General features: G+C 45.1%; 56 protein-coding genes, 2 CRISPR repeat arrays and 1 riboswitch (2 of these 59 only partly in view). Of the genes, 40 read left to right on the forward strand and 16 right to left on the reverse strand.

Features of this window, described 5'->3' with window-relative positions; translation table 11 throughout:
* The 4 genes from cas6e to CES79_RS01090 form a co-directional block, all read left to right on the forward strand.
* Positions 1 to 411, forward strand: partial view of a type I-E CRISPR-associated protein Cas6/Cse3/CasE gene (gene cas6e / locus CES79_RS01075; RefSeq protein WP_089136062.1) — the 3' portion only. It extends 264 nt beyond the left edge of the window; only the last 411 of its 675 coding nucleotides appear in the window; the start codon falls outside the window, past its left edge; the stop codon is at positions 409 to 411.
* Between the two features lie 4 nt (positions 412 to 415).
* On the forward strand, positions 416 to 1363 hold the full coding sequence (cas1e, locus tag CES79_RS01080) for a type I-E CRISPR-associated endonuclease Cas1e (RefSeq protein WP_170173486.1): 948 nt from the start codon (positions 416 to 418) through the stop codon (positions 1361 to 1363).
* Positions 1360 to 2259: a type I-E CRISPR-associated endoribonuclease Cas2e gene (gene cas2e, locus CES79_RS01085; protein WP_089136063.1), complete on the forward strand. Its 900-nt coding sequence runs from the start codon at positions 1360 to 1362 to the stop codon at positions 2257 to 2259. Before cas1e ends, cas2e begins: the two co-directional genes overlap by 4 nt.
* Before the next feature lie 29 nt (positions 2260 to 2288).
* Positions 2289 to 3415: direct repeats of the CRISPR family, unit length 28 nt; unit sequence GTATTCCCCGCGTATGCGGGGGTGATCC.
* Between the two features lie 73 nt (positions 3416 to 3488).
* A CRISPR array of direct repeats spans positions 3489 to 3760; the repeat unit is 28 nt; unit sequence GTATTCCCCGCGTATGCGGGGGTGATCC.
* Between the two features lie 281 nt (positions 3761 to 4041).
* Entirely contained in the window at positions 4042 to 4683 is a 642-nt protein-coding gene (locus CES79_RS01090; protein ID WP_089136064.1) for a hypothetical protein, read from the forward strand.
* Between the two features lie 57 nt (positions 4684 to 4740).
* Here CES79_RS01090 and CES79_RS01095 read toward each other — a convergent pair whose 3' ends face one another.
* Positions 4741 to 5367: an NAD(P)H-binding protein gene (locus CES79_RS01095; protein WP_054653837.1), complete on the reverse strand. Its 627-nt coding sequence runs from the start codon at positions 5365 to 5367 to the stop codon at positions 4741 to 4743.
* Between the two features lie 179 nt (positions 5368 to 5546).
* Here CES79_RS01095 and CES79_RS01100 point away from each other — a divergent pair, with 179 nt between their 5' ends.
* Together CES79_RS01100 and CES79_RS01105 are read left to right on the forward strand one after the other, a co-directional pair.
* Positions 5547 to 6713 (forward strand): alpha/beta hydrolase, encoded by a 1167-nt coding sequence (locus CES79_RS01100; RefSeq protein WP_054653839.1) that lies wholly within the window; start codon positions 5547 to 5549, stop codon positions 6711 to 6713.
* Between the two features lie 5 nt (positions 6714 to 6718).
* A complete protein-coding gene (locus tag CES79_RS01105) occupies positions 6719 to 7036 on the forward strand; it encodes a YciI family protein (RefSeq protein ID WP_089136065.1) in 318 nt (105 codons plus the stop codon).
* 56 nt (positions 7037 to 7092) lie between these two features.
* Here CES79_RS01105 and CES79_RS01110 read toward each other — a convergent pair whose 3' ends face one another.
* The 3 genes from CES79_RS01110 to CES79_RS01120 form a co-directional block, all read right to left on the reverse strand.
* Positions 7093 to 7563 (reverse strand): RrF2 family transcriptional regulator, encoded by a 471-nt coding sequence (locus CES79_RS01110; RefSeq protein ID WP_054653843.1) that lies wholly within the window; start codon positions 7561 to 7563, stop codon positions 7093 to 7095.
* A 139-nt stretch (positions 7564 to 7702) separates the two neighbouring features.
* Positions 7703 to 8332 (reverse strand): nuclear transport factor 2 family protein, encoded by a 630-nt coding sequence (locus CES79_RS01115; RefSeq protein WP_089136066.1) that lies wholly within the window; start codon positions 8330 to 8332, stop codon positions 7703 to 7705.
* Positions 8333 to 8350: 18 nt separating this feature from the next.
* Positions 8351 to 9223, reverse strand: a complete 873-nt coding sequence (locus CES79_RS01120; RefSeq protein WP_159459437.1) for an MBL fold metallo-hydrolase — start codon at positions 9221 to 9223, stop codon at positions 8351 to 8353.
* Between the two features lie 119 nt (positions 9224 to 9342).
* On the opposite strand from CES79_RS01120, the gene CES79_RS01125 reads away from it, so the two are divergent.
* Positions 9343 to 9807, forward strand: a complete 465-nt coding sequence (locus CES79_RS01125) for a MarR family winged helix-turn-helix transcriptional regulator (protein WP_054653849.1) — start codon at positions 9343 to 9345, stop codon at positions 9805 to 9807.
* Between the two features lie 84 nt (positions 9808 to 9891).
* On the opposite strand, the gene CES79_RS01130 is transcribed toward CES79_RS01125, so the two are convergent.
* Positions 9892 to 10776: a 3-hydroxyacyl-CoA dehydrogenase gene (locus tag CES79_RS01130; RefSeq protein WP_089136068.1), complete on the reverse strand. Its 885-nt coding sequence runs from the start codon at positions 10774 to 10776 to the stop codon at positions 9892 to 9894.
* A 66-nt stretch (positions 10777 to 10842) separates the two neighbouring features.
* Positions 10843 to 11427: a TetR-like C-terminal domain-containing protein gene (locus tag CES79_RS01135; protein ID WP_089136069.1), complete on the reverse strand. Its 585-nt coding sequence runs from the start codon at positions 11425 to 11427 to the stop codon at positions 10843 to 10845.
* A 235-nt stretch (positions 11428 to 11662) separates the two neighbouring features.
* Between CES79_RS01135 and CES79_RS01140 the strand changes: the two genes are divergently transcribed.
* Positions 11663 to 12097: a MarR family winged helix-turn-helix transcriptional regulator gene (locus CES79_RS01140; RefSeq protein ID WP_089136070.1), complete on the forward strand. Its 435-nt coding sequence runs from the start codon at positions 11663 to 11665 to the stop codon at positions 12095 to 12097.
* Between the two features lie 60 nt (positions 12098 to 12157).
* Here the strand turns inward: CES79_RS01140 and CES79_RS01145 are convergent, their stop codons facing one another.
* Together CES79_RS01145 and CES79_RS01150 are read right to left on the reverse strand one after the other, a co-directional pair.
* Positions 12158 to 13282: an aminotransferase gene (locus CES79_RS01145; protein ID WP_054653859.1), complete on the reverse strand. Its 1125-nt coding sequence runs from the start codon at positions 13280 to 13282 to the stop codon at positions 12158 to 12160.
* A gap of 12 nt (positions 13283 to 13294) precedes the next feature.
* On the reverse strand, positions 13295 to 14341 hold the full coding sequence (locus CES79_RS01150) for an ornithine cyclodeaminase family protein (RefSeq protein WP_054653861.1): 1047 nt from the start codon (positions 14339 to 14341) through the stop codon (positions 13295 to 13297).
* A 320-nt stretch (positions 14342 to 14661) separates the two neighbouring features.
* Between CES79_RS01150 and CES79_RS01155 the strand changes: the two genes are divergently transcribed.
* The 9 genes from CES79_RS01155 (at position 14662) to CES79_RS01195 (ending at position 25137) form a co-directional block, all read left to right on the forward strand.
* Positions 14662 to 15138, forward strand: coding sequence for a DUF2975 domain-containing protein (locus CES79_RS01155; protein ID WP_159459438.1), 477 nt, complete (start codon positions 14662 to 14664; stop codon positions 15136 to 15138).
* Between the two features lie 41 nt (positions 15139 to 15179).
* A complete protein-coding gene (locus tag CES79_RS01160; RefSeq protein ID WP_089136072.1) occupies positions 15180 to 15857 on the forward strand; it encodes a type 1 glutamine amidotransferase in 678 nt (225 codons plus the stop codon).
* Positions 15858 to 16037: 180 nt separating this feature from the next.
* On the forward strand, positions 16038 to 17324 hold the full coding sequence (locus CES79_RS01165) for an MATE family efflux transporter (protein WP_501193768.1): 1287 nt from the start codon (positions 16038 to 16040) through the stop codon (positions 17322 to 17324).
* Positions 17325 to 17542: 218 nt separating this feature from the next.
* Entirely contained in the window at positions 17543 to 18835 is a 1293-nt protein-coding gene (locus tag CES79_RS01170; RefSeq protein ID WP_369688655.1) for an MATE family efflux transporter, read from the forward strand.
* Between the two features lie 420 nt (positions 18836 to 19255).
* On the forward strand, positions 19256 to 20377 hold the full coding sequence (locus tag CES79_RS01175) for an NAD(P)-dependent alcohol dehydrogenase (RefSeq protein WP_054653865.1): 1122 nt from the start codon (positions 19256 to 19258) through the stop codon (positions 20375 to 20377).
* Positions 20378 to 20439: 62 nt separating this feature from the next.
* Entirely contained in the window at positions 20440 to 21897 is a 1458-nt protein-coding gene (gene aldA, locus CES79_RS01180; RefSeq protein ID WP_089136075.1) for an aldehyde dehydrogenase, read from the forward strand.
* A 279-nt stretch (positions 21898 to 22176) separates the two neighbouring features.
* Positions 22177 to 23400, forward strand: a complete 1224-nt coding sequence (locus CES79_RS01185) for an NAD(P) transhydrogenase subunit alpha (RefSeq protein WP_054653867.1) — start codon at positions 22177 to 22179, stop codon at positions 23398 to 23400.
* Position 23401: 1 nt separating this feature from the next.
* Positions 23402 to 23719, forward strand: a complete 318-nt coding sequence (locus CES79_RS01190; protein ID WP_054653869.1) for an NAD(P) transhydrogenase subunit alpha part 2 — start codon at positions 23402 to 23404, stop codon at positions 23717 to 23719.
* A complete protein-coding gene (locus tag CES79_RS01195) occupies positions 23719 to 25137 on the forward strand; it encodes an NAD(P)(+) transhydrogenase (Re/Si-specific) subunit beta (RefSeq protein ID WP_089136076.1) in 1419 nt (472 codons plus the stop codon). The genes CES79_RS01190 and CES79_RS01195 overlap by 1 nt, the downstream gene beginning before the upstream one ends.
* Before the next feature lie 112 nt (positions 25138 to 25249).
* On the opposite strand, the gene CES79_RS01200 is transcribed toward CES79_RS01195, so the two are convergent.
* Positions 25250 to 25738, reverse strand: a complete 489-nt coding sequence (locus CES79_RS01200; protein WP_089136077.1) for a GNAT family N-acetyltransferase — start codon at positions 25736 to 25738, stop codon at positions 25250 to 25252.
* Between the two features lie 122 nt (positions 25739 to 25860).
* Here CES79_RS01200 and CES79_RS01205 point away from each other — a divergent pair, with 122 nt between their 5' ends.
* Both CES79_RS01205 and CES79_RS01210 read left to right on the forward strand, forming a co-directional pair.
* A complete protein-coding gene (locus CES79_RS01205; protein WP_089136078.1) occupies positions 25861 to 26733 on the forward strand; it encodes a LysR family transcriptional regulator in 873 nt (290 codons plus the stop codon).
* Positions 26734 to 26838: 105 nt separating this feature from the next.
* Positions 26839 to 27774 carry a serine hydrolase gene (locus CES79_RS01210; protein WP_089136079.1) on the forward strand — a complete coding sequence of 312 codons (936 nt, stop codon included), beginning with the start codon at positions 26839 to 26841 and terminating at the stop codon, positions 27772 to 27774.
* Between the two features lie 252 nt (positions 27775 to 28026).
* Here CES79_RS01210 and CES79_RS01215 read toward each other — a convergent pair whose 3' ends face one another.
* Positions 28027 to 28584: a TetR/AcrR family transcriptional regulator gene (locus tag CES79_RS01215; protein WP_054653877.1), complete on the reverse strand. Its 558-nt coding sequence runs from the start codon at positions 28582 to 28584 to the stop codon at positions 28027 to 28029.
* Positions 28585 to 28681: 97 nt separating this feature from the next.
* Between CES79_RS01215 and CES79_RS01220 the strand changes: the two genes are divergently transcribed.
* The 4 genes from CES79_RS01220 (at position 28682) to CES79_RS01235 (ending at position 36277) form a co-directional block, all read left to right on the forward strand.
* On the forward strand, positions 28682 to 29419 hold the full coding sequence (locus tag CES79_RS01220; protein WP_089136080.1) for a sulfite exporter TauE/SafE family protein: 738 nt from the start codon (positions 28682 to 28684) through the stop codon (positions 29417 to 29419).
* A 64-nt stretch (positions 29420 to 29483) separates the two neighbouring features.
* Complete coding sequence (locus CES79_RS01225; protein WP_159459439.1) at positions 29484 to 30272, forward strand: CPBP family intramembrane glutamic endopeptidase; 789 nt, start codon at positions 29484 to 29486, stop codon at positions 30270 to 30272.
* An 81-nt stretch (positions 30273 to 30353) separates the two neighbouring features.
* Positions 30354 to 32888, forward strand: a complete 2535-nt coding sequence (locus CES79_RS01230; RefSeq protein ID WP_054653879.1) for a M1 family metallopeptidase — start codon at positions 30354 to 30356, stop codon at positions 32886 to 32888.
* A gap of 266 nt (positions 32889 to 33154) precedes the next feature.
* Entirely contained in the window at positions 33155 to 36277 is a 3123-nt protein-coding gene (locus tag CES79_RS01235) for a KxYKxGKxW signal peptide domain-containing protein (RefSeq protein WP_089136082.1), read from the forward strand.
* 208 nt (positions 36278 to 36485) lie between these two features.
* On the opposite strand, the gene CES79_RS01240 is transcribed toward CES79_RS01235, so the two are convergent.
* Positions 36486 to 36800 (reverse strand): hypothetical protein, encoded by a 315-nt coding sequence (locus CES79_RS01240; protein ID WP_054653885.1) that lies wholly within the window; start codon positions 36798 to 36800, stop codon positions 36486 to 36488.
* Positions 36801 to 36881: 81 nt separating this feature from the next.
* On the opposite strand from CES79_RS01240, the gene CES79_RS01245 reads away from it, so the two are divergent.
* The 5 genes from CES79_RS01245 to CES79_RS01265 all read left to right on the forward strand — a co-directional run bounded on the left by CES79_RS01245 (position 36882) and on the right by CES79_RS01265 (position 41918).
* The gene (locus tag CES79_RS01245; protein ID WP_054653887.1) at positions 36882 to 37973 is read left to right on the forward strand and encodes a hypothetical protein; all 1092 of its coding nucleotides are present in this window, start codon (positions 36882 to 36884) and stop codon (positions 37971 to 37973) included.
* 75 nt (positions 37974 to 38048) lie between these two features.
* Positions 38049 to 39800 carry a thiamine pyrophosphate-dependent enzyme gene (locus CES79_RS01250; RefSeq protein WP_089136084.1) on the forward strand — a complete coding sequence of 584 codons (1752 nt, stop codon included), beginning with the start codon at positions 38049 to 38051 and terminating at the stop codon, positions 39798 to 39800.
* A 20-nt stretch (positions 39801 to 39820) separates the two neighbouring features.
* A complete protein-coding gene (locus tag CES79_RS01255) occupies positions 39821 to 40693 on the forward strand; it encodes an RluA family pseudouridine synthase (RefSeq protein ID WP_054653893.1) in 873 nt (290 codons plus the stop codon).
* Positions 40694 to 40863: 170 nt separating this feature from the next.
* On the forward strand, positions 40864 to 41055 hold the full coding sequence (locus CES79_RS01260; protein ID WP_054653895.1) for a hypothetical protein: 192 nt from the start codon (positions 40864 to 40866) through the stop codon (positions 41053 to 41055).
* 140 nt (positions 41056 to 41195) lie between these two features.
* Entirely contained in the window at positions 41196 to 41918 is a 723-nt protein-coding gene (locus CES79_RS01265) for a DUF1003 domain-containing protein (RefSeq protein WP_054653897.1), read from the forward strand.
* 55 nt (positions 41919 to 41973) lie between these two features.
* On the opposite strand, the gene CES79_RS01270 is transcribed toward CES79_RS01265, so the two are convergent.
* Positions 41974 to 42918 (reverse strand): dihydroorotate oxidase, encoded by a 945-nt coding sequence (locus CES79_RS01270; protein ID WP_170173501.1) that lies wholly within the window; start codon positions 42916 to 42918, stop codon positions 41974 to 41976.
* Positions 42919 to 43101: 183 nt separating this feature from the next.
* On the opposite strand from CES79_RS01270, the gene CES79_RS01275 reads away from it, so the two are divergent.
* The 5 genes from CES79_RS01275 (at position 43102) to CES79_RS01295 (ending at position 48207) form a co-directional block, all read left to right on the forward strand.
* Entirely contained in the window at positions 43102 to 43509 is a 408-nt protein-coding gene (locus CES79_RS01275) for a hypothetical protein (protein WP_225362275.1), read from the forward strand.
* A gap of 223 nt (positions 43510 to 43732) precedes the next feature.
* Entirely contained in the window at positions 43733 to 45097 is a 1365-nt protein-coding gene (locus CES79_RS01280; protein WP_408005817.1) for a cytosine permease, read from the forward strand.
* Positions 45098 to 45964: 867 nt separating this feature from the next.
* Positions 45965 to 46507, forward strand: a complete 543-nt coding sequence (locus tag CES79_RS01285; RefSeq protein ID WP_089136086.1) for a GNAT family N-acetyltransferase — start codon at positions 45965 to 45967, stop codon at positions 46505 to 46507.
* Between the two features lie 112 nt (positions 46508 to 46619).
* Complete coding sequence (locus tag CES79_RS01290) at positions 46620 to 47543, forward strand: cation diffusion facilitator family transporter (protein ID WP_054653899.1); 924 nt, start codon at positions 46620 to 46622, stop codon at positions 47541 to 47543.
* Positions 47544 to 47559: 16 nt separating this feature from the next.
* Entirely contained in the window at positions 47560 to 48207 is a 648-nt protein-coding gene (locus tag CES79_RS01295) for a metal-dependent transcriptional regulator (protein ID WP_054653901.1), read from the forward strand.
* Between the two features lie 80 nt (positions 48208 to 48287).
* On the opposite strand, the gene CES79_RS01300 is transcribed toward CES79_RS01295, so the two are convergent.
* Positions 48288 to 48617, reverse strand: coding sequence for a hypothetical protein (locus CES79_RS01300; protein WP_089136087.1), 330 nt, complete (start codon positions 48615 to 48617; stop codon positions 48288 to 48290).
* A 195-nt stretch (positions 48618 to 48812) separates the two neighbouring features.
* Here CES79_RS01300 and CES79_RS01305 point away from each other — a divergent pair, with 195 nt between their 5' ends.
* Both CES79_RS01305 and CES79_RS01310 read left to right on the forward strand, forming a co-directional pair.
* The gene (locus tag CES79_RS01305) at positions 48813 to 49562 is read left to right on the forward strand and encodes a threonine/serine exporter family protein (protein ID WP_089136135.1); all 750 of its coding nucleotides are present in this window, start codon (positions 48813 to 48815) and stop codon (positions 49560 to 49562) included.
* A 10-nt stretch (positions 49563 to 49572) separates the two neighbouring features.
* A complete protein-coding gene (locus CES79_RS01310) occupies positions 49573 to 50055 on the forward strand; it encodes a threonine/serine exporter family protein (RefSeq protein ID WP_089136088.1) in 483 nt (160 codons plus the stop codon).
* A gap of 225 nt (positions 50056 to 50280) precedes the next feature.
* Here CES79_RS01310 and CES79_RS01315 read toward each other — a convergent pair whose 3' ends face one another.
* A complete protein-coding gene (locus CES79_RS01315; RefSeq protein ID WP_054653905.1) occupies positions 50281 to 50670 on the reverse strand; it encodes a DUF1634 domain-containing protein in 390 nt (129 codons plus the stop codon).
* Between the two features lie 4 nt (positions 50671 to 50674).
* Positions 50675 to 51517: a sulfite exporter TauE/SafE family protein gene (locus CES79_RS01320; RefSeq protein ID WP_054654041.1), complete on the reverse strand. Its 843-nt coding sequence runs from the start codon at positions 51515 to 51517 to the stop codon at positions 50675 to 50677.
* Positions 51518 to 51738: 221 nt separating this feature from the next.
* Here CES79_RS01320 and CES79_RS01325 point away from each other — a divergent pair, with 221 nt between their 5' ends.
* Positions 51739 to 52404, forward strand: a complete 666-nt coding sequence (locus CES79_RS01325; protein WP_054653907.1) for a phosphatase PAP2 family protein — start codon at positions 51739 to 51741, stop codon at positions 52402 to 52404.
* A 126-nt stretch (positions 52405 to 52530) separates the two neighbouring features.
* On the opposite strand, the gene CES79_RS01330 is transcribed toward CES79_RS01325, so the two are convergent.
* Positions 52531 to 53331, reverse strand: coding sequence for a lp_1002 family arylesterase (locus CES79_RS01330; protein ID WP_089136089.1), 801 nt, complete (start codon positions 53329 to 53331; stop codon positions 52531 to 52533).
* A gap of 115 nt (positions 53332 to 53446) precedes the next feature.
* On the opposite strand from CES79_RS01330, the gene CES79_RS01335 reads away from it, so the two are divergent.
* The 4 genes from CES79_RS01335 to serS all read left to right on the forward strand — a co-directional run.
* Positions 53447 to 53977 (forward strand): GNAT family N-acetyltransferase, encoded by a 531-nt coding sequence (locus CES79_RS01335; protein WP_054653909.1) that lies wholly within the window; start codon positions 53447 to 53449, stop codon positions 53975 to 53977.
* 43 nt (positions 53978 to 54020) lie between these two features.
* A riboswitch (Lysine riboswitch) is annotated at positions 54021 to 54198 on the forward strand.
* An 84-nt stretch (positions 54199 to 54282) separates the two neighbouring features.
* Complete coding sequence (locus tag CES79_RS01340; protein ID WP_054653911.1) at positions 54283 to 55758, forward strand: amino acid permease; 1476 nt, start codon at positions 54283 to 54285, stop codon at positions 55756 to 55758.
* Positions 55759 to 55959: 201 nt separating this feature from the next.
* On the forward strand, positions 55960 to 56598 hold the full coding sequence (locus CES79_RS01345; RefSeq protein ID WP_089136090.1) for a deoxynucleoside kinase: 639 nt from the start codon (positions 55960 to 55962) through the stop codon (positions 56596 to 56598).
* 275 nt (positions 56599 to 56873) lie between these two features.
* On the forward strand, positions 56874 to 57671 hold the 5' portion of the coding sequence (gene serS, locus CES79_RS01350; RefSeq protein WP_089136091.1) for a serine--tRNA ligase. 477 nt of this gene lie beyond the right edge of the window; the window shows 798 of its 1275 coding nt (coding positions 1-798); it begins with the start codon at positions 56874 to 56876; its stop codon lies off the right edge, out of view.

The raw sequence follows: 57671 nt of genomic DNA on the forward strand, positions 1-57671 counted from the left end.
TTAGATTCATTAGCTGAGGGACAGCGGATGAGATTTCGGTTAACTGCCAACCCAACTTATTCGGTTTATCAGGGTGAAGGTAAACGTAGTAAGGTGTACCCTCATGTGACGATTGAACAGCAACGTAAGTGGCTACTTAAAAAGGCCGATGCTGCAGGATTTCAAATTGTTTCTCAGAAAAGTGAAGCCATAGAGGATATTGATAATCTGGCGTTTGATATTGTGCATCGAGATCGTCCTGTTCTTCATCGGAAGGCTGAAAAAGGACGGACAATTCACATTAGTCGCGTCACCTTTGAAGGTGTTCTTCAGATTAAGAATATCGATGTCTTTAGACAAGTATTGATTAGTGGGCTTGGCCGTGAGAAGGCATTTGGCATGGGCCTTATGACTGTTATTCCGATAGAGTGATGTTATGAAAATACAACCTGGAGCAAAAAAACCAGAGCTTTCAGAGTTAAGTCGGATTCGTGACCGAATTACCTTTTTATACCTTGAACATGCCAAATTAAATAGACAGGATAGTGCCATTGTTGTTGCGGATAATCAGGGAACAGTTTTTGTTCCGGCAGCTATCATCAGTGTTTTAATGTTGGGGCCTGGAATAGACGTGACTCATCGAGCAATGGAATTAATGGGTGATTCTGGAATGAGTGTCGTTTGGGTCGGTGAACGAGGTGTACGTCAATATGCTCATGGCCGGGCGTTAAATCATTCAGCTTCTTTAATTGAAGCTCAAGCAAAATTGGTTTCTAATAAGCAATCTAGAGTTGCGGTAGCTCGTCAGATGTACCAAATGCGTTTTCAGGGTGAAGATGTTTCACAACTATCAATGCAAGAACTGCGAGGAAAAGAAGGCGCACGGGTCAGACGGGTGTATAAAGAGGAGTCGCAACGGACAGGAGTTCCTTGGTCACGTCGCGAATACAATCCAGATGATTTTGATTCAGGAACACCTATTAATAAGGCACTGACAGCTGCTCATCAAGCACTATATGGGTTGAGTTATAGTGTTATCGTTGCGCTTGGCGCATCCGCTGCTTTAGGATTCGTGCATACAGGGCATGATTTATCATTTGTGTATGATTTTGCAGATTTATATAAAGCTGAGTATTCAATTCCCATCGCATTTTCAATGGTTAAAAAGTATGGTGATGATAAAGATATTGGTTCTAGAACACGGCTAGCAATGCGGGACGCATTTGTAGACGGTAAGCTCATGATTCGGATGGTTGCGGATCTGAAAATGCTACTTGGTGATAGTAATAAAGCTGAAGCCGAGACACTAAATCTGTGGGATGATCGAATGGGTTTACAAAAATTTGGCGTCCAATATGCTGAACACGAGGATAATCACTCATGATTGTAATTACTTTAACGAAAGTACCACCATCGTTACGTGGTGATTTGACAAAGTGGTATCAGGAAATTCAAACTGGCGTATATGTGGGCAATGTAAGCGCACGTGTTCGTGATCAATTATGGGATCGTGTCATGCGTGATATTGGAAATGGTCAAGCTACTATGGTTTACAATGCTAAAAATGAATTTGGCTATCAGTTTAAAACAACTAGAAAAGATAGACGGGTAGTTGATTTTGATGATATTCCCTTAATGAAACGATTAAATACTTTAGAAGAGCCTGTGAAACTTGGTTTTAGTAATGCATCGAAATACCATCGAGCACGTTTGAGTTCCAGAAAAGCGTTAAAGCCTGAGCATCCTGGACATAGTGAGCGTAGTACCCAACTAGTTGCAATCGATATTGAAACTACAGGGCTGGATGCAGTGAAGAATCAAATTATTTCTATTGCTGCTTTTAAAAGTATTGGGATAAAAGAATGTCAGCATTTTGATGCCTATATTAGTATTGATCAACCAGTTCCTGAAAACATTGTTAAATTGACGGGGATTACGGATTCAAAATTAAAGGATGAAGGCATTGAATTAGTTGATGCACTAAGAAGCCTGAAAAAATTTGTTGGGAATTTACCAATTGTTGGTTACAATTTAGAGTTTGATGATAAATTTATTTCACTGGGATTTAAAAAATACAATCAAAGTGGAATAGATAATAAGATGATTGATTTAATGCCCTTAGTGAAAAAAGCAAATCGGTTTTTGGATAATTTTAGATTAAATACAGTTTTGAAAAAGTATGACATTTCTAATGAGCATCCACATGAGGCATATGCAGATGCACAAGCAACCTTGGCCCTTGCAGAAAAACTCATAAAAAATGGTGATTTAGTAATTTAAGAATGTTGATTTATAGGGATTTATTTAGTGTATTCCCCGCGTATGCGGGGGTGATCCCGTCTACTGGAATCGATTCGATTGAAGCAGACCGTATTCCCCGCGTATGCGGGGGTGATCCCATGCACATCTCAGGTGGTTCAGTATCCGACCAGTATTCCCCGCGTATGCGGGGGTGATCCTGGCGTTTGGCGCGTTTAGTACCAATGCCCAAGGTATTCCCCGCGTATGCGGGGGTGATCCCTGAATCTCACTAAGCCTAGTAGATCAGAAACAGTATTCCCCGCGTATGCGGGGGTGATCCCTCCACGTCCGTTATTAACGTCTGTTACACTAAGTATTCCCCGCGTATGCGGGGGTGATCCTTTCACGTCCGGCTTAGCCTTAGATGATACCGTGTATTCCCCGCGTATGCGGGGGTGATCCCATATCCAATTTTAATTTTCGACTCAAATTGTAGTATTCCCCGCGTATGCGGGGGTGATCCCACCGGGGAAGCATAAAAACTTTTATGGCCCGGGTATTCCCCGCGTATGCGGGGGTGATCCTCACAAAATTGATTTAATTAACTCGCTTTCAGTGTATTCCCCGCGTATGCGGGGGTGATCCCACGTGGAGCCTGATTCACTAGATGAATTTTTTGTATTCCCCGCGTATGCGGGGGTGATCCCGAATCCGAAACAACTAGATACATGAAAGAAAAGTATTCCCCGCGTATGCGGGGGTGATCCTCAACACGAAACAGGGCGAATTTAAGATTTCTAGTATTCCCCGCGTATGCGGGGGTGATCCTAGAGAGCATCTTTACCTAAATCGGTCAGTTTCGTATTCCCCGCGTATGCGGGGGTGATCCTACCACTATCGAAAAAATTAAAGTTTCAGTTACGTATTCCCCGCGTATGCGGGGGTGATCCTGCCTTGCAAAAACACTATTGAAAGATGAAATAGTATTCCCCGCGTATGCGGGGGTGATCCTGGGACACGTGAATACCCGAATAGCCTTGATGAGTATTCCCCGCGTATGCGGGGGTGATCCTGCACTTGTAAGCAAGCGCACGGGTTGGAGCGTGTATTCCCCGCGTATGCGGGGGTGATCCCGCACTATTTCGGTTAAGTGACGACTATGAAGAGTATTCCCCGCGTATGCGGGGGTGATCCCAAACTTTACGTTTTTGCTCAAATTTAAAGTACGTATTCCCCGCGTATACAAGTGACAGCGTTATAGACTTATTGTATTCCCCGCGTATGCGGGGGTGATCCTAATTTGTACTCGACTTTTAATTTTAAACGACAGTATTCCCCGCGTATGCGGGGGTGATCCTTAAAAATGATTGATACTATGGAAAAAGTCGAAGTATTCCCCGCGTATGCGGGGGTGATCCTCTAAGATCAGAATAAATCTTAGGTTGGCTTTTGTATTCCCCGCGTATGCGGGGGTAATCCCGTTGATCAAACACCCAAGATGGTCAACAATCCGTATTCCCCACGTATGTGGGGGTGATTCTATTAAAGAACGTGCCTAACTACGTATTTCCGATTATTTTCCACTGCCTTTAATATCCATTTAAAGCGACATATTACTTATGTGTTTCCAGTATAGAAAATTTCGTGTTCCCCATACAAACGGGAGTAATCTTGTTCAGATGAGTCGGATGAGCAACAAATCTGTTATTCTCCGCGTTTTTACCTAGTTATTAAGACGGCACGGATTATATTTTTTATAAATATAAGATTTTTTCGAAATAAGGTTAATAAACGGATTCCAGGACTGAAAGAGGTGACTTAATGATAAACGATAATCAATTTCAAATTTCTTTAAATGAAAAATTGTTGATAAGTATACAAAGCTATCAAAAAAAGCTTCAGTTAACGAATCATGCTATCCTAAACATTATTAGTTATGAACCCACAAGAGAGAATCAATTTTTCGCTGGGGAGGCTAGTCATACTAGCTATGTAAAAGCCGCATACGTCTTAGATTCAATTTTTCAATTTTTAAAACAACACCCATTTAAATCAGTTGATTACTTACAGCAATTACGGGCTTTACCACCGCACAATATCTTCTTACGCAATCGCTATGCCTTCTGGTTGAGTAATTTCATCAACGCGGGTGGGACTAAAAATGACCTGATTCAGGATGCAAAACTGAATGGGACTGACATTTTAGAGCAAATTGTCTGGAGCGGTAACTACTTAATAACAACCAAGAGTGTCGCGCATTTAAAGACACATACTAAGCAAATTGTTGATTTATCAGCTAACGAATATCACATCGTCCGAGACATCATGAAGAAATTTTCAACTGCATCCCGGCTATTCTACGTTAATTTTGATCAGTTATACCAAACGCGAACGATTTTAAAATCTGCTGAATTACAGCCTTATTGGAATCAAGTTATAGAGTTTAAAAAAACAATGATGTAAATAAAAAAACGTCAGAAGAAGTTTTCTTCTGGCGTTTTTTGAATTTTAAGCTGTGATTTAATCTTTAGCCGAAATTTTAATGGCGTCCTGACGGTAATCCGCCTCATGGTGCAGCATTTCTGCCAAAACGATTGCCAGTGAAGCAATGCTAATTGGACCGCCGGAAACGGGCTGATCCTTAGCGTCTAAAACCGCGTGCTGGATAGATTGATCGTAATTGAAGAAGTGAATCATAAGTAGCGTACTGTCTAAATGGGTAGCTTCGATGATATCAGCAGCTTGACGCTGGTTTTCAACGTAGCCGCGTTCAGTCGCTTCGTCAAAGCCGAAACTAGCAGCTAATTTCAGATTTTCTGGTGAGATACCATCGTCATAAATTTGAAATTGAGTGGACCAGAACAACCGACTAACGCCAGCTTCTTGCATGGCTTGTACCAGTGGGGTGGCAAAAGTTTCAACTTTAAATGGTCCGAGAGTTGAAAAGACCACGTCGACACCATTTAAAGCGTCCTTTAGATCAGCAACGCTGGTGGCATCACCCACGATATGTTCCACAAAATCAGGGTAGGTGACCCCCTTTTTACCGCGGTCAAAAACGCGTAGGTCAACGTCTGGTAACGGTGCTAGTTGCTTGACTACTGCCTGTCCTAGGATACCTGAACTGCCTAATATCAAAATTTTCATGATGAAACACCTCCGAAAGTTTAGTTTATCACAATCGGTTAAATTAATAGGTGAAAAAGACTCGGCAGGCAGATGCAGAGAAATAATCGAAATAATACTGTTGACATTTGTCCAGTTAGGTGCAAAAATAGCTTTCAACCGTAGATAACAAATATCCAAGGATAAAAGGAGCTTTTAAAATGACAAATAAAACAACTGATGCAAACATTGTTGACCAAAAAGTAGCAGAACTCGCAAGATTAACCCCTCAGCTTAGCCGGGCGATTGCCAATACTGGTAACGAACTGAACGCTAACGCCATTATTGGTGACCGTGAGTGGGCGATGACCACTTTTGCCATGCTGATTGGCATGGGCGACATGAGTGACCAGCTTCAAGTTTACGTTCAAGCAGCGCAGGCGGCCGGTGCCACGGATGATGAGATTCAAGACGTGATCAACTTAGCCAGCATCTACGCCGGTAATCCCCGTGCGGTCAGTGCAGCCCGGACAGTTGCACCTTATTTAAAATCCGAACAGCTTCGCTTACGTCCAAACGTCACTGAATCATTAGTGAACGTGGGCGACCACGAAACGATAGTTTGGGATAACCACGCGGATGGCTTCCCAGTCGTTTTGATTCATTGTTTGGCGCTGGATCACCGAACTTGGCGTGAAGTATATCCAGAAATTGCGAAAACGGGCGCACGGGTAATCGCTTATGATATTCGTGGCCATGGCTGGGCACGTCAGGCACCAACAACGCAAAACCTTGATCAGCTGGCTGACGACTTGCACCATTTATTAGCTAAATTAGGCATCAAACAAGCTGACGTCTATGGTGCTTCATATGGTGGTGCTGTCGCGCAGTCCTTTGCCGTTGACTATCCACAAGAAGTCCGTTCATTGGCACTGATTGCTACCGGGTTAAAGGGCTTTCCAGTGCTAGCAGCCAGAGCAGACGCTGCCGAAAAAGATGGCATGGAAGCTCAAGTGGCCGTTTCACTGATTCGCTGGTTTACACCGGAAACCATTGCTAGAAATCCATGGGAAGTTCGCTATGGCCGTGAATGTGTTCGTCACATGAGTGTTGCTAACTGGGCTGCTGCCTGGCGGGCAATGGCAGCCGGCGATGCGACTGAAACGGCGCCTAAAACCACCGTGCCAGTCTTAGCACTGGGTGGCGCGCAAGATGCTTCCGCTGTACCACAAATCATGGCGCAGATGGCCGCTGCTTATCCAAATTCCAAACGGGTTACCATTGACCCAGGTACCCATATGATGCCAATGGAACAACCTCAGGCAACGGCAAAAGAACTGGTAGAATTTTACCAGTCAGTTGATAACCAGACCTTCAGAAAGGACTAGTGTTCATGGCCAAAAAGAAAGTTTTTGTCGTCACTTATACGCATGATGATATGGTGGGCTGGACGAAATATTTGCTGGCACACATTAAGTATCTGAAACAACACGTGGCTGCCGGTGATTTAATCGTTTCGGGACCCAGTGAGGGTGACCATAAGCGTCAGGCTATCCTGATCTTTGCGGTTCGCGATAAAGCAGCTTTGATGGAATTGATCCATCAAGATCCCTATTTCCAGCATGATCTGATTACTTCGATGACCATTACACCGTGGAAACCGCAGTTTGGTAATTTGGATGAAAGTCGGTTTGAATCACAGGACGACTAGTTAACGTTCGTAAATAAACAGCACCTTACAACCATTTAGGCTGTACGGTGCTGTTTTTAGTTGTTAGTATCTGCAATGTCGTTCCAGTCCACGAACGAAGCCGTTTCATCACTTAATAAATCGGCAATTGAGAGTTTCGCTAGGGTGGCTTTATAGTTCTTCTCAGCTTGCTTGAATTGTAGATTGACCTGGTCGAATTTTTGTTCAAACGCGTGGTTGTCTAAGCGCAGTACCTGGTCACGCAGATTATTCCAAGAGGCAAATGAATCAGGACCTTCAATTGCTTCAAAGATATCTAATAGTGAAATTTCGCTGGTCGGACGAGCGAGCGTTAAACCACCAGTTTTGCTGGCATCGGTGGTGATGATATGCTGAACGGCTAATTGACGGGTAATTTTGTGGAGGTAGGAGTCAGAAACCTGTAAAATCTGGCTCAGTAATTTACTTTTCAGGGGCTGCTGATCCTGCTGACGAGCGAGGATCACAACCACGTAGATGGCTTGTTCAACGCCAATTTTAATTTTCATAGGCTACTCCTTTTGATCGATTATAGGATTACTGAATATTACTCTAATGCTAATCGGGGGAGTAAGCAACTTTTGAGAGGTTTTTAAACGATGAATTCAAAAAAAGAAGTACGCCAGTTGGCGTACTTCTTTTTGATATTTAGTTAAAGAACCATTCACTGGCCTCAGCATACAATTTTTCAACCGTTTCTGGTTTGTCATCACCAGGCTGGCCTTGATCAGCTTTTTGACCTGAACGTGAAAGGACGTAGCAAAGACATTTATAGCTTTCACGATACTGATTAATTTTATCGTTATCGAGTTTTAAGTTTGAACCAGGTAGGGTTGGTACCAGTGAGTCACGTTCGTAAATGCAGTCGCCATAGACGATCTTCCATTGACCATTGATCTTTTGCAGTTCACTGAAAATGCGAACGTAAGAAACCAGGTCAAATTCGTTACCATCGATTTCTTGGCGCGGAGACAGCATGGTGACGGACATTTCGGCAATCGCTTTATCGCCATTTAACCAGATCATGGTGCTGTTCATTTTATGCTTAGAGCCACCGCCACCGGCAGCCTTAGTTTTGGCAATGTAATCCTTAGCGGCACCGCTGAACCAGGAAACGTGGATAGTAGCATCATCACTGTAGCAGGCACCTTCCTGATCGAAGTAGCCGTTGTCTCTGGTGTAGCGTTCGTATTCCAGTAATTCACGAATCTTTAATCGGTCCATGACTTCTGCATCATCAGTTTGGTCTAAAACAACTTCATGAAAGTCTTTTGTCATATGGCAGTCTCCTTTTAATTAATTAACGTCATTATAATGTACGGGAATGAAGCGGTAGCCCGTGGTTGTCGTGTTCTTAACAATGTGGCCAATGCCAGGAAATGGCAGGTGGGCACCGGCAACTAATTCTTGCGTGCTGGCCACCTGTTCAACTGTTTTCTTAGCCGTTGCAATTTCAATAGCAATTCGTTTTTCATCCATCTTACCAATGACGACTTCAACGTCTAAATTGGCAAGTTGCACATCCGCGTCATGAATGATATCGCCCCAAGCAAACAGCTTGTGCCCAGCAGATTCAATCTGATAGCCGGTGTGACCAATCGAATGTCCTGGTAATGGAATGGCCGTGATGCCATCTGCAATCGGGTCGCCATCGTTGAATAAAACGCACTGATCTTTCTGTTCATAAGGTGCTAATAGACTCTTGAGATTAGGGAGAATGTTGACCCAAAGATCGTAGTCGGATTGTTTCAAATAAACCGTGGCGTTAGGGAAGACCATCTGATCATCGAGCACCAAACCGTTAATATGGTCAGGATGAGCATGGGTCAACATGATCTTATCAACGTCTTCTGGCTGATAGCCGGCAGCTTTCAAATTAGCTAGCATTTTGCCCATAGTGGGTCCGAGAACTTTCCCACTACCGGTATCAATCAAATACAGTTGCTTGCCAGTATCGACTAAGTAGGCGTTGGAATCCGCTTTGATATTCGTTCGGCCATCAATCACAGTGGTGTTAGTGTAATTGTCTGCCCAAATTTTTTCGACCGTTTTAGGATTGCTCCCAAAATAAACGTCGCCATTGGCACAGGCGAAACCATCATATAAAGCGGTGATCTCATAATCACCAAGGGGGTATCTAAAGTATCCGGGGACTTGTTGTTTAACCATTAATATCATCCTTTCCCATCAATTGAGTGACTAAAGATTATCATCAACTATTGTTTTTGTCAATAGTTGATAAAAACATTTATTTTTGCTATTCTTAATGTCGAAGGAAGTGATCAATTTTGGCATCATTAGGTATCGGAATTTCGGTCGGTGTCTTTTCGCGCAAAACTCAAGCGTTCATGAAAGCAGTTATTAAGAAAATGGGGATCAAGGAAGTTGATGCCATTATCTTGATCAACGTCAAAGAAAACCCGGGCATTATTCAGGATCAAATTGGGCATAATTTATCAGTCGACAACGCCATGGTGGCGCGAAGCTTAAAACGGATGGAAGCCGATGGACTCATCAAGCGAGTGGTTGATGAAAATAATCAGCGGACGAAACAGGTCTATATTGAACCTGCTGGGACTAAATACGTCACCAAGATCATTGACGAGATGCAATTTTGGGATTCGATTATTTTAGAAGGTCTTTCAGACCAAGAAAAGACCGCTTTAGCAGCCAACCTAGCTGGCTTGAAAAAGCGGGCAGAACAGATCGATATTGAAGCGGTGCTGGCAGCTAGAAATGGTCAGGAAAACTAAAGATAGTTGGCTTTTAAAAGAAACGCCATCCAAGTCTCTATTTAGGCTTGTGGTGGCATTTTTATCGTTAAAATTGTAAATGATTTAAGCTTTTAAAAAGTCAGGCTGTTGAAATTCAGGGTTAGGGTAGTGGTAGAACCCTTCACCGGATTCTACGCCAAGTTTACCGTCAGCTAGCCGTTGCTTTAAGCTGGCAGTGATCTTGCCATCGGGATCAATAGCAGCAGGCAGTGGTACCGCTGTCAGTGTGCGGGCACCAATCATATCCAAAATACCAAATGGTCCCATGGCTGCTCCAGTGGCAATCATCCAGGTTTTGTCGATGGTCTGCGGGTCAGCAATGCCGTTGACCCATAACGACATACCGGATGCCATCAATGGGGTCAGTAAGGAATTTAGAATGTAGCTGGAATGCTCCTTCTTTAGCTGAATAGGAATCATACCAATTGATTTGGCGAACGTCACAACTTCTTGATAAACTTTGGGGTCAGTTTGAGAGGAGCCCATAATTTCCGCCGTGTTGTTGACCCAAATATGGTTGGCAAAGTGCATGTTCAATAATCGAGCTGGCCGGTCAGTTGCAGGGGCTAATTGACTTGGCAGCAAACTCGATGAATTGCTGGAAAAAATCGCTGTAGCGGGTGCCAATTCACTGATCTGCTGATAAAATTTAGTCTTTAAATCAAGGTTCTCAGGAATTGCTTCGATGATGAGGTCAGCGTGTTTAACGGCTTCAGCTAGGTCACTCACGTAGGTCAACCGTGATAGGGCCGCATCGAAGTCCGCGTCACTTGCCTGTAAATCGGTCTGGTAACTGGGACGTAAAGCGTTGATCCGCGTTTTCACAGCCGTTAAAGCAGCTTGATCGATATCATAAATTGTTACTGGGTAGCCTTTGTAGGCTGCCTGGTAGGCGATTTGACTACCTAATACACCGCCACCGGCAACCGTTAGTTTTTTAATGGTCATTAAAAACCCTCCTTGTTTGTTATCAATTATAGGAACAGTGATAACGAATAAGGAGAGCCAGAATGGTTAATTGTGTCCCACGTCCAATTTAAAAAGAGCTGCAAAATCAATGTGGTAAGCAGCCAACGCACCAGTTGTTAATCGTGTCAGCTGTTTCGCTAATTCGTCAGGCGTACTGGAATCATCTGTCCGCAGCCAGTTAATTGCCATACCAACGTGGGCTGACACAATATAGGAAGCAATGGTTGCGACTGGAATATCTGGCTGATCGATTCGACTGAGGATTGCCGTGTAGTTAGCCATGCCAACGTCTAACAAACGTTTTTCAAATTCCAGCCAGTGATTGTTGACGATAAAGGACTTATACGCCAGTCGATAAGTCTGACATTTTTCAAAATAGCGTTTATAAAATGACAGTGGTGTTGCAGCATGATAATCGGTATCTTGCAGCTGGCTGAGCAGATAATCCGCTACCCAATCGTAGAAGGCAAATTTATCGGCGTAATGGCGATAAAAAGTCGACTTTGAGACATCTGCTTGAGTCAGCAAATGACGAGTGCTGATTTTATCTAACGACTCGCCAGCGTTAAGTAACTCAATTAGGGCATGAAATAGGTCAAGGTCACTCGGACGTGCATCGGAAATGGGCATTCATTTCACCTCAGTTCAAAGATTTGATCGACTGCCTAAATTTTAGCATAATCGCGTTAATCAGATTGATTAATTCAGTAATACCAGGGTTAGTCGTGTGAATGCCTTTCCAATTTAATAAATTGTGTTTATATAATAGACAACGGTCAACTTAGTTGTTACTATTAATGTTATGACTACAACAATAAGAGCTACGAATTGTTTGGTCACAATCTTAAATTGGCAGGTATAGAACATGAGGAGTAACGATTCAAGTAGCATCGCTGATCGGCTGCATAGCCTGGTCAGTCGCGAAATTGAACTGGTTAACGTTCGGCTAAAGGAAATCGAGCTTAATAATCAGCAGGCACGGTTAATTAAATTCATTGGCGAACATCCCAATACGATTCAAAAAACAGTTGCCCAATTTCTAAATCGGCAAAATGCCACGGTAACTAATATGTTGAAGTCATTGGAAAAACAGGGTTACATTACCCGGACAATTCCCGATACTAATGAGCGGCAAAAGCAGCTCAATTTGACGGTTAAGGGGAGTGAAACACTGGTTGCCATTGACCGCGTTTTCAACGAACTGGAGGATACCGTTAAACTGGCGGTTCCAGAAGATGAAAGAACTGGGTTGGTCACTAACTTAAACCACATTAAGCTAGCGTTAGACCTTCAGCATTAAGGTGATTAAAAAAGTGAGTCCGCAAATTGCGGGCTCACTTTTTTGGTTACATTAAGTTTATTAACCAAGGGTCTTCATAAATTCACTTAACTGGTCCAATCCATTCTGCAGTTCCTGACTCTCAAATGCATAGCCGATTCGCAGCGCATGTTCAACGTCGAATTCGGCACCAGGAACTAATAATACGCCAGTTTGCTTAAACAGCTGGTCGCAGAACTGTTCGCTTGGCAGGTCAAAGTCATAGTGTAGCAATGCGGTGGTACCGGCTTGCGGTTTGACCCAGCTGATATGCGGCTGAGAATCAACCCAGTCACTTAAAATGGCTAAGTTTTTCCGGACGATGCCACGGTTACGTTTCAGTAAAGCGTCCTTATGATCTAAAGCCACTTCGGCCACCATTTCATCCAGCACGCCACAGCTAATGGTGTTGTAATCGCGGTGTGACAAAATCGTCTGCATGAAGGCCTCATCGTGAGTCGCCACCCAGCCCAGACGCAGGCCAGCTAACGAGAAGACTTTTGACATACTGCTGGTGGAAATGCCCTTAGCGTATAAATCGATGATGGAAGGGGAATAGTTGTCTGTTTGCGTCAAATGACGATAGACCTCATCGCACAAAATGTAGGCATCAACGGATTTGGCCACGTCAATGATCCGTTGCAGGTGCTCCTGTGGCATTAATGAGCCAGAAGGGTTATCAGGGTTATTGAGGATAATTAATTTAGTTTTGTCATTGACCAGGGCCTTTAACTGATCAATATCTGGCAGGTAGTCATTTTCCGGCTTCAAGGCTAATAACCGCACGGTGGCGCCAATCGCTTCTGGAATGGATTGCAGCTGTTGATAAGTTGGGGTGACGACGACCACTTCATCGCCGGGCTCGACGAGGGTGGTCAGTACCAAACTGTTAGCGCCAATGGCACCGTGTGTGGTTACGATGTTTGCCGGTTTTAAGTTTTGATACAGTTGGGTGATGCCGGCCCGCAGTTCAGGTGCGCCAACGATATCTCCATACGTGAGCCGGGTATTCAGCATCTTTTGTGTAAATTCAGTTTCGTTGGTTTGTGTGAGATTCAGCAACGCGTGCAACGACAGTGGTGAGACACAGGTTTCGCCTAAATTATAGGTGGCAGTTGTTTCGTATTCGTTCATCCATTGTTCGACACCAAAAGTTTTCATTTTCATGATCGTATTCTCCTATAGGTTAATTGTTTGACCGAGGTTTAATTGAGCAGCTTTGTCCAATGCTAAGTTAGCCGCGGCAATGTCTTGCAGGGCGATACCGGTACTGTCAAAGAGGGTGACGGTTTGCGGATCCCACTGATTTTCAGTAGTTTTGGCCAGTAGATCACCAATCTCTGGCAGCTGATCTTCGGTGACGATGCCGGCTTTAACTGCCGTTTGGGCTTCACCCACACTAGCAGCCTGTGTCCGGTCATCAACAAAGATCTTAGCGGTGTTAAAGAGCTGTTCATCAACCTCTTGCTTACCGGCCATGTCGGCTCCCATCGTATTAATGTGAGTCCCTGGCTTTACCCAGCCAGCTTGGATCATAGCGCTAGTTGATGGCGTTGCGGTGACGATCACTTCGGCCTGTTGAGTAGCCGTTTTAAGATCTTCGCTGGCATTCACTTTAAGCTGTGCGAGCTGGTCAGCCAGTCGCTGATAGTCCGCACTATTTTGGTCAATGGCTGGCAAAAATTGTCTGGTTAACTGGGTAGTGAGTTTCTTCGCCACGGTTTTAGCTTCTGCTGGGTTAACCGGGTTAACGATGGTTACTTCACTTAACTTAGGCAAGACCGTTAATTCGGCCATGACTTGGTAAGCAGCCTGGGAACCGGAACCCACTAGCAAGAGCTTCGTAGCGTTGGGGTTAGCCAAGAATTTAGTAGCCACGGCACCAGCGGCACCAGTCCGGTAGCCGGTCAAAGCAGCGGCGTTGACGATGCCTTTAGGTAAGCCGGTAGCATCATCGTAGAGGTTTACTGTTCCGTTTAGTTCAGGTAACTGTTTAGCATCGTTACCGGCAAACCAGGACAGTAATTTCATCCCGTAGACCCCTTGTGATTTCAGGTAACCGGAACGGATGTCCATATCGGCCTGATCGGCAATGAATTCATGGTAGATCATTGGCCAAATGGTGCCCTCACCGGTTGTCTTTTCCCGGTAAGCGTCCGAAACCACGTTAATAACGCCTGGAAAGTCCAATACTGTTTGTAAATCAGATGCATTTAATACACGCATGCTGAAGCCTCCTTAGAATAGTAAAAAAGAAAAAAGGTATTCATCATTCAACCCTTGTAACGCCATGCGGCGCCGTACCTACGGGTAGAATAACAAATACCATTGTGCTTATAGTTGAATATATCCGGTGACATACCAACCAAGTTTATTTAATTGACATGAGTTTAGCATGCTGTAATTTGGAAGTCAATTTAAATTTAATTTATGGGAGGATTCTAGCTACCAGTCATTTATTGATTATTCGCTAAGTTCGGTTTAAAACAATCAAAATGACAGCGCATTCAGATATAATAGACGAAAACGGAAGAAGACGATCATTCATGAAAATCCGCAGTTGGTTTTTGCAGCTGTGTTTGCTGGCAGCGAGTTGTTTAGTCATTTTACTGGCCGGGTTGCTTTTTTGGCGGATTCCCATTCACGCGGTTCCGGCTGGAATGCCAGCCCTTCAAGCGTACGCGTTAACGATTGGCTTGTACGTGAGCGCCATTTCGTTCATTGTTTTAGCAGTCTTTGCGTGGCAGTTATTGCACTTGATCAGCCAGCAACTGGTCTTTACCGCTAAAACGGTGCAGCTATTCGTGGCGCTTAAGTGGTCGTGTGTGGGAATTCAGCTGGGCGCCTTGACCATGTTGCCGGGAATCTACCTAGTAGCGGACCGCACTGATGCCCCAGGCGTCATGGCCATGGGGTTGATTTTCTACGCAGTTTGGCTCTTCATGACGGTTTTCTTTGCCATTTTGCAGCGCCTATGGGCCACCGCGGTCGCTTTTAAGCACGTCAGTAACGACAGTGAATGATTGACGACTATAACTAATTGAAATGAAGGGAAAAACAAATCATGAGAATAAATGTTTTACAGCACACACCAAGTGAGGGACCTGGCAGCATTGCTGACTGGGCTGAGGCTCACGGATATCAACTTTACATCTACCACCCGTATCAGTTCAACGGTGTTCTGCCCAGCGCTGACGATACCGATATGTTAGTGATTTTGGGCGGTCCGATGAGCCCTAATGACGATGTTGATTGGATTGCAGCGGAACGACAACTGATCAAACAACTCCTAGCCCAGCATAAACCGATCTTTGGGGCTTGCTTTGGCGCTCAGCAGATTGTTAAAGCGCTGGGTTATCAAGTCACTAAAGCACCACATAAAGAAGTTGGCTGGGCGCCGGTCTATCGGCAAAACGATGTAATTCCCGGTTTACCCAAGCAGCTGACAGCACTGCACTGGCACGAAGAGATGTTTGAGGTCCCCAAAGAAGCCCAGTTGCTGTTTACCAGTGACCTAGTTAAAAATCAGGGCTTTATATTAGCCGATAACGTTATTGGCCTGCAGTTTCATTTGGAGCCGAAAGCCATCAACGTGCGGACGATGGTCATCAATGACGGCCAGTACGCGCAGACGCATAATGCGCTGCAGCAAACGCCAGCAGCAATCTTAAAAACGGCTGTTCCCACAGACAATCAGCGAGCAATTGCGACCCTATTTGATTTTATGACACGTAAGCACTGATTCCCATTAATTAACCGGTAGTTGTGCCTGATGCTTTAATGGAGTAAACCCTTAAATTTGTCCGTTATCCAGCGCTCAACTTGTGATATCATAATCTCTATGAACATTTTTTAGGGGGATGATAGTATCATTGAGCTGTTTGAAAAGGCACCAATACCCAAAGCGTACTTTACACTGGCATTGCCAGTCGTTTTTGGGACGGTTATTTCCATGATTTATAACTTAACGGATACCTTTTTTATTGCGCAGACGCAAAATGCCAATTTAGTTGCCGGCATTACGCTTTGTACACCGCTGTTTTCCATGATGATCGCCCTGGGTGACATGTTTGGATTAGGCGGCAGTTCCGCTATTTCACGGTTATTGGGGAAGAAAAAGTATCAGTTGGCTGGCCGCGTCAACAGTTTTTGTTTCTACGGCGCGCTGCTGCTGGGAATCATTGTCATGATCTGTCTGTTTGCGTTTAAAAAACAGGGTTTGAATCTATTAGGGGTGACACCCAGCACATATCAATATGCCAATGTTTTCTATGAAATTATGGCGGTTGCCAGTATTTTGATCATTATCTCACTGGTACCCATTAATACTTTACGGACTGAGGGCTTAGCTACTCAATCGATGATTGGGACGGCGACGGGTACGGTTTTGAAGATCTTCTTAGACCCGCTGTTTATTTTCGGCTTTCACTTAGGGGCTGCAGGGGCTGCTTTGGCAACCGTTGTCGGCTACATTGTGACTGATACCATTCTGATTGGTTATACCGTTAAACGGGCGCGGTATCTGCAGGTCTATATTCAGCAAATGCGCATTCCGTTAGCTGAGGTCAAAGATGTCTTGATGATTGGTCTACCAGCTTCCATGACTAATTTTATGACCATGCTGGGGACGGCGTTAATGAATAACTTTTTGATCGTGTACGGTGCGAATAAAGTTGCGGGTTTTGGAATCGCAATTAAAGTTGAAACCATCGTGATCATGGTGCTGGTTGGCTTCTGCTTTGGTTCTCAGGCGCTGATTGGGTATAACTATGGGGCGCGAAATCGGCAGCGGTTAAAGAAGATCATTCAGTTTGACCTGCTAGTAAACGTGGTGTTTGCCTTTATCATTGCGCTGGGATTAATGGCGATTGCACCCGGCCTGTGCAGTCTATTCATGAAGAATCAAAGCGTGGTTTCGTCAGCCAGCTACATGTTGCGCTGGTTCTTGATCACCACGCCGTTTATTGGTGCGGTAATGGTTTTCACCACCATGTTTCAGTCGGTCAATCAGCCATTAGAAGCTTTCGTCATGTCGATTTCCCGGCAAGGCGTGGTCTTTGCGGCAGTGATCTTTATCATGGCAGCTGCCATGGGTTATCAAGGTGTGGTCGTCTCACAACCGGTTGCAGATGTGATTACAGCCATTATCGGTTTAGGACTGTATTATCGTGATTTTGGGCCTAAAGGTAAAGTGACTGAAAAATGGTAAGGTGCGTTTATTAAACGGTTCTTACCGGATATATTTCCGGTTTACCCAGCAACTGACAGTACTGTACTGTCAGTTGCTGGGTAATTTTGGTAAACCATCAATTTTACCGTTATCCGGCGTTCAACTTGTGATACCATGACCTTTATGAACATTTTTGGGGAGATGATAGTATCGTTGAGCTGTTTGAAAAGGCACCGATACCAAAAGCATATTTTACACTGGCGTTACCAGTTGTTTTAGGTACCGTGGTTTCCATGATTTACAACCTAACGGATACCTTTTTTATTGCGCAAACGCAAAATGCTAATTTGGTCGCGGGCATTACACTGTGTACGCCCTTATATCCCATGATGGTCGCATTAGGGGACATGTTTGGGTTGGGCGGCAGTTCCGCTATTTCACGATTAATGGGCAAAAAGAAATATCAACTGGCTGGTCGAATCAACAGCTTTTGTTTCTATAGTGCGCTGTTATTAAGTATTATTGTGATGATCTGCATGTTTGTCTTCAAGCGCCAAGGCTTGAATCTATTAGGGGTTTCGGCCAGTACTTATCAGTATGCCAATATTTATTACGAAATTATGGCGGCTGCCAGCATCTTAGTTATCGTGTCGTTAGTTCCCATCAACACCTTGCGAACTGAGGGGTTGGCCGTTCAGTCGATGATTGGGACGGTAACTGGGACGGTATTGAAGATCTTTATGGATCCGCTGTTTATTTTCGGCTTCCATTTAGGCGCAGCTGGTGCGGCGTTAGCAACGGTTGCGGGTTACATAGTGACGGACTCTATTTTAGTTGGTTATACCATTAAACGGACGCGGTATATTCATATCCATATCCGACAAATCAAGATTCCGTTGAGGGAAGTTAAGGATGTATTAATGATTGGTCTGCCAGCATCAGTGACTAATTTTATGAACATGCTGGGAACGGCTTTAATGAATAACTTTTTAATTGTCTATGGGGCGACTAAAGTGGCCAGCTTCGGCATTGCCATGAAGGTGGAAACCATCGTCATCATGGTTTTGGTTGGTTTTAGTTTTGGTTCCCAAGCATTGATTGGCTATAACTACGGGGCTAAAAATAAGCAGCGTCTAAAGAAGATCATTCAATTTGATCTGTTGGTAAACGTTGTGTTTGCGTTCGTGATTGCCCTGGGACTGATGGTTGTTGCACCAGGCCTGTGCGGGTTATTCATGAAGAACCAAAGTGTGGTTCAGGCGGCCAGTTATATGCTGCGCTGGTTCCTGATCACAACGCCATTTATTGGCGCTGCAATGGTCTTCACCACGATGTTTCAGTCAGTCAACAAGCCATTAGATGCATTTATCATGTCGGTTTCTCGTCAAGGCGTGATTTTTGCAGCTGTGATTATTATCCTGGCCGCGGTGATGGGTTATCAAGGGGTGATTATCTCACAACCAATTGCGGATATTATTACAGCCATTATCGGTTTAGGGCTGTATTATCGTCAGTTTGGACCTAACGGTAAGGCGTTTGAAAACTGGTAAGGCTCGCTATCTTAATATCGTAAAAAAATGAAAACGGCTCGCTTATGAAACGGTTCTTTCCGTATAAGCGGGCCGTTTTCTGGTTTAATCACTGGATTAAATAAATATAAATATGAAAACTAGGATTACTTTCAGTTATCGCATATTATGTGATTAAAATAGCAAGCCTTTAATTTTTCTAAGAAAAAAATAATTAAATTATTTTCTGTAAACGCTTTATTTTTTGCTGGAAAAGAGCTATAACAGAGTTGTAAGCAAATGAGAAGCAATTCACAAGCAATCCTTTCATACGAATGAAACTATAACTTTTTAATTATCATTAGCGTTTTAAGGATAATTTGTAAATTGATTTTCATCTCAACTTTCATCTAATTATTTTGTTTAATTTGTTTAAATTAATCATTTGGAGATGATGGAGTTATGCGTATCAAAGCAGCAGTTGTTGATAAAAAGGGTGCTTCATTTGAAATGCGCGATGACGTCGAATTAGCACCAATGCAAGCAGATGACTTGCAGATTCATATGGTAGCTACAGGGATTTGTCATTCTGATGAAGCCTTACGTAAAGGTGACGCCGAAATTGGTTACCCAATTATCCTCGGTCATGAAGGTTCAGGAATCGTTGAAAAGATCGGCCCAGAAGTTAAAAACTTCAAAGTCGGTGATCACGTTGTACTTTCATTCTATGGTTGCGGAAATTGTGTAAACTGTTTGAAAGGTGTTCCAACACAATGCTTGAACTACGCGGCTAATAACTTATCAGGAGTTCGTCCAGATGGCAGTGCTCACTTTACTGAAAACGGTAAAGATGTTGCTGATATGTTTGACCAATCATCATTCACTACAACTACTGTTGTTCGTGAGCGTAACGCTGTTAAGGTTGACAAGAGCCTTGACTTACGTAAATTAGGACCTCTGGGCTGTGGCTACGTTACAGGTAGTGGTACCGTCTTAAATACTTTGAAGCCACGTCCAGGTCAAACAATCGCCGTCTTCGGTACTGGTGCCGTTGGTCTTGCAGCTATGATGGCTGGTAAGATTTCTGGCTGTGTTACCGTTATCGCGGTCGATGTTGTTGACTCACGTCTGAAGCTTGCTAAGGAATTAGGCGCTACTGATGTTATCAACAGCAAGAGTGAAGATGCTGTTGAAAAGATCAAGTCATTAACTGATGGTCATGGTGTTGACTTTGCTGTTGATACTACCGGTGTTAAGAAGGTCATGGAAGATTCTATCCAAGCCTTAGCACAAGGCGGCACTTCAGCTTGCATCGCCGTTACTCCTAACCATGTTGATCTGGATACTTGGAACGATCTTTGCACTAGCGACCGTTCAGTAATCGGTGTCAACATGGGCGATGCTGTACCACAGATCGATGTTCCTCGTTTGATCAAGTTCTATCAACAAGGGATGTTCGACTTTGATAAGACCGAAAAGTTCTACAAGTTCGATCAAATCAACGAAGCTAATGCTGATTCTGGTAGTGGTAAGACGATCAAGCCTGTTTTGGTCATCGACCCAGATTACGTACCAGGCAAGTAATAGTTAACTAATATAGTAGAAATAAAGTTTAATTTAATTTGATTTGAAAGGAAGCAATTACCGTGTCAGAATTAAAACATTATAAAATGTATGTCAACGGTGAATTCAAAGATTCCAAGTCAGGTAAGTTACTGACTGTTATCAACCCATCAACTGGTGAGAAGATTTCGACAGTTCCTAGCGCAACCCGTGAAGAAACTCAAGAAGCCATTGATGATGCTTATGAAGCTGAAAAAACATGGAAATTCGTACCAGCCGCAACCCGTGGCCAGTACTTACATGATGTTGCTACCGAAGTTCGTAAGGATGCAGATCATTTGATCGATATGCTCCAAGAAGAACAAGGTAAGATTCGTTCATTAGCAACGACTGAAATTATGTTCTCAGCAGACTACTTCGATTACATGGCATCTGCTGCTCGGACTTACGAAGGTGAAATTCTTCAATCCGACAACGCTAATGAAAACATTATGATTACGAAGCAACCAATCGGTGTTGCAGCTGGGATTCTCCCATGGAACTTCCCATTCTTCCTGATTGCTCGTAAAATGGGTCCGGCTTTGGTAACTGGTAACACCATCGTTATGAAGCCAAGTTCAGATACACCAAACTTAGCTCTTGAATTTGCCAAGATTGTTGACAAGATTGGTATTCCAAAGGGTGTTGTTAACTTCGTTACTGGACCAGGTTCAGTTGTTGGTGACGAATTATCAAAGAACAAGAAGATCGGCATTATCAGTTTGACTGGTTCTGTTGGTTCAGGTAAGCATGTCATGGCTTCTGCAGCTACTCATATGGCTAAAGTTTCATTGGAACTTGGCGGTAAAGCACCTGCTATTGTCATGGATGATGCTGACATTGACTTGGCCGTTCAATCAATTATTGATTCACGTGTCGACAACAATGGTCAACTTTGCAACAACTGTGAACGGATCTACGTTCAAGAAGGTGTTGCTGATGAATTCATCAAGAAGCTCAGTGCTAAGATGTCAGCTATCAAGGTTGCTAACCCAATCACTGACAAAGACTCAGGCATTGGCCCTCTGATCAACCAAGCTGCCTTGGACAAGGTATCTGGTATGGTTGACCGTGCCGTTAAGGCCGGTGGTAAGATCACTGCTGGTGGTCACAAAGTTCAAATCGAAAATGGTTTCTACTATGAACCAACAGTTATTACCAACGTTAAGCAGGATTCCGAAATTATCCAGGACGAAATCTTCGGACCAGTTCTGCCAGTCGTTACCTTCAAGACATTGGATGATGCCATTGAAATGTCTAACGACAGTGACTTCGGTTTGACTTCATCAATCTTCACCAAGGACATTGATAACGCACAACGCGCTGCCAACGAACTTGAAGATGGTGAAACCTACATCAACCGGTTTAACTTTGAAGCTATGAATGGGTCTCACTCAGGCTGGAAGGAATCAGGTATCGGTGGTGACGATGGTCGTCACGGTATCGATGAATTCTTGAACACTCACGTTATTTACTTACAAGGTCACCCACAAAAAGCTTAAAGTAAAATGATTTTGTAAAACAATTTTAGGAAAAGGTATCTAGGGGTGATTGTCTCTAGGTACCTTTTCTGTTAAGCTATAGATGGTACCGTTTACAATTATAAATGCAAATTATTTCGATTGGTGATGTAACTTGCAGCTATGATTGTAAGTGCGCTACCTTAGTTTCAATATCAGTCAAAGGCTTTCACTGAGTGACCGCTGTTCAATGAGGGCGAGTGGCTGCTTGAAATTAAAGTTTCAGAAAATACTTCAAATTATGGAGTGGAGGTAATTTTGATGAGTATTGTGGTTTCTGCTTTAAAGGAAGAGCAGCCCCATGAAAAACGGGTTGCCATCGATCCAGACGTTGCCAAACGACTGATTAAGTCCGGCATGAAAGTCTTGATCGAGAAGGGAGCAGGGGTTGCTTCTTATTACAACGATGACAGCTATAAAAAGGCTGGCGCAGAAGTGGTTGATCGAAAGACTGCGCTGTCTCAAGCTAATATCGTTGCGGTAATTAACCTGCCCAGTGATGAAACACTGAAGGCTTTGAAGTCTGGCCAAGTTATTTTAGGGTTATTGAGTTCGCTCATTAAGCCTGACAAGATGAAGCAGTTAGCTGATCAGAAAGTCAGTGCATTATCGTTTGAACTGTTGCCACGGACGATCAGTCGGGCACAAACGATGGATGTTTTGAGTTCTCAATCCAGTGTTGCCGGCTATAAAGCAGCCTTGGTTGCCAGTGATACCTATTCTAAGTATTTCCCAATGATGATCACCGCTGCTGGTACCGTTAAGCCAGCGAAGGTCTTAGTTCTTGGAACTGGTGTTGCCGGTCTGCAAGCCATTGGGACTGCTAAGCGGCTGGGTGCTATTATTTCCGGTTATGATGTTCGGCCAGCTTCTAAGGGTGAAGTTGAATCCTTGGGTGCTAACTTCTTAACCAGTTCAGTTTCTAACGGTGCTGGTTCCGGTGGTTATGCTCGGGCATTGACTCCAGAAGAAACGGCTGCCCAACAAAAGGAATTAGCCGGATTCATCGCCGATAACGATATCATCATTACCACGGCCCAAGTACCTGGTCACAAACCACCGTTGATGGTACCTCAAGCTAGTGTTGATAACGCTAAGCCTGGGACGGTCTTCATTGATTTAGCCGCCAGTGATCTTGGTGGTAACGTTGCCGGCAGTAAGCCAGATGAAACGATCGTTACTGATAATCAAGTTACGGTCGTTGGTGGCAATAACCTTGCCAGTGAATTATCAAACTCAGCTTCACAGTTATACGCCAAGAACGTTCAGGCAGTGATCAATGCCATGGTCGATAAAGATGGTAACCTCAACATTGACCCTAAGGATGATGTCTTTAGTGGACTGACTGCAACTACGAATGGTGAAATTATTAACGCACGCTTGCGTGATGCCCTTAAGCTCGCTCCGTTGCCAAAGGATGAACCAGCTAAGGACGAAACCGACGAAAAAGCTGAGCAACCAGCAAAGTCGAAGGGAGCTGAGTAGAATGAGTCAGGAATTATATACGAATCTAGCCATTTTTGTATTAAGTTTATTAGTTGGTTTTGAAGTTATTAGTAAAATTCCAGCAACGCTGCACACCCCAATGATGTCTGGTGCCAACGCGATTCATGGGGTCGTTGTTGTCGGTGCGATTTTGGTCGCCTTGGAAGCTAATACGACAACCTTTTACGTGATTGCCTTTATTGCGGCATTTCTTGGTGCCATTAACGTTTCCGGTGGTTATGTGGTTACCGATCGGATGCTTGAAATGTTCTCGAAGCCTAAGGACAAGGGTAATAGTAATAAAGGAGGCGACAAGTAATGTCAGGGTTAATGACACTTGTTTCTCTATGTTATTTGATCAGTGCGATCTGCTACGTGATGGGTCTGCACATGATGCGGACGCCTAAGACCGCCCGTAATGGTAACCGATTATCATTTGTTGGTATGATCATTGCCGTTGTCATGACTTTCCTGATCGTGTTGGAAAAGAATGATACCACTATGGCAGCTTGGTGGATCTTACTAGTTGCTCTGGTACTTGGTGTTGGTTATGGTGTTTATCGTGCCCGAACCGTTAAAATGACCGATATGCCACAACTGGTTAGTCTATTCAACGCCGTTGGTGGTGGTGCCGCTGCCGCTATTGGGACCTTTGATTATTTGAGCAAGGCAAATGGCAGTTCTTTATCCGTTGCCTTTTCACTACCCGTTATCTTGGACCTGATTATTGGTAGCATTACCTTCTCAGGTTCATTGATTGCTACTGGTAAATTGGCTGGTAAAGTTTCTGGTAAGCCAATTACCTTTCCAGGCGCTAAGTTATTAAACGGTATCGTGGTTTTGATTATTATCGCTGCTATCGTCTTGACGGTTGGCTTCCCAACTAGTGTTTGGACCTTAGTTACCGCTATTGTTGCCAGTTTAGTCTTTGGTATCTTAATGACCATTCCTATTGGTGGTGCCGATATGCCCGTTGTGGTTTCACTGTTAAACGCCTTCACTGGTTTAGCTGTTGCCATGGCTGGTTTCGTTATCAACAACCAAGTCTTGATCATTGCCGGTGCCTTAGTTGGTGCTGCTGGTACCATTTTGACCTTGCAAATGGCTGCTGCCATGAACCGGTCAGTTGCTAACATCATTGCCGGTGGTTTCGGTACTGGTGATTCTGGCGGTACTTCAGCTGCTGACGATGTACCCGTTAACGTGAAGGAAACTTCTGCTGATGATATTGGGGTTCAACTGGCTTATGCCCAGAACGTTATGATCGTTCCTGGCTATGGTTTAGCTGCTGCCCAAGCTCAACATGAAGTTGCTGAATTAGCTAAGTTGTTGACGGATAATGGTATTCATGTTAACTATGCTATTCACCCAGTTGCTGGACGGATGCCTGGTCACATGAACGTGCTGTTAGCTGAAGTTAATGTGCCATATGATCAAATGAAACAATTGGAAGATGCTAACTCAATGTTTGAAAACACCGATGTTTCATTAGTCATTGGTGCTAACGATGTTACCAACCCAGAAGCACGTAAACCAAATACCGCTATTTCTGGGATGCCTATCTTGGATGTTGACAAGTCGAAGTCGGTCGTTGTTATCAAGCGTTCTATGAGTACTGGTTATGCCGGCATTCAAAACCCACTGTTCTCTGATGATAAGACCAGCATGTTCTTCTCAGATGCTAAGAAGGGTCTGCAAGAAATCATTGCTTCAACCAAAGAGTATCTGGATCAATGATAGAATTTAATTCATTTGCTCGCTGTTAGGTGTGCAGGTGAGTTCAGACTACGTAAAATGGCCACTGATGGGATTTCCCGTCAGTGGCCATTTTTGCGTTAAAGTAGTGCATTTATAATGCGAGTGTGTAGAAGCGGCTGTTTCGATTTGGAAAGGCATAGTCAACGCCTAAATCTTCGTAACGGCACTGTTTAAATCCCTGGCGTTCATAAAAAAGGTGCGAGCGGTGTTCAGCTTCCGGTGTATCGAGAACCAGTCGCTGAAAGCCAAGAACCTTTGCTTGCTGTAACAGTTTTTGGTAAAGTTGCCAGCCTAACCTCACTGGCTGGCCTCTAAACTGCGGGTAAACGAAGAATTTTTTGAGTACCGCGGTAGTTGCTGAAACTCGTAAAAGACCGATACAGCCGGCAACGTGGTCAGTATTATCAAGTGCTACCCAAAATTGCCCGCCAGAAGTCTGATAGTAATCGGAAATGGCGAACACATCTGGCTGTTCAGCCATGGTGATGCCCAGCTTAGCTTCCGTGTTTTGACAGTACAGAATCAAATCTACCAGTTCGGCAACAACGGTTGGATCGTTTTTAAACGTTGTAATTCTCATAAAAAACCTCCTCATATTTCCTAATAACTGATAGTATATAAGCAGCTATTAGTTCAGTATAGTAGAAATATTTAAACGGTTAATTCGATAACATTGAAGTATTAAGAAAAGGGGCAGAACATTTGGAGCTTAAGTATCTTGAAACGGTTCAAACAATCAATGAAGTAGGCAGTTTTCAAAAGGCAGCTGCGTTACTTAACTATGCGCCATCGACAGTGACTTTTCAGGTGCAACAAGTGGAGACACAGCTGGGTTTCAAACTTTTCACCAAAGTGGGTCGGAAGATGGTGTTTACGAGCACTGGTAAGGCCGCTATGCCACTGATCAATCAATTACTGACCGATGCCACTGCTCTGAATCATTTTGCTGACCACGCGGATGGGTTGGTGGGGCGGCTCGTCGTGGCCGTACCGGAAACGTTGCTGACTTATGAGCTGCAGGGTGTACTCCAGCGCTTTAAACAGCAGGCACCAAACGTCGAACTGGTGATTCGGGTACTCAATTGTTATGACATTTATGCGCAAATGCTTGACGGAAAAGTGGATATCGCGGTGCATTACGATGTGCGGCTGTATCCAGCCACGATTCATACTGGGGTGCTCAAAAAATATTCACTGTCACTGGTGGCGGCACCGCAATTAGCTGATGAAGACTTCATTACACCGAATCAGGACAAGTCAGTTTGTGCGTTGATGAATGATCCGCACGCTCGTTATTTAGAACTATTTAACGATTATTTGGCTGAAAAACACATCCGTTTACGCCCCAACATGGAACTTTGGAGCATTGAAACCATCCGCAATTCGGCGATTTCTGGCTTAGGGGTGGCTTTTCTGCCGACGTTTTGTGTGCAGGATGCGTTAACTGCCGGAAAGTTAGTGACGATTCCGACTGCCATGTCTGCAAATCAATTAACGGCTGTGTATGCGTATCGACAGCTTACTGTTGCTGGCAAAGTATTTGTCGATTTCCTCAATGAAATACGGCGTCAATAGCAATTCTTAACCCATTCTTTAATCACTAAATGACTTAAATTTCAAGTAATAGCAGTTCGAAAGTGTATAATACAAGTGAAAACAATCCGAAGGGAATGAGTCGTGATGGGGAGACACTATAGGTCCACCAAAAGCCATTTGCCATTATTACTGTTCATTATTTCTGCTATTACCCTATTTCTGGGTGCTGGGCTGATTAACACCTCGGTCCACGCTGCACCAACGCAAAAAGAGGTTACGAGTCAGCAAAGTGCAGTGAAACAGCGACTGCAAAAATATGTCAATTCAGTCAGCAAGGATGGTACCGTCAGCGTTTCGTTCTATAACTTAGGCGCTAGTTCGACCACTTCAGCCGGTTCCAGTAACAGCGCGGGGTTCTACAAGGCTGGTCAGTTAGCCGTTGGTAGTCCCAATGCCCATAAAGCCTACACGTCAGCCAGTACGTATAAGATGTTTATCGTTACTAACGTGTTATCACGGATCGATGCCGGTACGCTAGATAAGAGCATTCTCAATTCATCTGGCTTTCAAGAAATGATCGTGCACAGCCAAAATGATTTTGCCGAAGGGTACTTGAATTCGTATGGCCTCAATAATATGAACAACTTCGTCAAACAGCAGGGCTGGTATTCACATCCGTTCGTCGCTAATCAAGCTGCCAAAACGACTTCAGCGACTTTAGTCTCCGTGATGCGGAAACTCGATCAATCACGCTATCCCTTTGACAATGCGGCAAATCGCAGTCAGGTGCTTTCCTTAATGGGACGTCAGGTTTACCGTTCGGGTATTCCAGCCGGAGCAGCTCAGGCTACTCCGGGTTCAACCGTGACCAATAAAGTCGGCTGGCTGTGGTCGTATAACAACGATGCCGGTATTGTGACGTTGCCTAACGGTCAGCGGTATGCAATCGCCATTATGACGCACGGTCATGGGCAGCACGGCTTTAGCGGCTTCCCCAAGATTGCTAAGATCACCAAGAACGTGCAAAACATCGTCTATGGTCAGACCACGACGAAACAGGTCAATCAACTTTATAATTAATATGAAAAGAGTGTGCGACAAAACTCGGTAGATTCCAGAATTTAACTCAAAAAAGCCTGTTCCGGCGAACTTTGTCGGAACAGGCTTTTTTGAGTTAAATGGCCGGAATCTGAGTTTTAGAACACGATTAGACTATATTGAAGTATTGAACAAATGGTCATTCTTTTGCTATTTTCAGTTAAGAAGACAGTTAAAATACTTACCAATATAGACTTATGTCACGGCCTCTTTTACGTGGCTTCAATGTTGGTGTCATAGTTCATCCAAGTGGTGCAAGGCAACTAACAGCATTTGCTGAAAACTAACGGTTTCTTCGACCGTTTCGGTTGTAAACCAGCCGCGGCCCACGTTGACGATTTCACCAATAATGAGATTACGAATCAATCGCATGGCATTCAATAGCAAACCGTCGTTAAGGCCCATTGAACTCAGAATCTGTTTCAGAATGTTCTTCAAATCTTGAGAACTTGATGAACCATCATTCAGCAGTTCACGGGGAATCGCCAGCACGAACTGGGTGATTTTAAAACGCTCCAGTGCGTATTGGCGACAGACTGATGCAAATTTAAGCACCGCTTTTTCACCGGCTAAGCCCAGTAGCTGCTGCTGTAATCGAGTAACGAGTTTGGCGTTATAAGCTTCATCAATGGAGGCGCTCAGTGCCGTTACGTCGGGAAAATAGTTGTAGAGCGCTTGTGAGTGGGTCCCTAATTCACGGCTGATGTTGGAGAAGGTCAGCGGTGTTTGCTGTTCAATTAAATGCATGGCGGTTTGAACGATTTTATGCGTATTTAAAGTTCGACTGGTCATATGATCTGCTTCCTTTTAGTTGAATTTTACACATTATCATTTATAATTACAAGTTGTAAGAATGAATGATCTTTATCTCGAGAAAGAAGACGTTAATGTGAATACAGTACTTTTACTCATTGTCGGTTTGATCATTGGCATTGTTGTCATCTCAATGGGTGGTGGCGGTGGCGCCATCTATTTGGGCCTGTTAGCTTCGGTGTTTAAAATTGCGCCGCTCTCCGCTGCCGCGACCTCGCTTGTGACCTCGTTACCTTCAGTAATTATTGGTTCTTGGGGGTATTATCGGCAAAAGAAGATCAACTTTCGGCTGGGGAATCAAATGCTGCTTTCAGCCATACCAGCCGTCGTGATTGGTGCTTTGCTGGCGCCGTATATTCCCAACCATATTTATCGCTGGGTAATTGGGATCATTTTGATCATTCTGGGTCTCAGGATCGTTATTCAGAAAAACCAGCAGTCGTCAGTGAAAAAACATACCCTCCTGATGGCCTCAATGTACGGTATCTTAAGCGGCCTTATGGTGGGGATTGCCGGCCTCAGTGGTGGCGGTCCAGTCTTAGCTGGCCTATTAATTATGGGGTTAGATATGTTTCAGGCGGTGGCCACTTCGTCCTACGTATTAGTTGGGTTAAGTGTCATCGGCGCAGGGATGCACTTAACGGGTGGTCAAGTTGACTGGCAACTGGGATTGCCGCTGATGATCGGGGCTGCTGTTGGGGCCCTGATTGCGCCGTTATTAGTGAAGAAAGTCTCATCTACATCGCATTCGGGTGCGGTAAAGTGGGTGATGGCCTTATTGCTGGTCTTGATGGGCATCAACACCATCCGCTAAAGGGGTGTGGTTACCCAGCTCATTATGGTATCGTAGTCATAATTCGTTTTACTTGGAGGCTATGATGTATCATTTTAAAATCGCTGGTGATCAGCACTGGAAACTAAGTGCCATTTTGGGGAGTTTAGTGGTCTTTTTTGGCGTTTCAGATAGCTTAAAACACCTAATGGTTATGACTAGTCACGGAATTGTCACGTTCCCTTACGCCGCAGCCCGGTTACTGCTCGCTATCGTGTTAGCATTGTGCATGTTCTTCTTTTTTAAAACGGTGCGGATCACGGCACCTGGGCGGATCGGCTATCAGCGGCCAATTAGGACTTGGCTGGTATTGATCATGCTGTTTTTTGCAAACATCCTACTCGGAAAGTTTTATGAAATGTCCGTGGTAGCACCCAAACCGCTGCAACTCTTTAACATTGCGCTTATTGCACTTTCAGCCGGTATTTATGAAGAGACCCTTTGCCGGGGACTGCTATTTTCCTTTTTTCTCGGCATTTTTAAAGCTCGAAGACAGCCGTTATTGTGGACGGCAATTGCTAGCAGCCTCGTGTTTGGCCTGCTTCACCTGATGAACCTAGTTGGTGGTCAATCAGTTCAGACCACGCTGCAGCAGGTCTTTTACGCGTTCGTTATTGGGATGATGTTTGCCGCCATCCGCATTTCGACAAATGGACTCTGGGTGGGAATTCTCATTCATTCGCTGATCGATTTTGACCCGTCAATTGCCACGCCCATGACGGGAAACGGCAACTGGGCCGTGGACTTGATTGTCTTTATACCGCTACTGGTGATTGCTGTGTTTTATTTAGTGAACGTTAACGGGTTGATAGCCCGGCAGCCAGTGGTAAATTGAGCGAAATGTTAGCCTTCTCGCCAACTGCTTTTTAATGAAAGTCGTATAATGGATGTAATCAAATTATTAATGGGGGCCAATATGACAGCAATTAAACATTTTTATGAGACCTTTCAACCAAGTCATTATGATTTATATCTCGATATTAACCGGGAAACTAAACTGATTTCCGGGAAAACCACGATTACGGGGAATGCGACGGATACGAACATTTCACTGAATCAAAAATTCCTGCAGGTGACTGCTGTTGAAGCGGATGGTCAGGCCGTTGAGTTTACAATGGATCAACCAGCCGAAGCGATTCGCATCAATTTGAAAAAGGCTGGTCAAACGACACTGACGGTAACTTATACCGCGCCATTAACTGATTCGATGATGGGCATTTACCCATCATACTATGAAGTTAATGGTGAAAAGAAGCAGATCATTGGGACACAGTTTGAGACGACCTTTGCCCGTCAAGCCTTTCCTAGCATTGATGAACCAGAGGCCAAAGCCACCTTTGATCTCGCCATCAAGTTCGATGAGCATCCGGGTGAAACCATTATCAGCAACATGCCCGAAGCACGCACGGAAAACGGTGTGCACTACTTCGACACGACCATGAAGATGTCGACTTACTTGATTGCCTTTGCGTTTGGCGAATTGCAGTCTAAGACCACTAAGACTAAATCGGGTGTTACCGTGGGTGTCTTTGGTACCAAAGCGCACAAGGCGAACGAACTGGACTTTGCCTTGGACATTGCCAAGCGGTCGATTGAATTTTATGAAGACTTTTATCAAACTAAGTATCCATTACCACATTCCTGGCAGCTGGCCTTACCAGACTTCTCTGCTGGTGCCATGGAAAACTGGGGGCTGGTCACTTATCGTGAAGCCTACTTACTGTTAGATCCCGATAATACCTCATTGGAAATGAAGCAGCTAGTGGCCACCGTTATTGCGCACGAACTGGCGCACCAGTGGTTTGGTGATCTGGTCACCATGAAGTGGTGGGACGATCTCTGGCTCAACGAATCTTTTGCCAACATGATGGAATACGTCGCGGTAGATGCTATTGAACCTGACTGGCACATCTGGGAGATGTTCCAGACCTCTGACGTGCCGATGGCGTTGAATCGAGATGCCACGGATGGGGTTCAGTCGGTTCACGTGTCCGTTGAAGATCCAGCGGAAATCGACGCGCTGTTTGACAGTGCCATCGTTTACGCGAAGGGTGCTCGGATGCTGGTTATGGTCCGTGCGCTGCTGGGTGATGACGCCTTACGTAAAGGTTTGAAGAAGTACTTTGAAGCCCATCAATATGGTAATGCCACCGGGGCAGATCTTTGGTCTGCGTTAGGCGAGGCATCTGGCTTGGACATTGGGGCCATTATGAATTCCTGGCTGGAACAACCTGGCTACCCCGTCGTTGATGCCTCGGTCGAAAACGGTGCGTTGATGATTAGACAACACCAGTTCTTTATCGGCGATGGCAAGGATACTGGCCGTCAATGGCAGATCCCGCTGAACAGTAACGACAAACAGGCACCGGTCATCTTTAAAGACGATGAACTGTCACTGGGCAAATACAGTGACGTTCGCCAGCAGCTTGGCGAACCATTCCGGGTCAACGTGGGTAACAGCTCGCACTTTATCGTGCACTACGATGACACATTATTAGACGATATTTTGGCACACCTTGATAAATTGGATGCCATTACACAGCTGCAGTTGCTTCAAGACCTGCGTCTCTTAGCCGAGGGCCGGCAAGTGTCATATGCCAGCATCGTGCCGTTGCTGCAGCGATTTGCTGACAGCAAGGCGACCGTGGTCATCACGGCACTGTACGTCATGGCGAACAATCTCAAGAAGTTTGTGACACCTGATTCAGATGAAGAAAAAGCGCTGCAACGGTTATTTGACCGTTTGAGCCATGCTCAAGTTCAACGGCTAGGCTGGTTACCAGTGGCCGGTGAATCAAACGATGATCAATTGGCTCGGCCAACGGTTTTGAGTGCTGCTTTGTATGCCCAAAATCATGACGCTATTGCGGTTGCCCACCAAATCTTTACTGATAATCAAACGCAATTAGCCAGTTTGTCAGCTGATATTCGCGGGTTGGTACTGAGCAATGAAGTGAAGCACTATGGCAGTGAAAAGTTGTTCAACCAATTGTTAACTACTTACACCCAAACGTCCGATGCCAGTTACAAGTCAAGTATTCGCGCAGCCTTGACTAGCACGCCGGATGCTGCCTTGATTCAAAAGATGATTGCCCAGTTTGAAAACGCGGACGTGATCAAGCCGCAAGATCTACGTGGCTGGTTCAGAGGCGTTTTGGCGAATGCCCACGGTGAACAAGCTGCTTGGGATTGGATCAGAAACGACTGGCAGTGGCTGGAAGATACGGTTGGCGGCGACATGGAGTTTGCAACCTACATTACCGTGATTACCGGGGCCTTCAAGACGGCTAAACGTTTGTCAGAATTCAAGACGTTCTTTGAGCCGAAATTAAATACGCCAGGGTTAACCCGGGAAATTACGATGGATATTAAGATCATTGAAAGCCGAGTAGCTTTGGTTGAAGCTGAAAAATCGGCGGTCAATCAGGCAGTTGTTGATGAAGTGAAATAAAAAGTTAAACAAAACGTTCCCCATAGAATTGACTGTATCAGTCGATTTGTGGGGGACGTTTTGTTAGTTTATCGGTAAAATTTGAATTTTGGTATACCTAATCAGAATCAAATGTGGAATTTAGAGTTAGCTTATGCTAATATAAAGGAACAAAGGGTATGGAGGCCTTTTGCTAGTTTCTGGTTTAACAAATTTCGGTATAACTGCAGGTAATTGGTATTTTTTGGAAAACGGTCGGATTAAATATCTTTGGAGGAAATTTAATAATGACACAAAAATTAGCAAAAATGTCTGCAAAACAGCACTTTAAATCGTATAAGAGTGGGAAACACTGGGTAACTGTTTGTTTAACCAGTGTGGCTCTTTTAGGTGTAATGTCAATTGCACCTAAAGCCTCAGCAGCTACAACACAGGTAACTTCGACAAATGATACTACATCAGTTAATGATAAGGCTGCCACTGCAACAGCGACAAAGCAGGTTACATTAACTTCGGTAAGTACTACTCAGCAAGACCAATCAGTAGTAACTCATACACCAGCAGCGGCAACGAAAACTGATACAGATGAGTCGGCTGGTAATGTTAGTACTGAGGCATCAAAGACAACTTCAGATGCAAGTTCAGATGCAAGTTCAGATGCAAGTTCAAATTTTGATGAAGCTAAGACTGTATCTACGGCAAATAACGCACAACAGACCAGTGTTAAAGATTCGACTGCAGCGACAGTTGCGAAGCAGAACACCAACCCAACAAGTGGGCAAAATGTGACAGCCCAAGCTGCTACAGCCAATCCCAAAGCTGCGACTACTGGATTTACTGCCCGTACCGGAGAAACTTCTCAGGTGACTACGAGTTATTATGATACTGAGAACCACGCATCAATTGGCGGTGCAACTGAAGCTATTCCAGTAGGTACTTCTATGGCCATTCCGGCGTTCACTGTTAATACCGTAAATGGGAAGCAGGGCGTTTTCAAATTAATGTCATATATGCTGGACGGGACCACTTATGATATTGACCCTATCACTGGGGCCACTGTAACAATCCCGAATGAATCTGCTACTACACTTCAGCTAAACGTAGTGGTGAACCCGCTGGCCTATCAGAAGATTATTTATCAGCAACAGCACGCAACAAACACAACGGGAGCCACAATTGCGTATGCTACTGCGGCAGATCAGACACCTAATACGGTCAATCCAACCGCTGGCTATGATACTACTGGAGAGGTAACGGTCACCGTGACACCAACTGATCTTGGTACTAGTCAAGGGCTTTCCGAGATTACCTTTAAAGTGAATAATGCAGCTCAGACGGTATTGGATAGTCCCAGAGACGCTGAAAATAATTTAGCAACCTATCAGCAAGTTGTTAATTACTTGACACAGTTTGGTATTGGCTTAGATGGTACTGTTACGATGCCAAATTATCTGACTGCTTTAGCGTTGAGCACTGTTGATTTTATCGTTCCCGTTATTGATCAAGGTAAAGTGAACGTCAGCTATACTCACGCAGATCAAGTGCCAATCAATCCAGCCATACCAGCTGTGACGTTATCTACGGATGGAACTGGGAAAGCTGAAATCCTTTCGAATGACCCGGACAATAGTGGTCAAGGTAAAACGGCTACTCTAACACAGATTATTCTTAAGACGGCTGCGACAGCAACAGCGCCGGCTAGAGAGTTTATTTATGCGTTTGACAGTTATGATCAAGCAGCCAATACGTTTGACCGGATTTTTGCGACCATGAAAAATTATGATACAGCGACTGGCACCTATCAGGGCAACTCAGCTACTTCAAATGTTCAGGGTAACATTGGCAGCTGGTATGATCAGATGACCCAACTATTTGGGCTAGGTGTACCGTATATCAATGATCCTTCTAACCGTGCTGCTGACAGACTTATCCAGAATTTGCTTGAAAAAGGTATTGGAATTGACGGATCTGTGAAACCAACAGCGACTGATTTTTTAAATAGTCTAACCGATGTTCAGTTTGTTTATGCTGGCAAGGGACAAAAAAATCCCGGGAGAGTTGGCAATTTCACCTTTCAGGTTGTGACAACTGATGGTCAGGTACTTCAGACTCAGACAGCGCCAAACTACGTTGTACCAAAAGATAAGAACGTCCACTATGGTGGAATGGACACGCTTTATCCAGTTGATCCTAGCCAAGTTCTCTACCAGTCGTGGGGCTATCAAGAAAAATTAACCAGTTCGGATGGTCAATCAATCAATATCGATGTTCCAATGGGCTATCAGGTCGTTTCGTCTAAGCCCGTGAACCTTGTTCAGGTGACCAAGGATCGGTATACCGGAGCTACTATCACGATCAACGGGGTTCTGGAAAATGATCCTGATCTCAAAGCTCAGTATTTCAATATGAAAGACCCATCACAAGATTCCGTGTATACGCTGATTGTTAAGCTATTACCTGCACAAACGACTGTGAATTACGTTGATGAAACTGGTACTCAGTTAACGCCAACGAAGACGTTGAATGGTGCTTATGATGCCGCTATGAAACAAGCGAGCTACGATAAGCTGCCAGGTGCAGAGGTCTCGTTAGCTAGCCACGGTGCTTTACAGCAAATCATTGTTGAAAATTCACCAACAGGATCATACCTTGGGAATACACCTCAGGGAGTTGCTCTCGGTATGGTGCCGTATAAATATGCTAGATATACCTTTGACCCAGTTAATCCGAAGGGCGAAGTAACAGTGGAAGCTTATGACACGTCAGATAATATAAAGCTTAGTACAAAGTTGCCCTATGATGAAGCAGTTGTTACCCTGAAAGCCAATGGCCTAGACGTAGATGGAACGGTAGCGGCACCAAATTACTTCACTTTTGAGACAATCCAAGGCGTTCAGTTTGTTTACGCTAAGGTAGCTCCTACGACTCCTGATGGCAATCCTGATAAAACACCGGATAACAATCCTTCACCAACTGACGGTACTACTACGCCAACGGATAATAATGCTGGTAGCACGACACCTGAAACTAATCCAAGTATTACACCAACGGATAATAATGCTGGTAGCACGACGCCTGAAACTAATCTGGGTACGACACCAACAGGCGATGATTCAAATAAGCCGGCAACTAACAACGAAACTGCACCAGCGACGGCACCAAAGCAGGCAGTGAGAACAAATGGTGCTTTAACTAACGTAACGTCGGCTGCAATCACTAGCAGTGCAAATGCATCGGGCGTGACTACACCAACACAAACTGAAGTTGTTCAGTCTCGGTTAGCAACTACCACTACTGGTAAATTACCACAAACTGATGAGCGAACTAGCAGTAGTCTTGCGTTGCTGGGTTTAAGTCTAATGAGTTTAGTTGGGCTTGGTACGTTTGTTGGCCGAAAACGGCGTAACTAGGGTTCCATTTTCTAAAAATACTTCTTGATTAATGATCTTAATCTTCTACAAATAAGCGCTACTCCATCTTGGAGTGGCGCTTATTTGTGATTCATGCTGAAAATAGTTGTTGTGACAGACTTCACTATTTGTATCGACTTTTATTTTCTCGTCAAATATTTCTCGTTTAAAAGGTCATTTTAAGGTAACCTATTAATAGTAATTTGGTCTATTCCTCTGTACCAAAGTTGAGGTCTGCCATTGAGTCCTCTAATGTTTCAAGTAAGTTAGCTTGTTCGATCAATTTGATCCAGGCTGACTGGGTTTGCTCGTCACGGATTTGTCGGGCAATCTTACCATGAAGTTGTTCGACAAATTCATCGAATAATTTGTCCGCTTGACGTTGAATGATTGCACTATTGTACCGGCGGGCAGGGGCCCGTTTGAGATTTTCAGCATTTAAATAGGGCAGTGCCTTAGCCATGAAGCGTGCCTCAACTTGACTGTTTTGGGCGAGGTAGGTCTGTAACTCTGAAGGATTCAACTCGTTCACATCACTTTCCGAACAAACGTTCTTCCTAGTAGTATAACCGAAATGTCGCTTTAGATAAACAGGAGATTTATTATGAAACGAATTCAGCTGCTATTATGTGGATTATTCGTCGTTGTGTTAATTCAAGGGTGTGGTCATAAGCGCGCTAGTGCTCCCGTGCCTAGTAAGCCGACCACCGAGTTTATACCGTCTACGAAGTATGAAGATGATCAGGAGCGGGTGGATCAACTGGCAAGTTTTGTGGCTGCTAACCTGGTGACCGCCAAAGGTGTCAACAGTCAAAATTCGGTAGGTAGTGATGTGCATCCACTGCTTTCTGAAACCGCTGGGCTTTGGCTAATTTATTTGGCACAGTCTGGTCAGAATACTAAATTTCGACGAGCCTACCAGCAAACGGTGGTGAATTTTGAAAACGATGGTTTGTTAATGTATCAGGTTCAAGCAGGCCATCAGCAACGTTCTAAGATGAATGCGACCTTAGATGATTTACGGGTGATTCGTAGCCTGGGACTGCATGCAGCCCAAACTCATAATGAGCATTATCAAACCAAAGCGATTCAGCGTTTTGCTGCTTTGAAACGCAAGGTTGGGAAGCACGGCCAATTGAGAGACTTTTATGACACGCAATTTCACCAGGTAAGTTCACTGACTTCAATGGCTTATTACGACCTGTTAACCCTGCGCGAATATGAAACTAAACCGGTTTTTAATGATCAGCTCCAGCTGGTTCAAAAGGGTTATCTGGGTTCTCAATTGCCATTGTACGCGACGAATTATGATTGGAATCGACGACAGTATTCAACCAGTCCATTAAACACTTCTGAAGCACTATTAACATTATTGCATTTGGCAGAAGTTAAACACTTGAGGGAACCATCCTTGCAGTGGCTGGCCCATCAGGTTACCAGCAGTACGCTATATAACCGTTATGAAGTCAGTGGGGAAGTCGATAACTGGGGTGAATCAGCGGCAAACTATGCGATTGCCGCCCGGATCTTTGCAGTGACTAGGCGGCCAGCTTTATACCAGTTAGCCATGAACCAAGTTTGGCGGTTTCAAATTCAGGATCGTCGTTCAGATCTGCAGGGCGGACTGGGAGATGATAACCAAAAGGTCAGCTATGCGTTTAACAATCTGCAAGCGTTGATTTCTGCCGGTTATTGAAAGTACCTGCTAAGCCATTTTTTACGGGTCCAGCATGGTAGAATGAAGGTAATCTATAAGTAGGAGGAATCGATCATGGCACAGATGAAGGCATCTCAAGCACTGGTAAAAGAACTCGCAAATTGGCAAGTTGACCACGTCTATGGTATTCCCGCTGATTCGCTGATCGACGGTTTTGCTGCAGAGCAGGATCTGATCCGCTACATTCAGGTTCGCCACGAAGAGGTTGGCGCACTGGCGGCAGCGGCTGAATCTAAGCTGACGGGTAAGATTGGTGTGGCGTTGGCAGCAGTGGGACCGGGTGCCATTCATCTGATCTATGGGCTGTGCGATGCGAAGATGGATCATACCCCCATGTTGGTGATTATCAGTAACGTGACCACTAGTATGATCAACACCCATTATCTGCAGGATATGGATGAAGATGAACTGTTCGCTGGACTAGATACCTTTCATCGCCAGGTCAGTGATGCCAAGCAGATTCCAGGCACGATTCGAGCAGCGATTCAGGCGGCTTATAAAACCCAGTCGCCATCGATCGTCATTATTCCAGATGACCTAGCCAACGTGGAAATTAATTACGAACCGATGCCAGTTCACCGTCTGGCTAAACCGGTCTTAGCAGGAACTGACGCACAGGTTGCTCAAACCGTTTCACTGATCAAGCAGGCAAAGCGGCCAGTCATGTTAGTGGGAAAGGGGATTCGGCATGCCCAGTCGGAAGTTGCCGCCTTTTCGCAAAAATTTGGCTTACCGGTAGTGACTACCGCACCGGCAGTTGGTTACGTTGCTAGCAATTTTGAAAATAATTTAGGCTCACTGGGAACGGTTGGGACGCAGCCGGCTTTTGAAGCCATGCACATGGCCGATCTTGTCGTGATGGTCGGAACCAGTTACCCGTTTATGCGCTTTATGCCACGTACCATTAAGACGATTCAAATTAATCAGGACAGCCAAGCACTGGGTGAGCAGTTCCCAGCGGTACAGCTGGTTCAAGCGGATGCGAAGACCTATTTAGCACAGGTCATAAAGACGCAGCCTGATCAGGTACCAGCCAGTGATTTTCTCAAGGCCTGTCATATTGCGCGCCAAAATTGGCACGGGTACTTAGATGAACGCGTGGCTGCCCGGCCAACAGGGCTACTGACTGCCGAGGCGGTGTTACGTGGGGTATCGCAGTTATCAACGCCGGATACCATCTATGGTTTGGATATTGGCAATAATATGGTCTGGTCAACGCGGATGCTGCCCTTTGGTAACGGTCAGGAGATGACCATGTCAGCCTGGTTCGGTGCCATGGGTTACGGCCTATCGGCTGGGATTGCAGCACAACTGAGTTACCCAGACAAACGGGTGATCACGGTTTCTGGCGACGGCGGTTTTTCGATGGTGGTGCAAGATCTGCTGACGCAGGTGCAATACCAGTTACCAGTGATCAACGTTGTGTTGGAAAATGGCGGCTACGGGTTCATTCGACAAGAAAAAGCCAAGGCCGGTCAAAGCGATTACGGTCTGAAATTTATGAATGCTAACTGGGCCGGGGTGGCTGAGAACATGGGCGCTATTGGATTACGTGTGACTAACGATCAAACGTTGACAGCTGCTATTCAAACAATCAAGCAACATTTAGCTGCCGGTGATAAGCAGCCCATCGTGTTAGATGCCGTGATTACGGATGAAGAACCGCTGGACACCAGCACGATGAAACTGGACCCCGATAAGTATTCCGACCGAATGATCGGTGAATTTAGGGTCAAGAACCATTTGGATGGCGACCGTTATCCATCACTTAGAAGAATTTTAAACCGACTAACAGCACAGCAGTGAGATTGGAGCGAAGTGGATCAATGGAATTTACGTGGACGGTCAACGAACCGGGCTTATCAGCTAAACAGGTCTTAAGTCAGCACGGGGTCAGCCACCGGATGTTTACGCAATTGAATCAAAGTAACGGCCAGATACTGGTCAACGGGGTGACTATAAAGCCGGCTGCTAAGGTGCAACCTGATGATCAGGTGACCCTAGTTGTACCGGTGGAGCCAGCAGATCCGGCAGTTCCGGTCAGTTCTGAGCCGGTACAGATCATTAATGAAGACGCCAATACGCTGGTGGCTTTGAAACCGGCTGGACTGACTTCTGTCCCGGGCCCCAGTAACCGTACTGATACGCTGGTTAACCGCGTTAAGGGACATTTGGTTGCCAGCGGTGATCAGAATTTGGTGCCCCACATTATTACCCGGTTAGACCGTGATACCAGCGGGCTGGTGCTAATTGCCAAGCACCGATTGGCGAATTCCTGGCTGAATCAGCAGTTAGCTGATCATCGGCTAAAAAAGCGCTATTTGGCCATTGTGAGCGGCCAGCTCAACTTGGACCATGACGTGATCAATGCACCGTTAAGACGTTCGGACGACGGGTTTGATCAGATCGTGGCACCGGACGGCAAGGCGGCACGGACCGAGTACTGGGTGCGTCAGCGCAGTACTAACTGGACGGTAGTGGAAGTCTTGCTGCATACTGGCCGGACCCATCAGATCCGCGCGCACTTTCGGTCGATTGGTCATCCGCTACTGGGTGATGAATTATATGGCGGGCCAATGGATCAGATCGCCCGGCAAGCCCTTCACGCTTACCAATTAGATTATCAAGATCCGGTGACGGATGCGCCACGGCATTTTGAGGCCGAATTACCGGCTGATATGTTAAAAGCGATTAAATGAGCAAGTTGAAAATAAATGCAGTTCACTGAATGATTATCTGAGCAAACTATGTTGAAAACTGGTGTAAGTTAAGAATTCATCTCATAATAAACTTTTTAGTGTAAAACGCTTGCTATTCTCTAGAATGTCTGTATTATAGCAACTATAAAAACAACTAAGGAGTGAATTTGATGACAACTAACGATGTGTCACAGCAGGCGATTGCAAAGATTTTAGACCAAATGGACGAAAATCTTTCTGAATTATCGTGGTTTGACTGTGACCTTAAAGACGATAAGTTTGTTAAGCATATGGCTGAAATGAGAGCTTCTCTAAAAGCTGCCAAGAAGCCGTTTGTTGAAAAAGACTTAGTCATAGAATAAACCGTTGCTGGCGACATAGTCTGTCACCCTTAATTTTGAAACAACATACTCAGACGATTTCCAAAAACCACCCGCTGCAAAACAGTCGTTTTGCAGCGGGTGGTTTTGCGTTAAACTATTGACGAGAGGAAGTGGAAACCATGGCGGAGAATTTAACGGTTCACTGTATCGTGGATGGCCAAGATTATCACGTGGATGAGGGTCTGTACCTAGCTGATCTGTCCACTGCGATTCGGCAGCGGGTCAAGCAGGATTATCCCCAAGCCAAGGTCACCGATTTTATTTGCGGGCATCATTTATTGAAATACCGGTTAGCTAACGTTGATGCAATGATCAGCTCTGATTTGAAACAGAGTCAGAAGATCAACCGGAAGCTGACCCGTGCGATGCAGAGTGATGACTATGAGATCACTGATGTGAACGAAACCCTCACTAAGAGTTTAACGTTTGGTGAGCGAATCGCGGATGATGTGGCGCGTTTCGGTGGTAGCTGGGGTTTTATTGGTATTTTTATCTTTGTTTTAATTTCCTGGATGCTGGTGAACAGTTTACAGCTGTTCGGCATTCACTTTGACCGGTTTCCATTTATCCTGCTGAACTTGGTCTTAAGCTGTATTTCAGCGATTCAAGCACCCATTATCATGATGAGTCAGAACCGTTCAGCAGACCGTGACCGGATGGCTGCTGAAAATGATTTTCACGTCAACCTGAAATCGGAACATGAATTACGAATCCTGCACGCTAAGCTGGATCATTTATCACAAAATCAAATTCCCCATACGCTGGAGATTGAAAAATTACAAATTGAAATTCTCTCTGAGATTCGCTCCGAATTAGCGGAGTTACGGGATCATCATAAGTAGCAAAAAAGGGATTGTCCCCATCAACTCTGATGGGGACAATCCCTTTGCTATTCAGTTAATCATCAAAAGTTTTTAATTTACCCCGAAAATCGTCAATGCTGGTATAGCCCTTCTGTTTCATGATATCGGTCAGTTCTTTGGCTAACCGATCAAAGAGCGGAATACCTTCGTACCCAAACTGCGTACCGATCTGCACCATAGACGCGCCGCAGAGGATGTGTTCAAACACATCGACGCCGTTTAAAATGCCACCAGTACCGACAATCGCAATTTCCGGCTTCAGCCGTAGTGCGAGACCACGGACGTTAGCCAGGGCAGTGGGTTTGACAGACGCTCCGCCAATACCGCCGTAACCACCCTTTGGCCGAATAACGACTTGTTCAGACTGCGGGTCAACGACGAGGGCGTTACCGATACTGTTGATCGAGTTGACGAAGGTGAGCGGGTACTGATTCAAGATCGCCGCAATCTGGTCAAAATGAACCAAATCAAAGTACGGTGGTAGTTTAACGCCCAACGGTTTGGTATAAAATTCGAATACCTGATCCAAAACGGTGTGCACCCGGTCAAAGTCATAACCGACTTGCGGTTTACCAGGAACGTTGGGGCAGGATAAGTTTAATTCTACGAAGCCGGTATATTCAGAAGCCTGAATCTGATGCAGCATGGCGAGGTTGTCTGCCAAACTGGTGCCAGCAACGGATAAAAAGTTCGTCGTGCCAGGCCGTTTTTGCTGGTCAGCGATGACGTAGTTTAAGTAGTAATCCAACCCATTGTTGGGTAGACCCATCGAATTAATACTGCCATGGGGCAGCGTGTGCATCCGCGGTGAGGGGTTACCGGCGCGTTTTTGAGGCGTCGCGCTTTTAGTGACGTAGGCCCCGGCATCCGACTGCACCAGTGCGTCCAAATCTCGTTTATTTTGACAACGAACCCCCGCCGCATTCATCATGCAGTTATTGAAGGTTCTGCCGCCAATCGTCGTTGCTAACATGTTCATCAAAAATCAGCTCCCTGTCTGAATTTATTTGGTCTTCAATTGCCGTTAACTCTACCTTAAATATTTGTCAGCGTCAAGGTGTACTTGATTGGGGAAACTTTTCAGAATTTTGATTGTTTCCAGCAGACAATTGCTACCAAGAACTGGTAAGATAGAGCTTAAATGTTTAAAGGAGGACCAGCTTTGAGTGAAAATGATAAACCAGCTTTAAAACTGGGTGACGATAAATTTGCCGAAATGATGCTGTTTTTGAAGACGCCCATCAATCAAAAAAATCACCGGGACTACCGGTTTGGTGAATCTGAACTGCGTGAATTGCAAGAAGGCATCTGGGCCATGCCAGCCTACCTGGAAGACGATGATCCTTACAGCCTGTTTTTCCTATTTACCACGATCGATACGGGCGAGATGGTCGTTGCCTTTGCGGAAGGGGAGCGACAGGACAAGCAGTTGAAGTTAGGCCAGCCGCTGACCACTGGTGCTGGGTTGAATAACCTCTTTGCTCACCAGGAAAAACGGGCGCAGCGGGTGCTGAAATTTTTGAATGACATTTCCCGGGCGGATGAAGCAGAGTGGCACCAGATCGTTTAGTCGATCAGCTGGCGTCATCTTAATGCTGCTTGACATCTAACGGGCTGAAATTTATACTTAGCTCAATTAATAAACCTTTTAAATTTAGTCCCGTGAGGCTAATAAAGGGTCGGCGCTGACAACAGCAAAAAACACGACACCTCTATACCTGCGGGCATAGAGGTGCTTTTTGTGTGGGTAATAGCAGATACACTATAAAACGATCAATGAGGGAGTGTTTTTGTTGGCGAAAAATGGGTTAGGACGGGTCCCCGCAATTCCAATGGCAGCCCGGCACATGTCTTACTGGGATATGTTTGCTACCTGGGTTGGTGCCAATGCCAATAACGGTACTTGGTATATCGGCGGTGTGATTGCGGCTTGTGGGTTCTTGACGGCTTCGACAACCTTAATCGTGGCTGGTATTATTTCGTATCTCTTACTGGCAGCAGCGAGTTATATGGGGTATAAAACGGGGCTCACGGCCATGACCTTGACGCGGGCGTCCTTTGGATTACGAGGCAGTCTGTTGCCTTCCGTCATTAATCTGGTTCAGTTTATCGGCTGGGCTGCCGTGAATACGTTTATTGCGGCCACCTCGATGAGTTTCCTGTTTCACGACCTGTTTGGCTGGCCAGTCTACGGTAAGCCGGGCGGATCAATGGGGGTGGTCGTCGGGATCCTCGTCATGAGTGTGTTTCACCTCCTCAGTGTTTCAGTCGGCCAGCGGTCAGTTCAACTGATTGAACGAATCGGCATCGTTTTGGTCTTTATCTTCGTAATCTGGGAAACCATTGTGGTGTTTAAAACGGTTTCGTTCCACGAAATTTTGAACTGGCAGCCACCGCACAATTTAAAAATGACGCCAGGCGCTGCCATTGATGTCCTAGCAGCTTTTAACTTGGCCTGGGTAACGGCAGCCAGCGACTTTTCTCGCTTTACTGGCGTCAAAAGAAACGCGACTCAAGCTGCCTTTTTAGGGGCTAACCTTGGCCTGTTCTGGTTCGCCTTTATTGGTGTCATTGCCACGATTGGGACGGCCATCACGTTGAACCATTTTGACCCCAACAACTCGGATCCTAGTACGATTGCTAGTAAACTGGGATTGGGCTTTCTAGCCATGATCGTCATTATTTTAACCAGTACGACTGCCAACGCGGTGAATTTGATGTCAGCTGGTTCGGCGCTCACCAATATGACGCGGCGGTTAAGTCTGAAGGTCAGTCTGTGGGTGGTCACCTTAATTGCCTGTGCAGTCACCTTCTTACCACTTTTTGTAGCCTCGTTTCTAACGATCTTTACGGCTTTTCTAGATGGTATCGGCATGGTACTTGGACCCGAAATCGGGATCTTCTTAGTCGACTATTTCTGGTTACGTCATCGCCAGTATCAGATTGACGACTTTACCAAGGTTCACGGGAAGTATTGGTATCAGGGCGGCGTTAACTGGATCGCCATTTTAGTTTGGGTGGTGTCAGTGGCCTGCTACATCGGTTTAAAGCACGTGGCTGTGATTGCAAACTCGATTGGGGCAACGTTTGTGGTGATCGTTTTGAGTATGCTGCTGTATGGTTTGCTGATGAAATTCACACAAAGACAGGTTCAATAGGTGTTCATTGAGGTTTGATAATGTTATTCTTACTATAGTGACAGGATATGACTAACTAATACTGGAAATACTTTTGAAGTTTGGCTTTGAATGTAGTTTGTTAAACGTCGCTAGTCGCTAAACGTGACAGCATTGCCATGGATGGCGCTAAAATGCGCTTTGAGTGTTCAGTGTAAGCTGGACCAGTAATCGTATCTGATTGACGGGTAAGTGAAAATTAAGAAATTGATTTTCTCAGTGCTAGTCGGTCACCCTGCCACTCGGAAGGTTCCTTCAGTGAAAAACTGGGGGAGCCTTTTTGTGTAAGGTGTGGAAGAAAGCGTTTAGGTAGTGGAGTGTAGTGAGCCATTGCGAAATTTGCCTAGGCTTGGCAAATTACGTAATGGCTCACTACATGCAACTACCTGCTTTCTGGAACCCGATTAGACTAGATAAGAGCCATGAACTTTATACGGCCGGAATCTGAGTTGTGGAACCCGATTCGGCTAGATAAGAGCAATGAACTACTTTGCCTGGGCTTGGCAAATTACGTAATGGCTCACTACATGCAACTACCTGCTTTCTGGAACCCGATTCGTCTAGATAAAAGCCATAAGACTACCCCCAAAACTTAGTGAATTCAAACGCTCACCCAGCCAACATCCCCACCCAAATCAACCGCACATCAACCAATAGTGCCTAACCTTATTTCACAAAATTCATGAGAAACTACAAAGTTTACCCGTTTCCAACCCCCATTTATCAAGCTTTTAAGATTAGAAAATTCTTCATGAAATTATTAGAAAATATTTTAATGAATTTGCTAGACATTCGTGAACGGAGGGTTTAAACTAGCAAAATCTTGTGAATAATAAAGGGGTGGAACAAATGTATTTACGTCGCGCAGAAATGAAGGATTTACCACAAATCGAATCAATCATCCAGGATGGGAAAACGCACCTGGCGGCTCAACACATTGATCAATGGCAGGGGGGATATCCCAATACCAGCGTCTTGGTCAACGACATTCAAAATGGGCACACAGTGGTCTTAGTTGAGGGTTACGAAGTGTTAGGAACGGCTGCGGTCATTCCAGCACCAGACGAAAGTTACCAAGTTATTGATGGTGATTGGCTGACGCACGACGATACGTACGTTGCCATCCACCGGGTTGCCGTATCCGCTAACCATCGTGGACAAGGGCTCTCCGGTAAATTATTTGCTGCCATTTTTAAGGAGATCGAAGCTAACTCTTCAATCAATGGCATTCGAATCGATACGCATCCGGATAATAAAGGGATGCAGCACGTTATCAAGAAGGCTGGTTTCAGTGATACGGGTACCGTTAAAGTATTAGCTGATTCACAGATCGTTCACGATTTTGCTTATGAAAAATTAACAACAGCTGGGTCGCTTGTCAAAACCCGCTAATTTGATTTGAACGTTTGCCCACGGGTGAGCGTTTTTTTGGCTTTAACTGCCTAACTTGTTAGCTGATTTTCCCTAAAAATGTGATAGTATAATCTTGTAGGGGGGAATCGGTATGGCAGAAGATAAACGCATGTCGGGTAAAAAATTTTTCACGGTCACCGTTTTAAACGGTGTTATTACAATCGTTGAAGCAATTGGTGGCTTATTGTCTGGCAGTCTGTCGCTGCTATCCGATGCCTTCCATAACCTGGGTGATACTTTTTCTATCGTGATCAGCTACATTGCCCATCGAATCAGTTTACGGGATGAAGACGAGCGCAATACCTTTGGTTATGGCCGGGCGCAAATTTTGGCAGCCATGTTAAATGCCCTGCTGCTGATTGTCGTGTCGATCTTTTTGGTGGTCGAAGCGATTAAACGGCTGAGCCATCCTGAAACGATCAATGGTGAACTCATGATGACGGTGGCAATCATTGGCCTGGTTGCTAATTTAGCTTCAGCCATTTTAATGCACCGTGGATCAAAACATAATTTGAATATGAAAGCCACTTATTTGCACCTGCTCAGCGATACTTTATCATCAATTGGCGTTATTTTCGGCGCAATCATGATTCAGTGGTACAATGTTACTATCATTGACCCAATTATCACGATCATAGTGGCGGCTTATATTACGTTTGAGTCATGGCCGATTGTCCGCCACACCATTACGATCCTGATGCAGGGGGCACCGCAAATGAATTACGATGCCATTAAGAAAGATTTAATGCAAATTGATGGGATTACAAGCGTGCACCACATTCACGTCTGGATGATCGATGAAAATCGCATCATGTTTTCTGCCCACATTAACATGCGTGATATGCTACTGAGTGAAGCTGAACCGATCTATCATCAGATTGAAGAAGTTTTAGCTAAAAAGTACGGTATCTGCCACGTGACGTTGCAGGCGGAAGATATTCGCGGACGTAATGAAGAAATGATTCTTAATGAAGATTTTGACCAGCAACTTTTAAATCGACAAAATGAAAAATAACAAGGAGTAAGATAGTATGACACCCATGAAAGAGGATTATTTAAAAATTATCTTTGAACTTGGTGGCGCAAGTGAGAAGGTGTCGAACAAACAGATCGCCATTAGTTTGAACATTGCAGCGGGTTCAGTCACTGAAATGATCAATAAAATGGTTGAGGAAGGTTTAGTTAACCACGAACCATACGCTGGAATTTCGCTGACTGATTCCGGTCGTGAGAAAGCGGTAACATTAGTTCGCAAGCACCGGTTATGGGAAACTTTTCTGGTTAAAAAGTTAGATTTTGCGTTGCCTGACTTGGACGTGGAAGCTGAAAAGCTGGAACACGTGACTAGCGAAAAATTGGCCAATGCCATGGACGACGCGCTGGACCATCCCAAAACCTGTCCTCATGGTGGGACGATTCCTGATCGTAACGGTCATTTTGACAGTGAATCCCACTTGATCTTAAATGCGGTAGAAGACGGTAAAACGGTCACGGTTTCCCGGTTTATTGATAACCATGATCTGCTGACTTATTTGGGTGATATCAAACTTGATATTGGTGATCAGCTGAAGGTCAACAAGCACGATCCGTTTGAAGGCCCAGTCTTAGTGACCAATTTAACCGATAAACAGGATTTGACGATCGGCTACAAGGCCGCTCACTATATTTTTGTCGAATAATTGTTAAGAGTAAGTTTAAGGGTAAAAAAGGAGCTAGTATTCCCGATAATCGCGGATACTAGCTCTTTTTAGTGTTGAGATTATAAAATCAAGAACAGTAAAATGGCGTTAACTAAAGCGGTCAGCAGCGGGCCAACGGTTTTGAACAGGCTTACCTTGAATCCAATTAGGCCGTCAAACAACTGGATTAGGGTCATGATCGTGGCTAAGCCAATTAAATAGGGCCGCGAAACAAAGATCACTAGGCCAATGGCGACAACGAGGATTCCTAAGCTTCTGGAGACTGCGTACTTGGCAGTGATCAGTCCGCTTGCTGGCTGTTTTTTGGCACTTACGTAAGCGTCAATGGAAAAGCCAAAGCTGACTGCTGCACTGATTAAAGTGAAGATGGCACATAAATAATAGGTCATTTGATAACTTGCCTCATTTCTAAGATGTTACTTGTATTTTTAAATATAACTAGCAATTTGTCAACCGCGCTGAATTTTGCTTGATTTTGAATGGTTCCTAGTAAAAAGTTCCCAATTCACGTAATTAAGGATAGCGCAACATTCTTGAGCAACGTATAATCTAAAGCAGGAAGTTTTTGAACGGAGATGGTTGGCATGACAAATGATCAGGGGCATTTGATGATTAAAACTGCGCTGCATGCAGGGCGCATCATGATTGAAAATGGATCCGAGGTCGCCAGGGTGGAGGATACGATTCGACGGATCGCGTTAAATGCCGGGTATCCCGATAGTAAGGTTTACGTGACGATTACCGGAATCATGATGTCGATTTCAGGCGAAGAAAACGCCCAGATCGAACCGGTGACATCGCGGTCGATTGACCTAGAAAAGATTACCCAGGTGAATGATCTGTCGCGGCATTTTGCGGCTCACAAGATTGATCTGGCGCAATTTGATGACCGATTGACGCATTTGGACCAGCATCCCCGGTATTTTCCGGTTTGGCTGCAGTTGATTTCCGCTGGCTTAGTGAGCGGTACTTTGGAAGTTGTTTTTCGAGGAAATTACCCAGACTTTTTAGTCAGTTGCTTAATTGGTCTGGTTGGCTGGGGTGTGTTCTACGGGATGAGCCAACTGGTCAGGGTGCGTTTTTTGAGTGAGTTTTTAGCCGCGACAGCAATTGGTATTTTGGCAATTTTAGCGGTTAAATTTCAGCTTGGAACTAATGCTGATGACATTATTATTGGCAGTGTGATGCCGTTAGTTCCTGGCGTGCCGCTGACTAACGCCGTCAGAGATATCTTAGCCGGTGATCTGGTCAGTGGTATTGCCCGGGGCATGGAAGCTTTAATGAGTGCCATCGCGATTGGCAGTGGGATCGCCATGATCCTGCAAGCGATGTGAGGGCGAAACGATGCTGAACTTAATAATGGATTTAATCTTAACTTATATTGGAACTGTCACCTTTGGTATCCTGCTTAATGTGCCGCGACGGGGGCTTAATATTGGGGGCTGGATCGGCGCACTCAGTTTTCTGTTCTACCGGCTCTGTATGATGGCTAACATGGGCATTGCCTTCGCTAACCTAGTTGGGGCGTTGATCATTGGTATTTTAAGCATGCAGGCTGCGAGGTACAAAAAAATGCCGGTCATTAACTTCAATATTCCGGCACTGGTACCGTTTGTTCCCGGCGGTCAAGCCTATCAAATGGTGAAAAACTTTGCGCTGGGCAACGTTTCCGAGGCGATTAGTTTTTTACTGCAAGTCATGATCATCTCGGGATCGATTGCCTTTGGTTTTTTGTTAGCTGAAATGGTTAATCGGGTCCAGGCGAGAGTTATGCTGGCGTTATCCAGTCGCTGGCGTCATGAACATCGGCATAATCCGAGACTGTAAAAAGAGTGTGCGGAAAAACTCGGTAGATTCCAGAATTTAACCCAATAATGCCCATTCCGGCGAACTTTGTCGGGATGGGCATTATTGGGTTAAATGGCCGTAATCTGAGTTTTGGAGCATGATTAGGCTATATTGAAGTATTAAACAAATGGTTATCTTTCTACTGTCTACAGTTAAGAGGTCAATTGAAATACTGACCAATAGGGCCTATGGTGCAGCTCCCTTTTACACAGTATGACCGATAATAAAACTAATACATAGAATGATTAAGACGGTGGTCGTGATCCAAACGTAGAGGGTGTCGTGTTCTTTATAGAACGCGTAAATGGAAACAACCACGCGTAAAACCGGGGTCAAAATCAAGCAGAACATGCCGACCATCATGACCGCGTAAGGTTTTAAAGCCACGGTGCCGGCAGCAATTGCGCTGATGGTGGTTGGCTGATGGCCAACTGGATAACCGCCGTTACCGTCATGAACCAGTAACAGGATCAAGCCAAACAGCATGATAATGGCAGCGACCACAACGCCAATTTGTAAGATGCGGCCAATGATCACTTCAATATGGTCCATTTCGTTTTCAGTTGCGCTATTTTGATGTGATTGATTGTCCATGTGATTAACCTCCAATGATTCCCTTATACAGCATCTGCAGGCCAATAAATAAAATGACCGGAATAAAGATCATCCGAATCACACGGGCCGGCAGCACCTGCATGATTCGTGAACCGATGACGGCACCAACTAAAATGCCCAATGCCAGCGGTACCGCAATATTGGGTAAAATTGACCCGTTAAAGAAGTAAACGGTGGCACTGGCTGCGGCGGTGACACCCATCATCAAATTACTCGTTGCAGACGATGGTTTTAGCGGCATTTTCATAAAGGTATCCATAGCAGTGACTTTAAAGGCCCCTGAACCGATACCCAGCATTCCACTCGCTAATCCAGCTCCCAGCATGACCAGAAAGCCTTGGGGGACTTGTTCAACTTGGTAATCGACGCGTTTGAATTCGGCCTTATCGAAATAGGAGCCGTTCAGTTTTAATTTAGTGGCAATGGGGTCGGCCTTGACGTTATTCAAAGCTTCTTGGCCCCGTCTTAACTTACGCCACATGTTCCAACCGGAAAAGACCAGCAGCGCACCAAATAGGAGGTACAGATACTTAGGATCCAGAACGCCAGTGAGCAAGGCCCCGGCGATCCCACCAATGGTTGTCGCAATTTCCAGAAACATGGCCACTCGCAGGTTTAAGACTTCATCTTTTAGGTAAGCAATTGTGGATCCCGAACTCGTTGCAATCACAGCGATGATACTTGCACCAATCGCATACTTGATATCTAAGCCCATCATTAACGTCAGTACGGGTGTGATGATGATGCCGCCGCCCAGGCCGAGAATGGCACCAGCAATTCCCGCAAATAGGCCGACACCCATCATTATTAACATTGTTTGAATCATGATAAATTCCTCTCTTGAACCGTTAGTAAAATCCACCTCACCAACTTTAGCATATTTTTGATACTCTGGGTATGCGAAAATGGGTGTATCCGGATACAATTTTGCCCTGATATTTCTAAATTTTCTACTAACAATCCGAATCCAATATCAGGCATGTGATAATGTATGCTATACTCAATTTCGCAGTATCAATTCGTTATTAATATTGGGAGGATGTAACAATGATTATTCAAAAAGAGCGAGATCGGCCGTTTCGCTTATTAGTCAGTAGCGGACTGTTCGTCTTTTTAGCGGCTGTTGTTATGGCACAATCTGGACTACTGGAATTCATCGATAGTGTTCTCATTCAAGCCGTTCAAAAACATCAATCCGGCACCAAAGAAGCGGTGATGAAACTCATTTCATCTCTGAGCAGTCCCACGTTTGACATCATCTGGGTACTGATCATTGCTTTTCTGCTGTGGGGATTTAAGTATCGGATTCCCGCACTGTGGGCACTTGGTACCTTGATTGGCGGCGACGTGATCGCCACGTTAGTTAAGCATATCGTTGCGCGGCCGCGGCCAATTGGCCACCTGGCAAGTGACAACGGGTTTAGTTTTCCCAGCGGCCACGTTTTTGGGATGACGTTGATCATTGCCATTCTTTGGATCGTGGTGGTGCCGATGATCAAAAAAGACTGGCAGGCGATTTTAGTGAGAACCGTGATGATCATCTGGTTGATCTTACTGGCCTTATCACGGGTCTATCTGGGCGCCCATTATCCAACTGACACCATTGGCGCTATGCTGCTGGCCTATGCCTGGTTGCAGATCAGCGAGTGGTTATACCTCTGGCTAGCACCGAAGTTAGCACACGTGAAATTATTGAATCGTTCAAGCTATTAGTTTTACTGAAAGCATTAGACGAAAAACAGGTGAGCAGTCGTTTCTTGACTGTTCGCCTGTTTTTTGATTGATGTAGCCGAGGTTTACCGGCTAGTTGTACGATTTTTCAGCAAATTAAGGCCGATATTACAACGTGGCGTTTAGCCATTCTTCGGCGAGCTTCAGCCAATGGGCCACGTGCGGCTGGTTGGCGTCACGCTTCCAAGCGGTTAAATGGTTAGCTAATGCCAGACCATGGGGACCGTGATTGAAGAGGTGCAGTTCCATCGGAATTTGAGCGGTATTTAACGCACTAGCGTAGGCCAGACTGTTAGCTGACGGGACCAGTGGATCGTCCGCGGTTGCCCAGATAAAGGTTGGCGCATTGTGCGCGTTAACGTGTTCATCGGCTGCGATAACGTCAGGATCATCAGCCCATTGTGCCAGTACCCCGTCTTTAGTGGGAAAGCCCAGTTTAGGGCTGATCACCGGATAGCCTAGCAGAATCGCCTGCGGCTGCAGCTCATCCGCCGTTGTGCCAACCTGGTCAGTTAACCATTCTGAAGCCCAGTAATCGTTATAAAGGGCCACGATATGACCGCCGACAGAAAAGCCGGCAATTGCGATGCTTTCAGGGTCAATGAGCCAGTCGGCAGCGTGCTGTCTTAATAGGGCCATCGATTTGCCTAATTCGACTAACGGTGCCGGATGCAGCGGCTGTTTTTCAGCCACGAAGCTGTAGCGCAGGTAAAAGGCCTGGTAGCCCAAGTTAGCAAACGCCATTGCCAAAGTTTCCGACTGCTGTTCCGGAATGTGGGTGTAAGAGCCCCCCGGAACTACAATAATTGCCGGGTAGGTTTGATCGGGGTTATCGGGATCAGTTTGTCTTAAGTAACCTTGTAAGTAAGCGGCGGTATCGTCGCCAAGTGATTCTTTAACAATTTGCATAGTCATCATCCTAATTGTCATCTATAATTAAATTAACCCAACAGTGTGTTAAATCAGATTCAGTAACAATAGTTTAACGCATTTTGGACTCCGATAAAAAGGGTACGGTTGATAGATGATTAATATTCAAACAGAACGGCTGACGATTCGGCAGTTTGTCGAGTCTGATCTGGACGACTATTTCGCAATCGTTGGTGATCCTAAAAACGCTAAAGCAGCTGGTTTTCAGTATGCCCACCACAAGACAGATGCGGCCTATTTGTTACAGACGGCCATTAAACAGGGAATGGTGTTTGCCATCGTTGAAACGTTGACACAGCACGTGATCGGCAGTGTGGGGCTCTACCCTAAAATTGGCCAGAACGGGGAACAGGAAGCGGATGCAGCGGAGATCGGATACGTCTTAAACCGCGCGTACTGGGGCCAAGGCATTATGACGGAAGCCGCTGCCAGTTTGATCAAAACGGTGTTTGACCAGCAGTTACTAAAGACGATCTGGGCCAGCTTCTTAGATGATAATCAGCGCTCACAGCGGGTTTTGGAAAATCTGGGGTTTTATTACGTTGACAAGTTTACCCATTCAGCTCATGCCATTTATCAACCCGGCAAAACTGAGATCATCTATCGGTTAGACCGGCCAAACTAAACCGTGCTTGCATTTTAAGTGGGAACGGTTTAGTATTAAATGCATCAAAAGAAGAGGCGCGAATGACAAGAGTCGCTTTCAGGAGAACGATTAGGTTCTGTGATTGAAAGTAAAAGGGTCATTTGCCGAAGCTCGCCGTGGCTAATTACACGCGGAGCTGGGGCCAGTCCTAAGAAGGCTGGAACTGTCGCAACGATGTGTTGCGGAGAGCTTCCTACGGTAGAATGACTCTTAGGTCGTCTCGCAGGTAAGCTGCAGGCGGCCTTTTTTGTTGGCAAAAATGAGAGGGAAAGTGAGTGTAAGTAATGGCGAATCAAACAAGTGGCAATGGTGGTAACGAGGTCAAGCGTTCGCTCAAGACCCGACACCTTTCAATGATCGCGTTAGGCGGTAGTATTGGGACCGGGCTATTCGTTGCCAGTGGGTCAGCAATTTCAACGGCGGGCCCTGGTGGTGGGCTCTTAGCCTACGTTGCCCTAGGAATCATGGTCTATTTCTTAATGACTTCCTTGGGTGAAATGGCAACCAACATGCCAGTATCAGGATCGTTTGCAACGTACTCAACCAAGTATGTTGATCCGGCTTTAGGCTTTGCGATGGGCTGGAACTATTGGTTTAACTGGGCAATTACGTTAGCCGTGGATATTAGTACGGCGGCGTTAGTCATGAAATTCTGGTTACCAAATGTGCCCGGCTGGATCTGGAGTACGATCATTTTAGTGATGATTTTTATGATCAACGCGCTGACCGTTAAAGCCTTCGGTGAAACCGAATATTGGATGGCCATGATCAAAGTCGTCACCGTCGTTATCTTCTTGATCGTTGGTTTTGCAACGATCTTTGGTATCATGGGTGGCCACGCAACCGGTCTTTCGAACTTTACCTATAAGAAAGCCCCATTTGTTGGTGGTGTGCCAGCTATCTTAAGCGTCTTCGTTGTTGCCGGGTTCTCGTTCCAAGGAACTGAACTAGTCGGCATTACTGCCGGTGAATCAGCCACTCCTGAAAAGAGTGTCCCAAAGGCGATCAACCAAGTGTTCTGGCGGATTTTACTGTTCTACATTTTAGCAATCTTTGTCATTGCCTGCTTAATTCCTTACACTAGTCCGAAACTGCTGGGGTCTTCAGCCAGTGATATTGCGATCAGTCCCTTTACCTTAGTCTTTGAACGGGCAGGGTTAGCCGCAGCGGCCAGTGTCATGAACGCCGTTATCCTGACCTCGGTTATTTCCGCCGCTAATTCGGGGATGTATGCTTCGTCACGGATGTTATATTCACTAGCACTGGACGATTTTGCACCGAAGTATTTTGAACATACCACTAAAAACGGGGTGCCTTTGCGGGCCCAAGTCGCTACCACGATTGTTGGTGCGATTGCCTTTATCACCAGTATTGCCGGCCCAGAAGTCTATTCTTGGCTGATTGCTGCATCTGGTTTAACCGGGTTTATTGCTTGGGTGGGAATTGCGATTTCTCACTTCCGCTTCCGACGTGCCTTTGTTAAGCAGGGCCATCAGTTGTCTGAATTAAAGTACCATGCCAAGTGGTTCCCATTTGGTCCGATCTTAGCGTTTGTTTTGTGTATCTTAGTGATTATCGGCCAAAACCCATCAGCCTTCGTTCACTTTGACTGGAAGCAGATTGGGGTAACTTATCTGAGTGTGCCACTGTTCTTCATCCTGTTCTTCTGGTATAAGATCAAGTACCATACTGGTATTATTCCGCTGGATAAAGTGGATGTGACACCGCATAAGCATCAGGAAGATGTCGATACTAAATAGGCTTAAGTTAAAAAATGTCTTTTAAATAGTGAGCAAGAACGTGATTTTTAGTCAGTTTATTGGCTGAAGGTCGCGTTCTTTTTATATTAAATGCTGTGTAAATGATCACTAGTATGTAAATTACCCCCAACATATTGCATTTGCGGTCAGCCATGATACAATATGAAGTACTGACTTTTGAGATTAAAGGAGAAATTATCAATGATCGTACTTTCAGGAACCATCGGGGCTGGGAAAACCAGCTTAACCCACTTACTTGCGCAACACTTAAACAAACCAGCTTTTTATGAATCAGTCGAGGATAACGAAATTTTACCGTTATTCTACAAGAATCCTAAAAAATACGGCTTCTTACTGCAGATCTACTTCCTCAATAAGCGCCTAGATAGTATCAAAGCAGCTTCTAAAGACGATGAATCCGTTTTGGACCGGTCGATTTTTGAAGATTCACTATTGTTCAAGCTAAACGCTGATTTGGGCCGCGCAACCCAGACTGAATCTGATATTTATAATTCTCTCCTTCAAAACATGATGCAGGAGTTACCAGATACTAAGGAAAAGAAGAACCCCGACCTGCTGATCCACATTAACATTTCGTTTGATACGATGCTGACGCGGATCAAGAAGCGGGGCCGCTCATACGAACAGATCGATAAGGATCCGGAATTGTACGACTACTACAAGACGTTGGATGCCCGTTACGTGAACTGGTATCAGAATTATGATAAGTCACCTAAGATGCAGATCAACGGTGATGAATTTGATTTTGTTGAAGACACCGGTGCGCAAAAAAAGGTCCTTTCAATGGTCGACCAAAAGATTGCCGAATTAAATCTGTAACCCTGAGTTGCTTTTAGGGGCTAAATATTTTACAATGAATGCAATTACAAAACGCAATGTGCCTTTAAGTAGATGTTCAGAGAGACGGGCTAGTGGAATCCGTTCATCGAAACTCCAGTACATGAAAGCGGACAGTTAATCCTGTACGGTTGATCGCCGTTACCGATGTTGAGTGTGCAGTTAGGCTGCAAACTTGGGTGGTACCGCGAGCTTTCGTCCCAATTTTTGGGGCGGAAGCTTTTTTTGCGGGCCAAAAAAATGAGAGGAGCAGTATTATGATTGATTTAAAATTAGTACGTAATGAAACCGACTTTGTTAAGGAAAAGCTGGCTACCCGTGGTGTTGAGGCCGCAGAAATTGACGATCTATTAGCTGCTGATCAAAAGCGGCGTGACTTGATCGTTAAAAGTGAAACCATGAAGGCAACCCGTAACCAGGTTTCCGATGAAATTTCACAATTAAAGCGTAACAAAGAGGATGCAGCAGACAAGATCACCCAGATGAAACAGGTGAGTGCTGACATTAAAGCCATGGATGACCAGCTCACGACCATTGCTGAAGAAGTTCACGATAAAGCGTCAAGACTGCCAAACATTCCTAACGATAACGTGCCGGTCGGCTTGACCGAAGACGGTTCCGTTGAACTGCGGAAGTGGGGCGATATTCCCAGCTTTGACTTTAAGCCGAAGTCACACTGGGAAATCGGTGAAGCGCTGGGCATTTTAGACTTTGAACGCGGTGCTAAGGTTTCTGGCAGCCGTTTTCTGTACTACATCGGCCAGGGTGCACGTCTGGAACGGGCACTGTATAATTTCTTCTTAGACGAAAATGAAAAGGCCGGCTATACTGAAGTCTTGCCACCCTACATGGTCAATAGTGCTTCCATGTTTGGGACTGGTCAATTCCCGAAGTTTACCGAAGACGTTTACTCGTTAAAAGAAGCGGATGAGACCCTGATCCCGACTGCCGAAGTGCCATTGGTCAACTACTACCGTGACGATGTGATCGACACCGAGAAGTTACCCGTGAAGTTTACCGCACTGACACCGGCCTTCCGTTCTGAAGCGGGGAGT

Source organism: Secundilactobacillus silagei JCM 19001, assembly GCF_002217945.1.
GTDB lineage: Bacteria > Bacillota > Bacilli > Lactobacillales > Lactobacillaceae > Secundilactobacillus > Secundilactobacillus silagei.

Excerpts from the sequence above, each read along its gene's own strand:
- cas1e (WP_170173486.1), top strand. The coding sequence starts at position 416 with ATGAAAATACAACCTGGAGCAAAAAAACCAGAGCTTTCAGAGTTAAGT.
- cas2e (WP_089136063.1), top strand. The coding sequence starts at position 1,360 with ATGATTGTAATTACTTTAACGAAAGTACCACCATCGTTACGTGGTGAT.
- CES79_RS01090 (WP_089136064.1), top strand. The coding sequence starts at position 4,042 with ATGATAAACGATAATCAATTTCAAATTTCTTTAAATGAAAAATTGTTG.
- CES79_RS01095 (WP_054653837.1), bottom strand. The coding sequence starts at position 5,367 with ATGAAAATTTTGATATTAGGCAGTTCAGGTATCCTAGGACAGGCAGTA.
- CES79_RS01100 (WP_054653839.1), top strand. The coding sequence starts at position 5,547 with ATGACAAATAAAACAACTGATGCAAACATTGTTGACCAAAAAGTAGCA.
- CES79_RS01105 (WP_089136065.1), top strand. The coding sequence starts at position 6,719 with ATGGCCAAAAAGAAAGTTTTTGTCGTCACTTATACGCATGATGATATG.
- CES79_RS01110 (WP_054653843.1), bottom strand. The coding sequence starts at position 7,563 with ATGAAAATTAAAATTGGCGTTGAACAAGCCATCTACGTGGTTGTGATC.
- CES79_RS01115 (WP_089136066.1), bottom strand. The coding sequence starts at position 8,332 with ATGACAAAAGACTTTCATGAAGTTGTTTTAGACCAAACTGATGATGCA.
- CES79_RS01120 (WP_159459437.1), bottom strand. The coding sequence starts at position 9,223 with ATGGTTAAACAACAAGTCCCCGGATACTTTAGATACCCCCTTGGTGAT.
- CES79_RS01130 (WP_089136068.1), bottom strand. The coding sequence starts at position 10,776 with ATGACCATTAAAAAACTAACGGTTGCCGGTGGCGGTGTATTAGGTAGT.
- CES79_RS01135 (WP_089136069.1), bottom strand. The coding sequence starts at position 11,427 with ATGCCCATTTCCGATGCACGTCCGAGTGACCTTGACCTATTTCATGCC.
- CES79_RS01140 (WP_089136070.1), top strand. The coding sequence starts at position 11,663 with ATGAGGAGTAACGATTCAAGTAGCATCGCTGATCGGCTGCATAGCCTG.
- CES79_RS01145 (WP_054653859.1), bottom strand. The coding sequence starts at position 13,282 with ATGAAAATGAAAACTTTTGGTGTCGAACAATGGATGAACGAATACGAA.
- CES79_RS01150 (WP_054653861.1), bottom strand. The coding sequence starts at position 14,341 with ATGCGTGTATTAAATGCATCTGATTTACAAACAGTATTGGACTTTCCA.
- CES79_RS01155 (WP_159459438.1), top strand. The coding sequence starts at position 14,662 with ATGAAAATCCGCAGTTGGTTTTTGCAGCTGTGTTTGCTGGCAGCGAGT.
- CES79_RS01160 (WP_089136072.1), top strand. The coding sequence starts at position 15,180 with ATGAGAATAAATGTTTTACAGCACACACCAAGTGAGGGACCTGGCAGC.
- CES79_RS01175 (WP_054653865.1), top strand. The coding sequence starts at position 19,256 with ATGCGTATCAAAGCAGCAGTTGTTGATAAAAAGGGTGCTTCATTTGAA.
- CES79_RS01185 (WP_054653867.1), top strand. The coding sequence starts at position 22,177 with ATGAGTATTGTGGTTTCTGCTTTAAAGGAAGAGCAGCCCCATGAAAAA.
- CES79_RS01190 (WP_054653869.1), top strand. The coding sequence starts at position 23,402 with ATGAGTCAGGAATTATATACGAATCTAGCCATTTTTGTATTAAGTTTA.
- CES79_RS01195 (WP_089136076.1), top strand. The coding sequence starts at position 23,719 with ATGTCAGGGTTAATGACACTTGTTTCTCTATGTTATTTGATCAGTGCG.
- CES79_RS01200 (WP_089136077.1), bottom strand. The coding sequence starts at position 25,738 with ATGAGAATTACAACGTTTAAAAACGATCCAACCGTTGTTGCCGAACTG.
- CES79_RS01210 (WP_089136079.1), top strand. The coding sequence starts at position 26,839 with ATGGGGAGACACTATAGGTCCACCAAAAGCCATTTGCCATTATTACTG.
- CES79_RS01215 (WP_054653877.1), bottom strand. The coding sequence starts at position 28,584 with ATGACCAGTCGAACTTTAAATACGCATAAAATCGTTCAAACCGCCATG.
- CES79_RS01225 (WP_159459439.1), top strand. The coding sequence starts at position 29,484 with ATGTATCATTTTAAAATCGCTGGTGATCAGCACTGGAAACTAAGTGCC.
- CES79_RS01230 (WP_054653879.1), top strand. The coding sequence starts at position 30,354 with ATGACAGCAATTAAACATTTTTATGAGACCTTTCAACCAAGTCATTAT.
- CES79_RS01235 (WP_089136082.1), top strand. The coding sequence starts at position 33,155 with ATGACACAAAAATTAGCAAAAATGTCTGCAAAACAGCACTTTAAATCG.
- CES79_RS01245 (WP_054653887.1), top strand. The coding sequence starts at position 36,882 with ATGAAACGAATTCAGCTGCTATTATGTGGATTATTCGTCGTTGTGTTA.
- CES79_RS01250 (WP_089136084.1), top strand. The coding sequence starts at position 38,049 with ATGGCACAGATGAAGGCATCTCAAGCACTGGTAAAAGAACTCGCAAAT.
- CES79_RS01255 (WP_054653893.1), top strand. The coding sequence starts at position 39,821 with ATGGAATTTACGTGGACGGTCAACGAACCGGGCTTATCAGCTAAACAG.
- CES79_RS01260 (WP_054653895.1), top strand. The coding sequence starts at position 40,864 with ATGACAACTAACGATGTGTCACAGCAGGCGATTGCAAAGATTTTAGAC.
- CES79_RS01265 (WP_054653897.1), top strand. The coding sequence starts at position 41,196 with ATGGCGGAGAATTTAACGGTTCACTGTATCGTGGATGGCCAAGATTAT.
- CES79_RS01270 (WP_170173501.1), bottom strand. The coding sequence starts at position 42,918 with ATGAACATGTTAGCAACGACGATTGGCGGCAGAACCTTCAATAACTGC.
- CES79_RS01285 (WP_089136086.1), top strand. The coding sequence starts at position 45,965 with ATGTATTTACGTCGCGCAGAAATGAAGGATTTACCACAAATCGAATCA.
- CES79_RS01290 (WP_054653899.1), top strand. The coding sequence starts at position 46,620 with ATGGCAGAAGATAAACGCATGTCGGGTAAAAAATTTTTCACGGTCACC.
- CES79_RS01295 (WP_054653901.1), top strand. The coding sequence starts at position 47,560 with ATGACACCCATGAAAGAGGATTATTTAAAAATTATCTTTGAACTTGGT.
- CES79_RS01300 (WP_089136087.1), bottom strand. The coding sequence starts at position 48,617 with ATGACCTATTATTTATGTGCCATCTTCACTTTAATCAGTGCAGCAGTC.
- CES79_RS01305 (WP_089136135.1), top strand. The coding sequence starts at position 48,813 with ATGACAAATGATCAGGGGCATTTGATGATTAAAACTGCGCTGCATGCA.
- CES79_RS01310 (WP_089136088.1), top strand. The coding sequence starts at position 49,573 with ATGCTGAACTTAATAATGGATTTAATCTTAACTTATATTGGAACTGTC.
- CES79_RS01315 (WP_054653905.1), bottom strand. The coding sequence starts at position 50,670 with ATGGACAATCAATCACATCAAAATAGCGCAACTGAAAACGAAATGGAC.
- CES79_RS01320 (WP_054654041.1), bottom strand. The coding sequence starts at position 51,517 with ATGATTCAAACAATGTTAATAATGATGGGTGTCGGCCTATTTGCGGGA.
- CES79_RS01325 (WP_054653907.1), top strand. The coding sequence starts at position 51,739 with ATGATTATTCAAAAAGAGCGAGATCGGCCGTTTCGCTTATTAGTCAGT.
- CES79_RS01330 (WP_089136089.1), bottom strand. The coding sequence starts at position 53,331 with ATGCAAATTGTTAAAGAATCACTTGGCGACGATACCGCCGCTTACTTA.
- CES79_RS01335 (WP_054653909.1), top strand. The coding sequence starts at position 53,447 with ATGATTAATATTCAAACAGAACGGCTGACGATTCGGCAGTTTGTCGAG.
- CES79_RS01340 (WP_054653911.1), top strand. The coding sequence starts at position 54,283 with ATGGCGAATCAAACAAGTGGCAATGGTGGTAACGAGGTCAAGCGTTCG.
- CES79_RS01345 (WP_089136090.1), top strand. The coding sequence starts at position 55,960 with ATGATCGTACTTTCAGGAACCATCGGGGCTGGGAAAACCAGCTTAACC.